Genomic DNA, 57,671 nt, shown 5'->3' on the forward strand with positions numbered 1-57,671 from the left:
AATGACAGCTTGGCCAATAATATCACGATGGGCCAAGAAATCGGGGACGATCTTTTAAATCACGCCGTTGAAGAGGCCGGCCTGCAGCCTTTGATTGACCAGCTGCCCGATGGTTTAGCCACACAATTATCTCATGATGGCGCTGACCTCTCAGGTGGGCAGAAACAACGGATTGTGTTAGCCCGCGGCCTGCTTTCTGGCCGATCCATTTTTCTCGTTGACGAGGGTACCTCGGCCTTAGATCGAAAATCGGCTGATCAAATTGAAGATAGCCTGATTCATAACCCGAGAATCACGTTGTTGATGGTGACACACCACTTGAGGACAGCAACTGCTGAGCACTTGGACCAAATTTATATCCTTCAGGATCATCATGTTTGTCTGAAGACGATTTAACGAGGAGGCCTGTGTATAGCGGGTCTTTTCTTTTGAAAAAATCTCTTAATATATCAACGATCCCAACAAAAAATCCGCTGTTCATAAACAGCGGATTTACTATTATAGAAGTTTATCGAGTACCAGAGAAAGATTCAATTAGACATTTAATGGTGATAGTCTCTTTTGCCTCAGGTATTCCAAGCCGCCAAACACGAGTGTCCAAATAACTGCGCCGACTGCTCCAATCATATCTTGCGGGACGAGGAACAAACTAATGAAAATAATCCCGAAAAATGCAATTGTCAATGGACTGGTCAGATGATAGGCAGGCATCAAGAAGCCGTTCGGCAGGAAGTCTTGAGATTCGCGGTATTTTCTGTGTGCCAGCATCGTCAGTGTGTAGACAATGATGTACATGTCGCTAGAGATACCAGTGACAATTGTGAAGACTGAGTCAATTGTGGTCGTTAAACTCATCAAGGGTGTAATCAAGACCAAAGCTGCAGATAGGATAATAGCCGCAGCGGGGACGCCGTTCTTAGAAATCTTCGCGAATGTCTGATACATCCAAGAATTTTCCGGCACTTCAGTTGCTAATTGATAGAAGTGACGGCCAGCCGAGAAGATGCAGCTATTTAAGGATGAAGCAGCCGATGTTAAGACAACAAAATTAATTGTCGCTGCTGCTGCCGGGAATCCTGCTAGTCTGAATACTTGGACAAATGGACTGCTGGTAGGGGAGAGAGATGTCCATGGAATAATACCCATAATCACGATCAAAGCGCCTATATAAAAGAGCAGAATTCGGAGTAGTGTCTCGTTGACCGCTTTTTTGATAACTGCGTGGGGTGTTTTAGCCTCGCCAATCGTGATACTAACAAATTCAATACCTTGAAAGGCGAAGAACACCATGGGAAAAGCAGAAATAAAATTAAATCCGCCGCGGGGAAACAAAGTATAATTTTGCAAAATATTTGATAGCGATGCATGGCCGAGCGGTGTCGCTGCATGACTGGTCATCATGAAGATACCTGTGACGATCATTGCCAGAATGGCGATGATTTTGATCATGGCAAACCAAAATTCCGCTTCACCGAAGAGACGTGCAGCGATTAAATTGACTGATGCCAATACGCCTAGAAAAACCAGTTCCACGATCCAGGAAGGTATATTAGGGAACCAGTATTTGACATAACTGGCAGTCGCTGTTAATTCTGCCATACAAACAAAGACTAAGCCGATCCAGTAAGTCCAGCCTGTGAAGTGGCCGGCTGTTGGGCCTAAATAGCGTGATATAAAAGACACAAAAGTATGTTGAGATGGGTCGGAATAAAACATTTCTCCGATGGCTCGCATCATTAGGAAGAAAAACAGGCCGAGAATCACGTACACCAATAGTACCGATGGCCCCGTTTTACTAATCGTGCTGCCGGATCCCAAAAACAATCCTGTTCCAATCGTGCCGCCTATAGCGATCATCTGCACATGGCGATTGCTCAATGCACGCCGTGTGCCATCTGGGTTCTTAACAATTTTCGATTTCATCATGGTCCTCCTAAAATAAAAGATAAGTAAGTCCACCAACTTAGATAACTTTTATTTAAGCTAGGTTGTATGATCAAATGACACGTTCATTCATTATTATGTAAGCTTATCTAACATATTTTGTTTCTTTTTATATGATGGGCGATGTCGTGTTCTGTTATAGGAAATAAAAAGTAGCCACACATAGCTGAATAATGGATTTGACTTGATGTACACTCCAAGTATTACACTATGTATCGCTGAGAGAAAGGCGGCTATATTAAGCTGGCGACGAAAAAAATGTGCCAGTGCTGCTGCTAGCAACAATCAGCTGTGTGTCTGTCTCATACAAATTTGAATAAATATAACGGAGGTATTAAAAATGACAAAAAATGTTCTCATCATGGCCGCCAATGGCCAAATTTCACAATTAGTCGAAGAAGGTCTTTTAAATGGCAGTCAGTTCTCTGATGTTCATTTAACATTATTTGCACGCCAAAAAAGTCGTTTAGCCAGTAATTCGCGAGTCACTTCGATCACGGGCAGTTTGGACAATCCGGCTGATGTCAAACAGGCGATTGCTGGCCAAGATATTGTTTTCGTCGGTGTTGTTGACCATACACCTGATAATCATCAAACACAGAATGTCGTTGATGCCATGAAAGCGGCTGGTGTTCAACGCTTAATTTATGCGAATGTGCTCGGTATTTATGATGAAGTGCCTGGCGCATACGGTAGATGGAATAAGAGCGCTATTGGCAGCGGGCTGGCATCAGCACTTAGATCCGATCAGATCATGGAGCAGTCAGGTCTCGCCTATACGACATTGCGTCTGCCTTGGTTAAACGATCGTGAAGTCAAATACGAAATTACGCATAAAGACGAACAGTATCTGGGTGTTTCTGGATCACGGAAAAGTATTGCAGACGTTGTTTTGCGAATAATTGCTGATCCGGACTTTTTGAAAAACGATAGTGTTGGCATTGCTGATCCGGCCACGCAAGGACAGACCCGTCCGGTTTATTAACTATCAAAAACTAATTGAACATTTTTTCACTTGTGAAAAAAATTAAATTCTGTTTGACAATACAATTAAAATATATTTTTCACTATCAAATAAATAATATAAAATATTTGTAAAAAAACATGAAATTTTGAATGTTTTTTGGAAAAATTTATGTCCTAATATTGATTGACAAAAATTCCTGACATCGCTATGCTGGTCTATCATGGAGGTTTTTATAATTGAGTAAATACGATAAACTTTTCGAAAAAATCACATTAGGCAATGGCACGGCAGTTCAAAACCGATTTATGCTGGCACCCATGTGTGACGATTCTTCTAATGGCGGCAAGGTAACTGATCAGCAGGTTGAATATCTGCGGATTCGCGCAGCAAACGTCGGCGTGGCCGATACGGGCTATGCTTATGTGAATGATTCTGGGATCCAGATTCAGGGTCAATTAAGTGCAGCTCACGATGATGACATTCCCGGTTTGACTAAACTGGCAGCTGCGATGAAGGCTGGCGGAGCCAAAGCTATTTTGCAGTTTTCTCATGCAGGCCGAGATGCGATGGGCTCGCAAAAATATGGGAATCGTGTCTATGCGCCAAGCAAGGTCGATTTTCCTTGGGTTCATTATGACTTTGATGAAATGAGCCAAGCCGACATCGAGCAGGTGCTGGATGATTATAAGAATGCGACAAGGCGCGCGATCGAAGCTGGATTTGATGGGATTGAAATCCATAACTGCAACCACGATTTGCTGCAGCAGTTCTTCTCTACCTATTCAAATCGCAGGACTGATAAGTGGGGCGGCTCATTGGAAAAACGGATGGCTTTTCCATTAGCCGTATTGAAAAGTCTGAAAGAGGCTGTTGCTGAAGCTGATAAATCTGATTTTATTATCGGCTGGCGTATCAGCCCTGAAGAGCGTCATGGCGATTCAGTTGGATATGATGTGGATGATATGATCGCACAGACTAAAGAAGTCCTCAAAGTCGGAATTGATTATTTGAATCTGTCGTTGAATTTGGCCGCTGGCTACAATAATGCCAAACGCCCAGATTACAACGCTGTTCCAGTTGGACATACGAAAAGATTCGCTACTATTTTCCGCGAACTAGCCGGTAACGTACCAGTCTATGTCGGCACAAATATTTTCACTGCTGACCAGGCCATGGATGCTGTTGATGACGAGAAAGGCGAATCCGGTGTCTATGTTGGCCGTGAAATGCTGATTGACCCGGAATTTGTTCTTAAGATCAAAGAAAATCGTGAAGATGAGATCGTTCGAACGACTACCATTCAGCACTTAAAGGATGTTAAACTGCCTGATGGTTTCGTTGACAATTATGCTGATACCGATGGTTCGACACGCAGCGTTTCCTATCGTAAGGGTATTCCGCTCCCAGGATTGGATTAAAAACAAGTATTTAGCTGCTGTAAGTTTTTGATTAAAGACAACGCCCTAGACAAGGCTTGTCTTTTTTTGTGCTTGTAATCGGCCGTAGTTTGTCATAATTAGTTTAGAGACTAATTGACGTTCTTGAAAGTAGGTACAACATGAAAAATGCTAATAAAAATACATCCGGGCAAAAGAGTTTGGATGAAATAAACGGCAGTATCAAAGTACCTCAGAACGCTAGTTTTTTCCGTACCTTGCTGGCTTATACAGGCCCCGGTGCCCTGATTGCAGTTGGATATATGGATCCTGGAAACTGGATCACGTCTATTGCGGGCGGTGCACAATTCGAGTATGTATTGTTATCTGTGATTCTTTTGTCCAGCTTGATTGCAATGCTTTTACAATCAATGGCCGCCAAACTCGGCATCGTGACCGGCAAAGACCTCGCTCAGCTGACACGGGATCGGACATCAAAAAAAGTCGGCTTTATTCTGTGGGTGATTACAGAATTGGCTATCATGGCGACCGATATTGCCGAAATTATTGGGTCCGGTATTGCTTTACGCTTGTTATTTAATATCCCGATCATCATCGGAATTCTGATTACCGCTGCTGATGTTTTGCTGCTGCTGGTTCTGACTAAATTAGGTTTTCGAAAAATTGAAGCCATTATTGTCACGCTGATCACCGTGGTGCTGCTGGTCTTTGCTTATGAGGTTTTCTTATCCCAGCCGAATATCGCCAAAGTAATTCAAGGTTATTTACCAACAGAACAGATCGTGACAAACACGCCCATGCTTTATTTGGCATTAGGTATTGTCGGTGCGACGATTATGCCGCATGATTTGTATCTTGGTTCTTCTATTTCTCAGACGCGTGCCATTGACCGCGAAGACAAAAAATCTGTCGCTAAAGCCATTCGTTTTACAACCATCGATTCCAATCTGCAGCTGACAATTGCTTTTATTGTGAACAGTTTGCTGTTAGTCTTGGGTGCGGCACTTTTTTACGGTACCAATAGTGATGTCGGCCGCTTTGTCGATTTGTTTAATGCCTTGAATAATAGTCAGATTGTTGGTGCGATTGCCAGCCCGGTATTGAGCATGCTTTTTGCGATTGCCTTATTGGCTTCCGGACAAAGTTCGACAATAACAGGTACCTTGGCCGGACAGATCATTATGGAAGGTTTTATCCATTTACGGATGCCATTGTGGGCTCAACGCTTGCTGACACGTTTATTCTCGGTAACACCGGTCTTGATTTTTGCGATTATTTATCGCGGCAGCGAAGCACGTTTAGAAGAACTGCTGACCTTTTCACAAGTTTTTTTGAGCATCGCCCTGCCTTTTGCGGTCGTCCCATTAGTTATCTACACGAACGATGAAAAATTGATGGGTTCTTTCAAAAATAGCGCTTGGGTCAAATGGGCAGCCACGATTGCGACGATCGTTCTGATTATATTGAATGTTTACTTGGTATTTCAGATTTTTTAATCGGAAACAAATTTCCGAAGGTGACTTTACTGTTTTTCATTAAAAAATGTGTGAAACTAATTCTATGAAGATTATTAATCCTAAATTAATCATTTCGGCCGTTGCCCCAAAACAATACCCAGACGGTCAGTTACCAGAGGTCGCTTTTGTCGGCCGGTCCAATGTCGGCAAATCGACTTTAATCAACACTTTGCTGCAGCGTAATGGTTTAGCGCGTACCAGCAGCCAGCCCGGAAAGACGCAGACTTTGAATTTTTATAACTTGGACGAAAAACTGTATTTTGTCGATGTTCCTGGCTATGGTTATGCCAAAGTCAGTAAGGCGCAGCGCGAACAATTCGGCCAGATGGTCGAGGCTTATCTCAGCAGCCGTAAACAATTGCGTGGGGTTGTCAGCTTGATGGATGCTCGGATGGAACCAACCGAAGACGATAAACTCATGTACAATTGGCTGGCCTATTATCAAGTGCCGATTTTAGTGGTTGCGACAAAAGCCGATAAAGTGGCTCGCGGCAAACACAACGCAGTCGAATCCCGCATTAAAAAAAGCCTGAATTTTCAGCCCCAATTCAGTTCACTAGCCTTGTTTTCAGCGGTTGAAAAATTCGGCAGCCAGGAAATCTGGGACTGGATTCAGAAACAAAGTGGCGTTGTCTGAGGCAGGCTGAGTTCCTACGATCGCAGCTTATAATTTCCAAACTTGTATTGTCAAATCATTGATTTCGGCTTTTGAGCCGTTCTCTTGATAATCGTTAGTCAAGAGAAGTTTGGCTTGATTGAAATTTACATAACTGATTTTTGTTTTTAAATCTATTTTTTGACCCGATGCATTTAGAGCAATCAGAAAATCATGATCCAAGGTATAAACAATCAAAGATTTTGTGCCGCTATCCCAAAACTTAACCTGCCGATCAATGTCATCGTAGCGGGTTAAGTGCAGCTGAGTCGTGGATTTTCTAAAATTAATCAGCTGTGTCAGAAATTCAATTGATTTGTGCTGTTTTGATAACTGACCCCAATCAAGGGCATTCACAATATCTGGTGCATTGTAAGAATTAGCGTTGCCATGTTTGGACCGTAAGAATTCCTGACCGGCAGCGATTAACGGAATGCCTTCTGACAAATAAATAATGGCAGTAGCGAGTGTATCTCTCAGATAATGATGATATGGATCGTCCTGCGGATTCGTTAAAGATAATTTGTCGTTTAAAGTCAAATTATCATGAACTTCAACATATTGGATCAGCTGCGCAGCGTTTTGATAACTGCCATTGCTTGCGTGCCCAAGGATAGATGCCTTTAATTGCTGGTTGGCTGAGAGCTGATAGGGGCCGTTAACAAAACCGCCTTTTTGGGAGTCGCCATCGCCCTTCACGGCGTCACGCATTTGATCGGAGAAGAATGCAATTCCGGGTAGGACATCGGCATTTTGTTGTGTGGCTCTGAGTTTTTCCGGCAGGGCCGTATTCATGTTCCAACCCTCGCCATATAATAATATTTTTGGGTCGATCTCATCCATCGCATGGCGAATTTTGGTCATTGTATCAACATCATGGATACCCATTAAATCAAAACGAAAACCGTCAACGCCAAAATTTTTAACCCAATAACACACGCTGTCAATCATAAATTTTTGGAACATGGCACGTTCTGAAGCGGTATCGTTGTTGATGCCGCTGCCGTTTGAGAGGCTGCCATCAGGATTATGCCGGAAATAATAACCCGGTACTGTCGCGTCAAGGCTTGATTGATCAACTAGGAAAACGTGATTGTAGACAACATCCATAATCACACCAATACCTTGGTCGTGGAAACCCTGAATCATTTCTTTTGTTTCGATCAGCCTGCAATAAGGATCATTGGGATTGCTAGCGTAGGAACCTTCTGGCACGTTATAGTTTTTTGGATCATAACCCCAATTATATTTTGACGATGGATTATTTTCGTCAACAGTTGCGAAATCAAAAAAGGGTTGTATCTGTACATAGTTAATACCAATCTGTTTCAAATAATCGATCCCGGTTGCCTTAGAAGAGGCGGGATTTGTACTGCCAGTCTGAACAGCCCCTAAATATTTTCCTCGAAACTGCTGATCAATCCCGGAACTAGGGCTGGTCGTAAAATCACGAATATGAAGTTCATAAATCAGAGCATCAACGGCTTGATCAACTCGTTTAAAACGGCTGGAATGAAAATCAGCCGGATAACTTTTGGATTGATCAATAACCACAGAACGATCGCCATTTACTGTCACTGCAAATGCATAGGGGTCTCGGCTTTCTGTGATGCGGCCATTTTTAAAAGATAGACGGAAATTATAGATCATCTTGTCGTGGTCGCCTGCCAGATAAAGTATAAAAATGCCTCGTTGTTTGTCTGATCCGCGTTGCATATGATAAACAGTGCCATCGAGCATTGGCTGTTTAGCATTCCCGTAGACGATTAAATCTACTTTAAGGGCAGTTGGAGCCCATAATTTAAAGCTAGTGCCGGTAGCTGTGTAATGTGCACCCAAATCACTGCCTTTGTATTTAAATTTGTTATCGAATGCTTCTGATTGAATTTCTGAGAATAGGGATACTTCTGTTGTCATTTGAGATCCTTTATAAAAATGGCGGAATCATAAGGCTGAAGGCTGATCTGCTGGCTGAGGCGAGCATTTGGAAAATTGCTGATTAGTAATCGCCAAGAACCGCAGAGTAGAGATTCAGGAAGCTCAAAAAGTGCTGGCGTATCAGTTAAATTAGCGAAAATGAAAGCCATTTGTTTTTCTGATTTTCGTACGAACGCCATGACTTGCGGGTCTTCAGCTTCGACTGCTGTAAACTCCCCTGTGTGCAAAGCACTCTGATCATGTCGCAAGCGAACCATGCGGCGATAATAATTTAAGAGTGAATTTTTCTGTTGATCCTGGGTAGCTGCGTTAATTTTTGTAAAGCTAGGATTGATCTCTATCCAAGGCCTGGCAGTCGTGAAACCGGCATTTTTAGTGTCGTCCCATTGGAAAGGCGTACGGCTTTGATCGCGATTCCATAATCGCAGATCAGCAAAGATTGTTTGCTGATCTTTTCCGGCCGCCAGCTCCGATTTAAAACGCATCTGAGCCTCTGGGTCATTGATTTCCTGTATATTCTTGAACTGGAAACTCGGAATTCCGATTTCATCACCAAAGTAGATAAAAGGTGTGCCCTGCAGTGACAATAAAATTGTCGCTAAGGCCTTGCCGGATTTCGCACTTTTATCATCTCCCCAATTCTGTAAAGCACGCGGTGTATCGTGATTGGAAAGATAGGGGCTTCCCCAACCGTATAGGCGCAATGCGTTTTGCCAATGAAAAACTGTTTTCTTAAAAACTTGAAAATTTCCTTTACTGCGGCCTTTTGAATCGATGCCATCATGGGCATTTTGTTCAAGCTGAAAAATGGAATTAAAATAGCCGTCACTGCCAGTCCATAGTTGTGCTTGAGAAGCACTCACGCCATTAGCTTCACCAACTGTAAAAATGGGGTATTGTTGAAAAAGATTTTTCAATAATTGCAGGTATTCTTGTAAGCCGGTCACATTCGTATGCACGCGCCAAGGATCACCGCCATTTTCTTTGCTTATGCTGGACATGGATTGGCCGAAAGGCATTTTTTTGAGGTGCGAAATGGCGTCCAAACGAAAACCGTCGATGCCTAGATCCAGCCACCATTTAATGGCAGATATAACCTCATTTCTCAGTTTTGAATTCTGCCAATTCAAATCCGGCATTTTAGGATTAAAAATGTGAAAATACCATTGTTTTAATGCCGGCACAAAAGTCCATTCCGACTGGCCGTCCCAATTGTGCCAATCGTTAGGTACTTGATCGGCTAAACCATCCTGCCAAAGATAATAATCATGATAAGGATTGTCCCTGGATTTTAAAGCCTCTTGAAACCATCGATGCTGGTCGGAGGTATGGTTGATGACCAGATCCATGATTAAATGAATATTGTTCTTATGGAGTTTGGCTAACAATTCTTTGAAGTCTGATAGGCTGCCAAATATAGGGTCGATGGATGTGAAGTCAGAAATATCGTACCCATTGTCAACTTTGGGAGACTTGTATATTGGATTTAACCATACCAAATCAACACCAAGTTTTTTGATGTAATCAATCCGATCGATAATGCCGCGCAAGTCGCCGACACCATCATTATTTGAATCTTGGAAACTCATTGGATAGATTTGGTACCCAATTGCGTTTTGCCACCAAGTACGTGATTGGTCGCTTGTCATTTACTGATTATCTGCTTTCATGATTATAAATCCCTCCGGGAAGATTTCGAGCTGTTTGTCCGACCTAATATGGTAACGATTGCCGATCAAAATATCTGATTCAGAGATGGCAATATTATGATTTGCTAGGGACCAAGTTTTTTGGTTGCCATTGAAGAAACTGCCGATTTTTTTCTTCCCTAATAAACGCCCAAAAGCCAGTAAACGATTCTCGACCGGAACTTTGTCCCAAAAGATTTTCCCCTCAGACAAAATTTGCCAGTTATCATGGCGCAGCGCAATCAGCCGTTTCATAAAATCGTACATATTCAGATCTTGCTGCTGTTTGTCCCAGACCATTGGCCGACGACAATCGGGATCTTCTTTGCCGGCCATGCCATACTCACTGCCGTAATAAATATCCGGTGTGCCGGGTTGCAAGAAAAGAAAGGCAAAGGCAGATTTGACCAGATTCATGTTGCCCTTAGCACGTGTCTTGATACGCATCGTGTCATGCGAATCCAACAGGTTAAACATCGCCTCGTTCGTTTGGTCGCGATAGTTCATCAAGCGGTCATTATATTGAGAAACTAATTGGCTGGCGGTAATATCTTGATCTACAAAATAATGGTTAACATCAGATGTTAGACCATAATTCATGACTGAATCCATTTGATCACCGTTCAGCCAGGGACCAGCGCTATGCCAAATTTCACCTACGATGAACACTTCAGGATTAATGGATTTGATTTTGCTACGGAATTGACGCCAAAAATGATGGTCAACTTCGTTTGCCACGTCTAAACGCCAGGCATCAATTTGAAATTCTTTGGTCCAATATGCGGCTGCACCGATCAGGTAATCCTGAACTTCGGGATTAGCCGTATTCCATTTAGGCATATCCTTGGTAAATGCAAAACTTTCATAATTTTTATCGGGCCGATAAGCAAGCTCCGTCTCGTGGAAATGGATAGGAAAATCATGAATCACAAACCAATCAGCAAAAATCGACTTTTGACCGTTTCGCAAAACATCTTGCCACTGTGCACTTTCATCCCCGCCGTGATTAAAAACGGCATCCAGCATAATTTTCATACCATGGGCGTGAACAGCATCTACTAATTTTTTGAAAACGTTCTTGTCGCCAAAAGTCGGGTCTATTTCCAGGTAATCGCTGGTATTATATTTATGATTGCTGGGAGATTTAAAGATGGGTGTCAAATAAATGCCATTGATACCCAAATCAGCTAAATCGTCCAGGTGATTGATGATTCCTTGCAAATCGCCACCATAGAAATCTTGGCTGCTGGGTTGATTGTCACTCCAGTCCTTTGTCACCTTGGAGTCATTATCATGATTGCCATCAGAAAAACGATCTGGAAATATTTGGTACCAAATCGTTTTTTTGACCCATTCGGGACTCATGACTCGGTCGATTTCATGCATATAAGGCAGGCGAAAATAATTCGTGGCAACATCTGAGCGGGCACTAGGACTGTCAATAACCAACCCGCGATCACCATATAAATATTGATTGTCTGAAAAATCTTCCACTAGAAAACCGTATGCCGGTAAATGCCCGATTGGCTCTTCAATGGTGGCTGTCCAATAATCAAAATAATCAGACGACAGGTACTTCTGCATGGCACTGCCATCGCCATCGTACCAGTGTGTGTATGAGCCTTCAACAAAATTGCCATATAGGAGCGACACTTTTTTAACATCACCAGCTGCGGTGCGTAATCGTAATCTCAGATGGTCTCGATCACCATATAAAAAAGCGTATTCTGAATCTGTCCTGTGGTAAACAGCTGCTGTGTTCATTAAATAATCCTCTTGTGATTTCCCTGCCCATCAAAAAAATGTGCCTTATTAAGATCCATAGCTAAAGTGATAGTCTGTCCAACTTTGGCGTTATCGCGTTGGTTCACTTTTACAACAATATTTTTACTTTTCTGGCTATTGACATGCAGCAAAGCTGTTTCGCCTAATAATTCCGAAAGTTCGATTTGAGCTGTAAAAACAGCTTCCTTATATGCCTGTAAGGCAATATCTTCAGCGTGTATATCTTCTGGCCGGATTCCGAAAAAAATATCCTTTTTGTCATAACCAGCTGCATCCAGCTGCTTAGAAATACCCTTTGGTAATTTGAATTTAATCCCTTGCTCATTATCGACGGTTCCGTTATCATAAATTACTTTAAAGACATTCATTTCTGGGCTACCGATAAATGTCGCCACAAATAAATTGGCAGGATAGTTGTACATGTCTTCAGGACTAGCCACCTGTTGGATATTGCCGTGATCAATTAAGACGATCCGATCTGCTAAAGTCATTGCCTCTGTCTGATCGTGAGTCACATAGATCGTTGTTGAACCGATCTTTTTGTGCAAGTCGGAAATGTTTGAGCGGGCCTGCACTCGCAATTTAGCGTCTAGATTTGAGAGCGGTTCGTCCATCAATAGAATTTTGGATCCGCGTACAATCGCGCCAGCAATCGCGACACGTTGTCTTTGGCCGCCTGATAGATCAGCTGGTTTTCGATCCAGGAAATCATCCAATCCTAAGATATTCGCCGTTTGTTTCACGCGCTGATCTAATTCCACTGAATGAATTTTGGCGATTCGCAAAGGGAAAGCAATGTTTTCGTAAACAGTTAAATGCGGATAAAGCGCATAGTCCTGAAAAACCATCGCGATTCCTCGATCTTTTGGCGGAATATCATTCATCCTTTGGCCATCAAAATAAAGATTTCCGCGCGAGATTGAATTAAGCCCGGCAATCATTCGCAGTACTGTGGATTTTCCGGATCCTGATGGGCCGACGAAAACAATAAATTCCTTATCATGGATTTCTAGGTTGTAATCACTGATCGTCGCGGTACTTTGGCCTGGATAGATTTTTGATATGTGTTCGAGTTTAATTTCCGGCATCTTCCAATACTCCTCATTTGATAGTTTATATGAAAGCACTTACTTATACAAGTATTTCGATCTGCAACTGTGCTAAAAAAGTCAGCATTTGATGATTTCAAGTCTTTTTGCTTTACAAAACTTGCAAAGCGCTTGCAACTGAAAGCACTTACAGTTATGATTTATCTAGGCATTTGAGATGCCTATTAGCTTTTTTGGAGAAAAATTATGAATAAGAGAGTACATCAAATTGCTGCAGCTTCATCAGCCGTGGTTCTGGCTTCTGGTATTTTCGCGGGATTTGCTTCAATTCCAGCAAACGCTGCCAGCAAAAAAGTAACTATTAAACTTTGGGCCGATAACAATGCATATAAATCGGTCGTCAAGCAATTTGAAAAAAACAATCCAAATATCTCGGTCAAGTTTCAAAAAGTCGGATCGGTCGATACAACTAAATATCTGCAAAAAGATTCTACGACAGCTGGTGATGTTGCTATGCTGCCGCATGATCAATTAGGGGCTCTGGTTTCACAAGGCTTAGTATTGCGGGTATCTCCAACATATTCAAAACAAGTTAAAAGAATAGATGTCCCTGGTGCTGTTAAAGGTGCAACCTATAAGGGTAAGATGTTCGGATATCCTTATGGCGTCGAGACACAAGTTCTTTATTATAACAAGAGCAAGTTATCTGCTTCCGATGTCAAAACTTGGTCTGGCATTACCAAGAAAGGAAAATTAGCAGTTAACTTTGGTGAAGCGGGCGCTAATTACGTTTGGACACCTTTGTTCTTCACTAATGGTGATGTGTTGTTCGGTAAAAACGGTGAAAATGCAAAAGGCACAAACTTTGGTAATACCAAGGGCACGCAGGTTCTGAAATGGATTCAGGCACAAAAAAATAACCCAGGTGTCGTTCAAGACAATGCTGGCGCTTTGCAGGACTTGTCTTCTGGCAAAGTAGATGCTTTCTTGTCCGGTCCTTGGTCAAAAATAGATGCCCAAAAAGCTTTGAAAAATAATTACGCTGTTGCTAAGTATCCAACTATTTCTATTGGTGGGAAGAATAAACAGCTGCAGGCCTTCCTGGGAGTCAAATTGTTTATTGTCAATAAGTCAACCAAGCATCCGGCACAAGCCGCTAAGCTGGCATCATATTTGACATCTAATGCTGTTCAAAAAAAGATCTTCAATAGTATCGGTTATGTGCCATCTGCTAAAGCGGTTCAGAATTCGGCAGCTGTCAAAAAGGATGCACTGTCCAAAGCTGTAACGCAGATGTCCAAAGGGGCAACACCAATGCCTAAGATTCCTGAAATTAATAATTTCTGGACACCGATGGATGCTATTTTTAACGACACTTGGAAAGGCAAGATCTCTCAAAGTCAAATGCTTTCCAAACTCCAAGCGTTTGATAAGCAGATTGCCAAGTCTAACAGTAAGTAATTTAATTGCAATTAAGTAGCCGCGCCTACGGCTACTTTTTAGAAAGTGAGCAAAATATTTTGGCTAAGAATAAGAAAAAAAAGATGATTGCCGATCCAAAAACCTCCCATATTTCTCTTTCGGCGCTTTTTAAATCTGGTGATAGTTCGACAAAAATATCATATTTTCTTATGGGATTCAATAATCTCGCGAACAAACAGATTATTAAAGGACTCTTCTTTCTATTTTCTGAAATCGGTTTCTTTACCTGGCTGTTCGTCGATGGCATCAATGCGTTGAGTCAATTAGGAAGTCTGGGAACCAAACAAGCTGGAGAAAGGTATGACGCTAAATTAGGTATCTATGTTTCTGTTAATGGGGATAACTCCATGCTAATCCTGTTATATGGTTTGGCTTCGCTTTTGATTATTGCTTTATTCCTTTACGTCTACCGAGTTAATTTAAAATCGGATCGGAAAATTTGGGAATTCAAAAAATCTTCTCGGAAAATTATGACCTTTAAAGAAGATATTGCTGAGTTGCTGGATGACAGGCTGCATCTGCTTTTCATGGCTATACCTATGATCGGTATTTTATTCTTTACAGTGTTGCCGATCCTCTATATGGTTTCAGTTGCCTTTACCAGTTACGATCATGCTCACTTACCACCGGGGCACCTGTTTCACTGGATTGGCCTGGCCAATTTTGGAAACATTTTTACCGGTGCTATGGCCGGCACATTTTTTCCAGTTTTTCTTTGGACAATAATCTGGGCAGTGCTGGCAACGGTTTCAAGCTTTATTTTAGGTATTTTTCTTGCCATGCTCATTAATACGAAAGGTGTTAAGGGACAAAAAATCTACCGCACCATTTTCATCTTGACTATGGCAATCCCTCAATTCATTTCTTTTCTCATCTGGGCAAACATGCTGAATAATGCGGGTTTGATTAATTCTATTTTAGAGAATATCGGCCTGATTACAAAGCCGATTCCGTTTTTGACAGATGGGTTAACAGCTAAGGCAACTGTACTGATTGTGAATCTGTGGGTTGGGATGCCAGTTACGATGCTAGTTACAACAGGCATTTTACAAAATCTGTCTCAAGAGCAGGTAGAGGCAGCTAAAATGGATGGCGCATCAAAATTTCAAGTGTTTACGAATATCACTTTCCCCCAGATTTTATTCGTTATGGCGCCAGCTTTGATTCAGCAATTCATCGGCAACATTAATAATTTCAATGTCATTTTCCTCTTAACCGGTGGCGGACCAGCTGATTCCAATTTCTATAATGCTGGCGATACTGATCTGTTAGTAACTTGGCTATACAATCTGACTTTAGGTACTCAAGACTATAACATCGCTTCTGTGGTCGGCATTATTATCTTTGTCTTCTCGGCGGCCTTCAGTCTCTTTATGTATAAAAAAGTGAATAAATTGCAGGGGGTGAATGGATAATGCAAAGAGAAAAAAAAAGAACGGCTTTAATCAGCCAAATTGTTTTGACAATTTTAGCATTCATTTGGATCATACCGATCCTGTACGTGATTTTACAAAGTTTTCGTTCTGAAGGCGGGCAGTTTGTCTCTTATTTCATCCCGCATAAATGGACTTTGAATAATTACATTTATTTGTTTACGAACAATCAAGGCTGGAACTATGGCCAGTGGTTTACGAATACGCTTTTTGTTTCAGTCATCTCTGGTGCTATCTCCACTTTTATCACAATCGGTGTTGCCTATGCCTTGAGTCGATTGAAATTCCGTTTAAAGGGTTTTTATCTGCGGTTTGCCTTGATCATTGGTATGTTTCCCGGTTTTCTAAGTATGATTTCGATCTACTATATTTTGAAAGCTTTGGACCTAACAAACAGCCTTTGGTCTTTGATTATTATGTATTCTTATGGCGCCGCACTTGGCTTTTATGTTCAAAAAGGGTTCTTCGATACAATTCCGCAGAGCCTTGATGAGCGTGCACAAATCGATGGTGCTTCGCGTTGGGATATTTTTAGGAGAATCACACTTCCCTTAGCGAAACCGATTATTGTTTATACCGCTCTGCTTGCTTTCACAGGGCCTTGGATGGACTTTATATTTGCACAAGTTGTCCTGGGCAATAATCAGAGCAAATGGACTGTTGCTGTTGGCTTGTTTAATATGGTCAGTGCCCGAGAAAATGCTAACTCGCTCTTCATGAGCTTTGCGGCTGGATCAGTATTAATCGCTATCCCAATTACGTTGTTGTTCATTTGGTTGCAGCGTTTCTTTGTTGAAGGGGTAACGGCTGGATCAGTTAAAGGATGATAAAGCTATGGTGACATTAAAAGATATTGCATTGGCTGCCGGAGTGAGCACCGCAACTGCATCAAGGGCACTGAATCCAAACCCAGTTTCTGGTACGTATATTAATAAAAATACACGCGCCCATGTATTAAAAATGGCCGCCAAACTTGGTTATTCTCCTAATCTTTCAGCGCGTACTTTAAGCAATGGATCAAGCAATACGGTAGGGGTGGTGTTTGGCCCCAACACTGGCGTCATTGCCGGTAATGATTTTGGTCTGCACATGCTGTTTGGCATCCAGCAGGCTATTGCAAAATTCAACTATACGTCATCGCTAGCTAGTGGGGATAATTGGAATCAAGTTCTGGACAACGTCAAACTTCTAGTTGAAGGAACCAAGACAAAATTATTTGTGCTGCTGTACACGATGAAAAACGATCCAGTTTCTGCGTATTTAAGAAGAAAAAAAAATTCGTTATGTGATCACTGGCGAGCCGGAAGAATGGACCGATGCCCTCTATGTGGACAATGATAATCGTTTAGCTGGCTACCAAGCTGGCGAAATATTGCTTGATGATTTGCATGCTCGCTATCCTTTGGCAGTGACTAGCCATGATCATTGGAAATTCGAGATCAACCGATTGGCTGGCTTTAAAGCAAAGATGGCCAAGTCAGGTAAAAAATTCTGTTATTTGGAAACCAGTTATGACCCACAAGTATCAAAACAACAGCTCGTAGATATTTTGGAACGTAATCCGGCAATTGACAGTATTTTTGCAACTGATGACCGCTTAGCTTTCATTGCTAAACAGCAATATGATGCCAAGTTCTCATTACCAGTGCCAGTCGTCAGTTTTAATAACTCTGAGTATGCAGCGATTGCCGGGGACCATTTTTATTTTTTTGATGTGCTGCCTGAAGAATTAGGTATTCAGGCTGTCGGCCTGCCTTTTAATCATAATGGCAAAGGCACGAATGTGGCGGCTGGGCATGTTGTGATTCAAGCAAAGAAACCAAAAGTTTAAGGAATGTTAATTATGAAGAGAATTTTTGAAATAGATCCCTGGAAAATTACCAGCCATATCTTAGACAAGACTGACAAGCGTTTGCAGGAGTCTATCACCAGCTTGGGTAACGAATACATGGGTATGCGGGGGATGTTTGAAGAAAACTACTCAGCTGATCACCTGCAAGGTATTTATATCGGCGGTGTCTGGTTTCCCGACAAAACACGTGTCGGTTGGTGGAAGAATGGCTATCCGCTTTACTTTGGCAAAGCAATTAATGCCTTGAATTTCATAAAACTGCGTATTTTTGTTGATGATCGTGAAGTAGATTTAGCTAAAATACCTTTTGAAAATTTTGAAATTTCACTGGATATGAAACAAGGCATATTGACTCGCTCGTTTTGTGCATTAGGTATTAAATTTGACGTTGAGCGTTTTGTCTCGGTTTCTATAAAAGAATTAGCCGCCCTGCGCTGGCACTTTACCGCGATTGATCATCAGGACCATAAAGTCGTGATCAGATCTTATATAGATGCCGATGTGTCCAATGAAGATTCAAATTACGATGAAAAATTTTGGCAGCCTTTAAAAACTGCATCACAAAATAATTACTCCTTTGTTTCCGCTCAAACAGTCCCTAATAATTTTGGCGTGCCTCAATTTACAGTGCTGGCTGCCCAGTTGGTCTCTGGGGACTTTGCGGCCACTGGTCATCATGCTGATGCTAAGCAAGTTGAAAATGATTCTGAAGCGATTGTATCAGGCCAAACCAAAACATTTGAAAAACGGATTGTCGTGACAACCTCGCGGGATTATGAGAATGAAGATGCCATGCTGCAGGCTAATCAGGCCATCTTTGCTACACAACTTGCCGGACAATCTTTTGAAGAGCTGCTAGCAGCACATGCCAAGGTGTGGAAAGATCGCTGGGAAAAGGCTGATGTGGAAATATCAGGGGATGATGAGGCGCAGCAGGCCATTCGTTTTAACATCTTCCAATTATTTTCGACTTACTACGGTAATGATTCACGCCTGAATGTCGGGCCCAAAGGTTTTACCGGTGAAAAATATGGCGGAGCGACTTATTGGGACACGGAAGCCTTTATAGTGCCAATGTATCTTGCGATTGCTGACCCGAAAGTTGTGAGAAATTTGCTGCGTTATCGTTATGACCAATTAGCCGGTGCCTATCATAATGCTAAAGAACAGGGGCTGAAAGGCGCCTTGTTCCCGATGGTTACTTTTGACGGGATTGAATCTCACAACGAATGGGAAATTACTTTTGAAGAAATACATAGGAACGGCACGATTGCCTTTGCTTTGTACAACTACACACGCTATACCAGTGATACGTCATGGGTGGAGAACGAGGGGTCCGAGGTGCTCATAGCGATTGCGCGTTTTTGGGCAGACCGTGTTTTTTATTCTCCGAGAAAGAAAGTTTATATGATTCATGGCGTTACCGGTCCCAATGAATACGAAAACAATGTTAACAACAATTGGTACACCAACTTCATTGCTAGGTGGACTTTAAAATATGCGCTACAGATGCTGCCTCAAATTTCCAGCAAATATCAAGAAAAAAATCACGTTAGTTCTCAGGAAAAAGAACACTGGCAAGATATTGTCGATCATTTTTATCTCCCTGAGGCTGATGTTGGGGATAAACATATTTTTGTTCAAAACGATACCTATTTAGACAAGAATTTAATACCTGTTGCTAAGCTGCCAAAGGATGTGCTGCCGCTTAATCAGCACTGGAGCTGGGACAAAATATTGCGCTCTCCGTATATTAAACAAGCCGATGTCTTACAAGGCATTTACTATTTTCTTGATAAGTTTTCAGATAAAGAAAAGCGTGACAATTTTAATTTTTATGAACCCTTAACTGTTCACGAATCTTCCTTGAGCCCATCCATTCATGCCATCATGGCGGCAGATATCGGCCTTGAAGACAAGGCTGTCGAGATGTATCAACGGACTTCTAGATTGGACTTGGATAATTACAATAACGACACCGTTGACGGCCTGCACATTACCTCCATGTCAGGTTCTTGGCTTGCCATCGTGCAAGGTTTTGCTGGTATGCGTGTGAGCGACCAAGGCCGATTATCATTCAAACCATTTTTGCCTAAATTATGGCATTCATATAGTTTTAGGATCAACTTTAGAGGTCGACTGTTAAAAATTTCGGTCGATGCACATGGCACCCAAATTGACAGAATGCTCGGCGAGCCCATTGCTTTGAGTGTCAATGGGCAAGAACGGGAAGTTTAATCGCTGTTGGACTGTTTTAATTGTGTTTTTCGATTAGTGAGCGTTTAAAGATGCTGCAGGAGCGAGTTTTTCCTCTAAAATAGACTTGATGAAAAGATCCCGACAGCAAGAAATTAGAAAACAAATCCGTAAAGAGCAGCGCAAGCCCAGTCCAGAGGAAGTCATCGAGGCCCGTTCACGAATTGCGCGTCAGCGGATTGATGACGAAAACGCGAAAAATGGTAAAAAGAGCCGTTTTGATTATCTGACGATTACGATGGCCGTCCTAATGGCTGCGATCACTTTGATCGGTGTTGTGATCGTCCTTTTGGATATAATGTAATATTTTTTCTACCGGAAAAAGCTAGACAAAGTATTTTTATCCTGCTATGATATTTGGCAATGTGAATTTTTAAAAGTCACAGGCGAAGGAGCAGGAGCAGATGAACAGTGTTCACGCACAATTCTATGCAAAGATCAGTGTTTGCAGGCTCGCTTTTGCTTTTCATGTTTCTGTTGATAATTTAATTTTTAATCATTATTCAGTGATCAATACCTCAATTATTTCTAATTGAGGTATTTTTTTTGCCAAAATTCGGAGGAGAACATGGCTAATCTTTTTGTAAACATCAATGATTTATCCAATCAGGATCTCTTATCGATGATCCATCAGGCTTTATTATTCAAGCACGGCGACTTAATTCCCGCCGCCGAAAAACAAGTCGTGGCTAATATTTTTTTTGAAAACTCGACCCGCACCGCCAGCAGTTTTCAAATGGCAGAAATCAAATTAGGTTTTCCACGAATTGTGATTGACCCTAGCCGTTCTTCGGCAGCAAAAGGCGAAAGCCTTTCAGATACTTTAAAGACTTTAAAAGCGATTGGCGTCGGCATTGTCGTGATCAGGCATAGTCTGCGCGGCTGGTATGAACCTTTTTACGAATCGGCTGGTAAAACACTGCCTAAGCTTGTGAATGCTGGTGATGGCAACGGTCAGCACCCATCGCAGAGTCTGCTTGATTTAATGACGATCAGCGAATATTTCGGACGTTTCGCCGGCTTGAAGATTCGAATTATCGGTGATATTTATCACTCTCGTGTCGCTCGCTCCAATGCCGAAATTTTAAAGCGGCTCGGTGCTGAGGTCACCTTTTCCGGCCCGCGTGATTGGTGTGATGTGTCATTAACACAATACGGACAGTACGTCGATTTGGACGATGGGCTTGGACAACAGGATGTTGTGATGCTGTTGCGTGTCCAGCACGAGCGTCTGTCCGCTGATGAGAATTCGACTTTTACGCCGGCAGCTTATCATGTGCAGTTCGGCCTCACACAGGCACGTTATGACTGTTTGAAAAACGATGCGATTATTATGCATCCGGCACCAGTCAATCGCGGCGTGGAAATCGATAGCGATTTGGTCGAGGCACCCAAGTCACGCATTTTCCAGCAGATGGCAAACGGTGTTTTCGCCCGCATGGCCATCCTCAATTACTTGAATAGCCCATTAACGACAAGGGAGCTCGTCTAATATGCCGACGATTTTAATTAAAAATGCGCGCGTTCTGGCTGGCGAAAACCGGCTGATCAAACAGGATGTGCTGATCAAAAATACTTATATCAAACAGGTCGCAGATACGATTACCGTTTCCGCTGATCAAGTGATAGACGCTGAAAATGCTTTGTTGCTGCCGGGACTGATTGATGTGCATGTGCATTTTAGGGAGCCTGGTTTTGCAGAAAAAGAGACCGTGGTCAGCGGCTCGAAAGCAGCCGCGAGAGGCGGTTTTACAACGGTTCTAGCCATGCCGAATGTCAATCCGGTTGTTGATAATCCTGATGTTTTGCGCCAAATGCTGGCTTTAAACCAGCGTGACGGGATTGTGAAAATCCATCAGTATGCGGCCATCTCCGCTGGACTGGATTCAGATCATGTTGACGATTTAGACGCTTTGGCCCAAGCCGGCGCCGTTGCCTTTACGAATGATGGCAAGGGAGTGCAGACGGCCGATACAATGTATGAAGCGATGAAAGCTGCGGCTCGGTTGGGTAAAGTGCTTGTGGCGCATGTCGAAGACGATTCTCTGATTCACGGCGGTGTCATGAACGCTGGTCCAGCAGCCGATGCTTTAGGATTGCCGGGCGCTAATAAGTTAAGCGAAAGCTCACAGCTAGCGCGTGATCTTGTGATTGCTCAGGCGACTGGCGTGCGTTATCACGTGGCGCATGTCTCGACAGCTGAGAGTGTCGCATTGATTCGGATTGCAAAAAAAGAAGGCGTTCATGTGACGGCCGAAGTTTCCCCACATCATCTGCTTTTAGACGACGGCATGATCACAAAAGACGATGCCATGATGAAAATGAATCCACCGCTGCGTTCGCCGCATGATAGGGCTGCTTTGATTGCTGGCCTATTAGACGGCACAATCGACATGGTCGCAACAGACCACGCACCACATACGGCTGCCGAAAAAGCACAGGGGATGTTAAAGGCACCGAATGGCGTGACTGGAATTGAGACGAGTTTTCAGCTTTTATACACACATTTTGTCAAAAGCGGTGTCATGTCTCTACGGCGTTTGCTGCAAGTCATGAATCAGGCACCCGCAGCAGCTTTTTCTTTGTCTGATGCGGCTGTGAAAGTGGCAGCGGGGCAAAAAGCAGATCTGGCTTTGTTTGATATTGATCATCCCCATGTCATTTCTAAAGACGAATTTGCCTCAAAAGCTAGTAACAGTCCCTTTATCGGCTGGGAAATTTATGGACAGACACAAGCAACTTGGGTCAATGGGCGGCAAGTGTATGCAGCGGAAAGGAGCCAAGCATGACAAAACGCTATTTAGTTTTGGAAAACGGATCAATTTATGAGGGCGAAGCCTTTGGTACGACTGGCACTTCAGTCGGCGAATTGGTTTTCAATACGGGCATGACCGGCTATCAGGAAACGATTACGGATTTGTCTTATGCCAATCAGATGATCGTCTTTACTTATCCTTTGATCGGTAATTATGGCGTTAACCGTGATGATTCAGAAAGCCTGCGCCCGGCTGCTGCAGCAATTGTTGTGCATGAAATTGCTCGCCGTCCCAGCAATTGGCGTATGCAGATTTCGCTAACCGAATGGGCTGAAAAGATGAATCTGCCCGGGATTACGGGTGTCGATACGCGGGCTCTTACGAGAGAATTGCGTGATCAAGGCGTGATGAAAGCGGCTTTAGTTGACCAAGTAGCGCCGGACACAGTCGCTTGGCTGCGTGGGCAAGCACTGCCGACAGATCAGGTTCAACAGGTGACTGTTCGCAGCGGTTACCAAAATCCGAATGTTGGGGTCACGATTGCACTGATTGATTTCGGTTTGAAAAATTCCATTCTGCGTTCTCTAGCAGCGCGGCAGTGCAATGTGGTTGTTTTCCCGGCCGATGTTGATGCCAAGACAGTACTAGAAGTGGATCCTGACGGCATCATGCTGTCAAACGGCCCTGGCGATCCGCAATCAGTCAGTTACGCCATTCCAACCATTCAGGCCTTGCAAAAAGTGAAACCACTTTTCGGTATCTGCCTAGGACACCAATTGTTTGCCATGGCTAACGGCGCAAAAACTTTCAAAATGAAATTCGGCCATCGCGGTTTTAACCATGCTGTGCGATCAATCGACAGCCCGAGACTGGCCTTCACTTCACAGAATCATGGTTATGCAGTTGATGAGGCCTCGCTGGCTGGAACTGACTTGATCGTGACTTACCGTGAAGTCAATGATGGGACTGTGGAAGGGCTGAAGTCGACTGTTTATCCGGCTTTCTCAGTCCAATTCCATCCAGACGCTGCGCCTGGCCCGCATGATGCGGATACGATTTTTGATGATTTCTTGCGGCTGATCGTGGCTGACAAAAGGAGGAAAAATGCCCAAACGGTCTGATATTCATAAAATACTGGTCATCGGTTCCGGACCGATTGTGATTGGCCAAGCGGCTGAATTTGATTATTCGGGCACGCAAGCCAGTCTGTCTTTGCGTGAAGAAGGTTATTCCGTGGTACTGGTTAATTCAAATCCGGCCACGATTATGACTGATGCTGAGACAGCCGATAAGGTTTATATCGAACCGCTGACGCTGGAATTTGTTGAAAACGTCTTGAGAAAAGAACGACCGGATGCTATTTTAGCGACACTTGGCGGTCAGACTGGCTTGAATCTGGCTAAAGATTTATCCGAAGATGGTATCTTAGACGAATTGCATATCGAATTGCTGGGCACGAAATTGTCAGCGATTGAGCAGGCTGAAGACCGAGAAAAGTTCAAGGAACTCATGGAAGAACTGCATGAGCCGATTCCAAAATCACAGACAGCGACGACATTGACTGAAGCTTTGAATTTTGCTGAACACCAGGGTTATCCGGTCATTGTCCGCCCGGCTTATACCTTGGGTGGTACTGGCGGCGGCATTGCTAATAATGAAATGGAACTTCGCCAGATTGCTGAAAATGGGCTGGAATTATCGCCAGTGACACAGATCCTCGTTGAAGAATCGATCGCAGGCTATAAAGAAATCGAATTCGAAGTGATGCGCGATGCTAATGATAATGCCTTGGCTGTGGCTTCCATGGAAAACCTGGATCCCGTCGGCATTCATACAGGTGACTCGATTGTCCTAGCACCAGTGCAGACTTTGTCGGACAAAGAATATCAAATGCTGCGTGATGCGTCATTGAAAATTATTAGAGCCTTGAAGATTCAGGGTGGTGCCAACGTCCAACTAGCTTTGAACCCGAATAGTTTTGCCTACGATGTGATTGAAGTGAATCCACGTGTTTCTAGGTCATCAGCTCTAGCTTCTAAAGCCACAGGTTATCCAATTGCAAAAATGGCTGCTAAAATTGCGGTCGGCTTGACCTTAGATGAAATTATCAATCCTGTCACCGGCAGCAGTAAAGCAGCTTTTGAACCGGCCTTGGATTATGTCGTGGTGAAAATTCCGCGCTGGCCTTTTGACAAATTCACGACAGCTGATCGTCGTTTGGGCACACAGATGAAAGCCACTGGTGAAGTCATGGCTATCGGCCGCAATATCGAAATGGCTTTGATGAAGGCTGTTCGTTCTTTGGAAATTGGTGCCTTAGCTTTAGACGACGTGCGTTTTCTGGAATGGCCAACGGAAAAACTACTGGATGCTCTCTGGCCGGCACGCGATGATCGCCTATTTATGATTGCCGACTTATTGCGCCGCGGTGTCAGCGTTGAGGCCATTCATGATAAAAGCGGTATTGATTATTTCTTCTTGGACAAAATTGCGCATCTAGTCGAGATCGAAGAAGCTTTAAAACAGCATCCTTTCGATCAGGATTATTTGAAAATGGCTAAGGAAAACGGTTTTCCGGACGCCGCCATCGCGCGTTACTGGCACAGCGACGAACAAAAAATCCGTGCTTTTCGAGAACAGCAGCACCTATTGCCTACTTATAAAATGGTCGATACCGCAGCCGGCGAGTTCGTTTCTAAAACGCCTTATTATTATTCGACCTATGAACGCGAAAACGAATCCAAATCTATCGGGCCTAAAAGCGTACTTGTCTTGGGTTCCGGGCCGATTCGTATCGGACAAGGCGTGGAATTTGATTACGCGACGGTTCATTCTGTCAAAGCGATTCAAAAAGCTGGCTACAAGGCAATTGTCATCAACTCAAATCCTGAGACTGTTTCGACAGATTTTTCTATCTCTGACAAGCTGTATTTTGAACCGATCACACTAGAAGATGTTTTGAATATTGTGGATCTGGAAAAGCCGCTCGGTGTGATTGTCCAATTCGGTGGCCAGACTGCAATTAATTTAGCAGCACCTTTGCAGGCAGCTGGCGTTAGGATCTTGGGGACAGCTGTTTCCGATATTAATCGTGCTGAAGACCGTGAGGATTTTGGCGAGGTTATTCAACAATTACAGTTGCCTCAGCCGGTCGGGGAAACGGCCAGTTCAGTTGAGGAAGCCTTGGCTGCTGCTGAACAAGTTGGTTATCCGATTTTGATCAGGCCTTCTTATGTCTTAGGCGGACGTGCGATGGAAATCGTGGCTAACGCCGATGAACTGGCTAAATATATGCATCGTGCCGTAAAAGTTTCCCACGACCATCCGGTGTTGATTGATTCCTATCTGACTGGTAAAGAAGCTGAAGTCGATGTGATTAGTGACGGCCAGACCGTTGTAATTCCGGGGATTATGGAACACATTGAGCGGGCTGGTGTTCATTCTGGTGATTCCATGTCTGTTTACCCGCCACAATATCTCAGCCAAAATGTCCAAGACCAAATCGTCAAAGCCTCGATTGAAATAGCTAAGTCTCTAAAAACAGTCGGATTGATGAACGTCCAATTTGTGATTCATGATGAAAAAGCCTATATTATCGAAGCCAATCCGCGCGCGTCACGTACGGTGCCTTTTATCTCCAAAGTGACTCAGATCCCGCTGGCATAGTTAGCCACGAGTGTGATTTTGGGTGCTTCGTTGAAAAAATTAGGTTTCCATGAAGGCCTGGCAGAAAAAAGTCATCTTGTCCATGTCAAAGCACCGATTTTCTCATTTTCCAAACTGCCAAAAGTCGACTCGTCACTGGGACCGGAAATGAAGTCGACTGGTGAAGTGATGGGAACTGACCGTACGTTGTCAAAAGCCCTCTATAAAGCATTCGTTGCCTCTGGTTTCCACCTGCCTAGTCATGGTAATGTGCTCTTCACGATTGCCGACCGCGACAAAAAAGAGGCTTTGTCCTTGGCGGAACGCTTTAGTCGTCTTGGCTATATGCTGTGGGCAACAGCTGGCACGGCTGCTTATCTGAGAAGCCATCAGCTGCGTGTCAAAGAATTGGGTAAAATTTCCGATCAAGCCGATAATCCGGTGGCAGCTATGCGCAGCGGCCAATTGCAGTTAGTCGTCAATACTTTGGAGACAGATGAATTGCTGGAACCGGATGGCCGTCAAATTCGCTCGGCCGCGATTGAAAACGCCGTCCCTTTGTTCACGTCGCTGGATACGGTCGCAGCCTTCTTGCAGGTTTTGGAAAGCCGCTCCTTTGAAGTGGACGCGATCGAAGAAAGGCAGCTGCAGCTATGACAGGCACGACTGATAAATTATTTATCGCTTTGGATTTCACGGATGGCAGCCAGGCTTTGGCTTTTTTGAAACCTTTCGAAGATCAGGATATCCGGCCGGCTGTCAAAGTGGGTATGGCCTTGTTTTACGCGACTGGTGCCGATTTTATTCACGAACTGAGACAAGCTGGCTATCCTGTTTTCCTGGATTTGAAACTTTTCGATATCCCGAATACGGTCGCAGCCAGCATGGCCTCAATTAACAAGATGAATGTCCAATATCTGACCTTGCATGCTTTGGGCGGTGAAAAAATGCTGGCAGCTGCGGTCCAAGAAAAAGCTGATGGCTTAAAACTGCTGGCGGTGACGCAGTTGACTTCCTTCTCGGAAATACAGATGCAGCAGACGCAAATGACGGCAGCCTCTGTCGAACAATCAGTTCAGCATTTAGCTAGGATTGCTGAAAGGGTGGGGATGTCCGGCACGATTTCATCGCCATTGGAAGCAGATCTGATCCGACAAGCCACTAAGCCGGGATTTTTGAAAGTCACGCCAGGAATTCGTTTGCCTGATAGCAGAACAGACGATCAAAGCCGGATTGCCACACCATCTAAAGCCAAACTGCTTGGTGCTGATGCTCTGGTAGTCGGGCGTCCGATTATCCAGGCTACAGACCCTGTATCTGTTTATAAAAAAATAATGGAGGATTTTACATGACGCACAACTATTCAAAAGAAGTGGCCGAGGATTTGCTGGCTATTCAGGCTGTTAAATTTGCGCCCGAAGATCCTTTCACTTGGGCTTCCGGCATTGTCAGCCCAATTTATACAGACAATCGGCTGACAATCGCGTTTCCAAAAGTACGCGACTTAATCGCAGCTGGTCTAGCTGAATTGGCCGCTGAGCGTTTTCCCGAAGCTGATATTATCGGCGGCGTGGCAACGGCTGGTATCCCGCATGCGGCTTTGGTTGCTGACTGTTTGGCCAAACCAATGATTTATGTCCGCGCCAAGCCTAAAGATCACGGTCGCGGCAAACAGGTCGAAGGCGCCGATGTTGCTAACAAAAACGTCTTATTAATCGATGATTTATTCTCGACTGGCGGATCGGTGTTGGGAGCGGCAACAGCCGTTCAAGCGGCTGGGGGCCGCGTTGTCGGCCTGCTGGCGATTTTCTCCTATGAATTGCAGGCACTTTCGGAGAATTTTGCGGCGGCCGGGCTTACATACGCTGCTTTGACCAATTACACGCAGCTGGCCCAGGCAGCTGTTGCGCGTGGTGATCTTGAGGCATCGCAAATTGAGACTTTAAAAGAGTGGCATCAAGATCCAAAACACTGGCGGAAATAGGAGAGAAAACACATGAATTATTCAACAACAATTGCAAACGAACATTTTGATCATTTACTGTTAAACGCCGGTGGCATTTTTTGTGAAAGCGTTGACCAGCTGGAAAAAATTCAGCATGCTCCAGGTGCTGGTGCTGTCATGACCAAATCGGCCACAGCTGAAAAACGGGCCGGGAACCCCAACCCACGCTACTTTACATATCCCGATCATCACAACACGATCAACGCCATGGGCCTGCCCAATCTAGGGATTGATTATTATTTGGACTACGTGCTGCATCATCAGCTGACACTGCCGACGATTCTGTCGGTCGTTGGCCTTTCCGAAGAAGAGATTCTGGCCAATTTGAAAAAGATTCAAGCTAGCGGCTACGATGGCCTGATTGAATTAAATCTTTCCTGCCCAAACGTGCCCGGAAAGCCGCAGATTGCCTATGATTTTGACACGACTGATCATCTGCTGGATCGTATTTACAGCTTTTTTACGGGGCATTTAGGTGTGAAACTGCCGCCATATTTTGATATGGCGCACTTTGACCGTATCGCAAAAATCCTGAATCAATATCCATTAGCATATGTCAATGCTGTTAACTCAGTCGGAAACGGTTTGGTGATTGACCCTGAGACTGATCGTGTTGTTCTCATGGCAAAAGGCGGATTCGGCGGACTGGGTGGTGCTCAGATTAAGGCGACGGCCCTAGCAAATGTCCGCGCACTTCGTCTGCGTTTGAAGCCGGAAATTAAGATCATCGGGACTGGCGGTGTGACGACCGGGCGCGATGTTTATGACCATCTTTTGTGCGGTGCTGATCTGGTCTCGGTCGGATCACAATTGGCCATCGAAGGGCCAAGTATTTTTCAGCGTTTGGAAGACGAATTAGAAGCTATTTTTGCGGAGAAACATATCGAGAGTCTGGATCAAGTCCGTGGCAAATTGAAGCGTTTGGACGAAGCAGAATAATAAAAGGGGATAGCAGAGTGATGGAAAAGACAGTTACTTCTAGTGCAAGTGGAAACGTGATTCAACCTGAGAAAGTCGGTGCTTATCAAAGACAGACTTTATGGTCATCGGTGATTGGCTATGCCATGGACGGCCTGGATATGATGCTGTTAGCATTTGTCCTGCCATTAATTATTGGCGATTTTCATTTAACGACCGCTGCGGCTGGCGGCATTTCAACCATTACGATGTTCGGTGTCGTGATTGGCGGCATTACATTTGGCATATTGGCAGATCGTTTTGGCCGCGTAAAAGTTTTTACCTGGACCATTTTAATTTTTTCGCTTTTCACCGGCCTATCAGCGCTGGCACCTTCTGATCAGATTTTTGTCGGTATGCGTTTTCTGGCCGGACTGGGTCTGGGAGGTGAATTTGGTATCGGTATGACATTGGTTTCAGAAAGCTGGCCAACGAAATTACGCACGAAAGCTACTTCTTGGGTCGCCCTGGGTTACCAAGGCGGCACATTGTTAGCTACCTTGCTAGCAAGCTATGTGGCTGGCCATTTTGGCTGGCGGGGTGTCTTTGCGATCGGGATTCTACCGGCCTTATTAGCTTGGTGGACTCGCCGAAATCTAGAAGAACCTGCCATGTGGATTGAAAACAGGCGTATGACTCATAAGGGTTTTTCGATAAAACCTTTGTTTGCAAACAGAAAAATAACTTTAACAACAATTGGATTGATTATTTTAACTTCTGTTCAGAATCTAGGTTATTTTGGCATTATGAACTGGATGCCGACAATGCTGGCTACCCAACGTCACGCGACGATCAGCGGGACGATCTTTTGGACCTTGTCGACTTTAAGCGGTATGGTCATCGGGATTGTCGTCTTTGCTTGGGCAGCCGATAAATTCGGACGCAAACCGGCTTTTATCACTTTCCAGATTTCTGCGGCGATTATTGTTTGGATTTATTTCCAAATCAGCAGCCCGCTATTGCTTGTAGCATTAGGATCGGTTTTAGGATTTTTCGTGAATGGCATGATGGGCGGCTATGGTGCCTTGCTGTCCGAACATTATCCGACAGCCGTACGCTCGACTGCGGAAAACTTGATCTTTAACCTGGGCCGTTTTATCGGCGGCTTTAGCCCGCTCTTCATTGGCCTGCTAGCTCTGCATGGTTCTCTGTCGGCAGCTTTAGGCATGATTTCAGGCATTTATGTTTTAGCGGCTTTAGCCATGCTCTTTTTAATTCCTGAAACAAAAGGTGAAGACTTGGAAACGATTGAAGCAAATTAGTCACAATTCCAAAGTTCACGTAAGAAAAACACGCATTTGTATATCATGCGTGTTTTTTTGTTGCTTGTAATGTCATGACAATTGTCACTATGAATGAACTTTTTCCTATGATAGGCTTTTGATTAAAGTTTTCAAGGAGGCAATATGCGTAAATTCAAAGCACTCTACCACGTCATTTTTCTCGATACACTGGATAATAAATTTGTCTTTGTTTTCAATTTGTTGATGCCGACAGCTTTTTATTTGTCTAACAATTTTTCTTTGATATTGCACCCATCTCCAAATATTGCCAGACAAATTCTGTCGAGTAATGCTATTGGCTTATTTTGGGCCTACATCATTTTCGTCACGATGCTGAATATGGTCATTTTTCAGACACTGGCGGATCGAGAATCAGGTTTTTACAAGGAATACTATTTTATTGTTGGATCAAAATGGCAAATCTTTGTCACGAATTTTCTTGTTCAGCAAACGATCCTATTAATTGAGATAGCACTTTTTGATTTAATCGTCATGGTTTCGCTGCGTGTTTGGAATACTGCACTATTTGCTGCCGGCCTGATCACGACGCTGGTCTTTGCTATTCCTGTGACTCTAGTCTGCTGCCTGTTTTTAACTTTGAAAATCAAAATCAAGTCTATTTCAATCATTGAAACACTGTTTATTACGGCCATGTTTATCTTGGGAACAATGCCTGCTAGCAATGGCTGGGAAGACTTGTTAATGACCTTTGATCCTGTTTATTATTTATCCAAGGGCTCATCCTTTTCTCTGAATATATTAACAGGGAACGTCAATCTAACAGCCTTACTGCAGCTGGCGATTGCGACACTTGCTTATGTGCTTGTTGGTGCCTATAGCTTGTCGCGTTTTGATGTGAAACCCATTTTAAGGAGGGCCTAATCATGATACAGATCAAAAATCTGACTTTCTCATATGGCCACCAAATTATTTTAAAAAATTTAAACATCACTTTTTCAGCCACTAAACTCAATATGCTGATCGGACCCAACGGTGCTGGCAAGACGACTTTGTTAGATATTATTGCCGGTTTATATGATCGGGAAAAACCGCACCTGGACAAGACACACATTCCTAGTCACAATCAGATTGCCTACAGCTTGCAAAACCCAATTTATTTTCCCACGCTGACTGTCCAGCAGACCTTAAACATGTATCAGGAAATTGATCATGCGGGTGGTCAAACAGCCAGTATGGTCATGCAGCAGATCCAACAGAGAGTCTTCAAAAAAAACGAGGACACAAAGGTAGGCCAATTATCTGGCGGAGAACGCAAACTCTTATTAACCTGTGGGACTTGTCTATTAAAACGAGACCTGTATCTCTTTGACGAACCACTCAGCGGTGTTGATCCGGTAAATTGTAAATACATTATGCAGTTAATTGCTTCACTGGTCACAGAACAAAAGAAGCAGGTTATTTTCACGAATCATCAGTTCAATGCGTTAAGCGCACTGCCGATTCAAGTGATTGGCCTCAACCATGGTACTTGCGTACTGAATGCTGACTATGCGGATTTCATAAACACAAGCGAGAATCAAAGTGCAAATGAGGCTTTTCAAAAGATGCTGCTGTCCTAAAAAATACCTTTTATTTCTTGACGAAAAATAGTTGCTCTTATATAGTTAACAAAAGTAATTAGTTTTGCTAACTATATAAAGGAGCGTCCCATGGAAACAATTAGTCAAACCTTTTCTGAACTATACGATAAAATCTTAATTCGCTATGAAAACAGCAGCGAGCGCAGTCGGCAAGTACCAGATCTCTCAGCAAGCGATGAACAATACATTAATTTTTTGTATGAACTCGATCAGCCGACTTTGACAAGTTTTGCCGAAAAATCTCAGATATCAAAACCAGCCGCCACAAGAATTATTCAACGTTTTTTGAAAAAAGGGTATTTAAGCAAACAGCCTTCATCTCAAGACAAAAGGGTTTCTTATCTGCATTTAAGCCAGCAGTTACGAGCTTATTGCCAAAATAGTTATCACTTATTTGACCAGGTATTTCTCCAGACAATTTCAGTCTTGTCACCAGCTGAACGGACCCAGTTAGCATATTTAATGGATAAGGTTAATCAGCAGCTATGACAGCTAAGAAGATTGAACAAACATCATTATTAGTTGGCATCTTGGTGAATTTGCTTATGTCCTGTGCAGGCATCCTCGTCTATCGCACGACACATATTGAAGCCTTATTTGTTGATGCCTATTTTTCCATGATTACTTTTTTCTCGGCGATTGTTTCTTTGATAGTGTCCAAGCTCAGCAGTCATCGCAATAAAATGTTTCCCGGCGGTTTCTTTGTTTTAGAGCCCTTATATTCATTATTTCAATCGGTGCTGACTGTGGTCTTATTATCCATGTCTCTTGTGACTGTCGGCATCAAAACTTATGCCTACTTTGCGCATGGCGAGGGCAGCGTCTTGGATATCGGCCCGGTCTTGCCTTACGAAATGGTCATGATTCTGCTGTCCTGGGGCCTTTCCTATTTTTACAAAAAACAGAACCAGAAAATTCACAATTTAAGCACCATGCTTTTTGCTGAAACGCAGGGGACTTTTGTCGACGGCATGATGTCTTTGGGAATCGGCGCGGCCGCTTTCATTTTGTTTTTCATTCAGCCAAATTCTGCTTTAGGTTTTTTACGCTACACGGGTGATTTTTTCATCACCTTGTTGCTCGTCATGCTGACAATTAAGATGCCTTTAAAGGTGATTAAAAGTGCTTTTGGCGAAATATCCGGCAAATTATTACTGAATCCAGAAATACGCGGCTGGATTGATGGTTGTTTAAAGAAACATCCTTTACAAGACGTTAAGGTGCAAAAATATCTTGTCTATAAAGTCGGTATGTCGGTTAAAATTTACGTTTTTTTGGATGCTGGAAAGGCATTTATTGACAGCGGCCAATTATCCCAAAGCAAAGCCGCTATTTTAAAAGAACTCTCCAAGAGATTAGAGTTTGTTCATTTGGCCTTTTGCTTAAGCTGAAAAAACACATTTGTTATCTGATGGCCTTGGTCAAAAACAAGAATAAAAACTGAACAGCCGATATTAAACCAGTTTTGCGGGTAGCTGCTGAACTGGTTTTTATTATGACTTCATTTTAAATAATTGGAAAATACATAACTGATTAGAGAAGTTTTTTATTTATAAATGATTTAATTGTAACGATATGTTAAGGTAATGGAATGTAAAAAAGGGGACGCTACTAATGATGTTACTTATTTTGGCACTAATCTGTTTGGCCACTGCATTAGTTGCGACAGTTGTCCGAATCAAGAACCAAAGGTTTGATACATTGAGCAAATTCTCACTCGCAGGAACCGTGATCTTGCTTATATGGGCGGCATTTTCGTGGTGGAACCTATCACATTAGCCGAGATTTGGCTTTTGTCTGTAAAGCTGTTAGGCTGTTAAGAAATACGATGGAAAATTCTAATAAAGAAACAAGTTCAAGCAGTTTTGATTATGCAAGACCAAGCAAGTCGGCCGAAGAAATTTTGGCTGAACGTTCTCAGACGGCTCGACGCCGCATGGCCTACGACAATAATAAAAAACAGCATAAAAGCCGTTTTGATTATTTGACGATTACAATGGCCGTCTTGATGGCTGTTGCCACAATTGTGGCCGTGCTGGTTGGCCTGATTGCTATTTTATAATAACGTCGAACGTGAATAAGCCGGAGGCCGCATGGCTTTCGGTTTTTGTTTGGCTGATTTAACCTGCGACATTTCTTGTCACAATTAGGATCGCTTTTATAGGATAATGAAGAGAGCTGGTCTCTAAAATGAGCAACAAGACAAGCATAAGCATAACGGATTATACATGTCAGACTCTTTTCAGCAAAAGCTATCTTGGCGGAGCAACTTTTACTTAATTTTTATCGGGCAATTTGTCTCTGGGCTCACCACAATGATTGTCCAGTATGCCTTCATGTGGTACATCACAGCTGTTTTAAAATCAGCAACGGCGCTTTCTATGTCGACGCTGGTGATGTTTTTGCCATGGATTTTTCTGGCACCCTTTGCCGGCGTCGTGATTGACCGCTGGTCACGCAAAGTGATTATGATCAGCATGGACTTGATGGCAGCGCTGGTAGCGATTATTATTTCAATTACGATTGGTCAGTTTGCCGGTAATGCTTTATTAACTTTATTGCTGATTGCGATTTTTGTACGAGCTGTGACTCAGGTTTTCCAGCAACCAACCTTAAATACAATCGTGCCGGTCATTGTGCCGACAGAACAATTAACGAAAATAAACGGTCAGATTCAAACCTTGCAATCATTAACAATGGTGATTGCGCCGGGTATTTCGGCAGTGCTGTTTGGATTGATGTCCATTCAGTGGATTATTCTGCTGGATGTGATCGGTGCTATCTTTGGTTCAGCAACGATTCTGTTAGCGCGAGTTCCCAAGCCGACTGCACAAGAAGAACAAGTTTCATTCTTCAAGAATTTTGGCCTGGGGCTAGCTGCTTTAGCACAACATCGTGGCATCTTTCAATACAGCCTATTGTCATTAGTCGCAATTACGCTGATTATGCCTGGCGCAAGTCTTTATCCATTAATGACGACACAGCATTTTAATGGCACGATCGGGCAAGCCGGCATCGTAGAAACGGTCTGGTCTGTCGGCAGTCTGCTAGGTGGTCTTTATATCAGTATTCGCGGTGCTGGCAAAAATCGTTTTTACGCTATTTTTCTTGGCTTGTTGCTACTGGGCTTATCCTTTACTGTTTTCGCTTTTCTCCCGGGAACCCCTGTAGGATTTTGGATTTTTGCCAGCTTGAATATTATTGCTGGTTTTGCTTTAGCCTTTATGAATTCGCCTTTCATTGCCATTGTTCAAGAACAAATCCCAGCCGAGACGATGGGCCGTGTCATGAGTGTCCTAGCTGCCTTAACAAATATTGGTGCGCCGGTCGGCTTGATGTTTGCCGGCCCATTAGCCGATAATTTTGGTATCACACGTTTATTCCTGCTGGCTGGCGTCGGTACGCTGCTTGTGACACTGGCCGCCGTGATTCTGCCGGCAGTTCGCAAGATTGATGAAAAAACAGATAATAAAAAAACGGCTCTTGATTAAAAACCGTTTTTTATTTAGGCTCAAGCCCACTGCGACCATAATTTGACGATGGCTTGTGTGCCTAAATCGCCCAAACCTTTTTCTTCGGCCAATTTAGCGTAACTACGCTCGGCCAGAGCTGTTGCGGGCAAGTCCAAGTTCATTTTTTTAGCTTCGTCCAAGGCAATCCGCAGGTCTTTTAAAATGTGTTTGGCATAAAAACCAGGCTTGAAATCACCAGCCAAAATTCTCGGCGCGTAAGCTTCCATGGACCAATTATCTGCGCCTCCGGCTGACAGTGTATCCAAAGTCTCTTGCAAATCCAGCCCGGCCGTTTTGGCATAAGTCAGCCACTCGGCCAGGCCCAGCATGGTCGAAGCAATCATGATCTGATTGGCCATTTTAGCGTGCTGACCTTTGCCGGCTTCACCAAAGTAGTTCGCTTTTTTGGAAACGATTTGTAATAAGGGTAGTGCTTTGTCATAAGCTGCTCGATCACCACCAACCATCGTTGTTAGCTTGCCGTCCCGCGCGCCGATATCACCGCCGGAAACGGGCGCATCTAAGACGCCGATCTTTTTTTCTTTACCGGTCGCCGCAATTTTTGCAGCTAGCGTTGGTGTTGAAGTAGTCATATCAATGAGAATCTGTCCGGCCTTGGCTTGCTTAAAAATACCCTGATCCCCAAAATAGGTCTCTTCGACATCTTTCGGGTAGCCAACCATCGTAAAGACGACATCTTGTCCGATAGTTGCTTCCGCGGCTGAATCTGCCCAGACTGCGCCTTGATCTAAGACTTTTTGTGCATGTGCCTTTGTGCGATTAAAGACGGTCACAGTCTGACCAGCCCTTAAAAAATTATTGATAATGCCGGTGCCCATGACACCGGTTCCGATAAAAGCAATTTTCATGTTTGCCTCCTGTTCACAAAATAAGTTTAAAACAGTTTTGTGACAACGTTGTTTTTTCGGCCAAACAGTGTATGATAAATAACATCAGTTATGAAAATAGTCTTTAAGAACAATTCAGCATGGTGGTGGCTCGGTTAAGCGGGCTGCTTTTGTGTGATTTGTTCACTGAGGCCCGCCAATAGCGGGCTTTTTCTTTTGTTCTCGTATCTTTAGATGAACAATTGGCCGGACCCGCTCACTTGCGGGTTTTTCTTTTGCTGATTGAATGATAAGGGAGAATGAAGATGAAGAAAATTTATGGATTGATAGCAGTTGTGGTGGCTGTTTTGGCCTTTGCTTTTTATCGAGCATCTACGCCAAGCAAACCAAATGCAGCTAATAAGGCAAAACAGGTAGCCGGACCTAAAACGGTCAAGGTAGGCATTCTGCAGTTAGTGACACACCCAGCTTTGGACCAAATCCACCTCGGTGTCGTGGCCGGCCTGCGTTCACAAGGATACCGCGTCGGCAAGAATTTGAAGATTGATTACCAAAACGCGCAGGCTGATCAAGCAAATCTGCAGACGATGGCTTCAAAATTTGCCAATGAGAATGAAGATTTGATGGTTGGTATTGCAACACCAGCAGCTCAGTCATTGGCTAAAGCAGCTGCAGGCAAAACACCAGTTATCTTAGCCGGCATTACAGACCCGGTCGGCGGCGGTTTGATTAAATCTAATCAGCGTCCAGGTGCCAACATCACAGGTACTTCTGGCGAATCACCGTTAAAATCGCATTTGAATCTGATTAAACAGATTGTACCCAAAGCCAAGACTTTAGGGATTATCTACACAACTTCTGATCACGGCGGCACTTATAATGCTTTGAAGATGCAAAAGCTTGCTCAGCAAGCTGGTTATACAGTTAAGATGTACACGATTTCAACAACTAATGACATGCAGACGATTGCCGGCCAAATGGTATCGCAAGTTGATGCTGTTTACGCACCACAGGATAACGGCGTCGCCAGTGCTATGAAGACACTTGTTAATGTGGCTAATGCCGCTAAAGTCCCAGTCTTTCCAGCCGCTGATACGATGGTTCATGACGGTGGGCTAGCAACATTAGCTGTCAGCCAATTCCAGTTAGGCAAAGTTTCCGGAATCATGGCTGCTAATGTTTTAAAGGGCAGAAAGCCAGCTAATTATCCGATTGAATTTATTCGCAAGGGCATCATGTCTGTGAACACGACTGAAGCAAAACTGCTCGGTATCACATTGCCGGCATCAGTCTTAAAACAGGCCAAGGACAAAGGAGAAATTTTTAAATGAATTTGACTGTTTCTACGATCGGGCAAGGCCTGCTCTGGTCGATTCTAGGTATCGCTTTGTTTTTAACTTTTAGAATTCTCAATTTCCCCGACATGACTGTCGAGGGTACTTTTCCTCTGGGAGCCGCAACAGCTGTTAGTCTGATCACACATGGTGTTGATCCATTTATTGCCAGCCTTGCGGCTTTTGTGACCGGTATGCTAGCCGGCGCAATTACTGCCTTCTTATATACAAAAGGCAGAATTCCGATTTTACTAGCCGGTATTCTGGTCATGACGGCCTGCTTATCTGTGAATCTGCGTATCATGGGCTCAGCTAATATTTCTTTGATTGGCCGGCAAACGATTTTCTCATCCCTTTCGCAGATGCCGCGCTATTTTGATGTGATTACGGTCGGCCTTGTCTCGGTTACCATTGTGACATTGTTGTTAATCTATTTTTTGCAAAGTGATCTGGGACAAGCCTTCATTGTTACAGGCGACAATCCGACAATGGCGCGTTCGATCGGGATTAATACTGATCGAATGACGATTTTAGGATTGATGGTTTCAAATGGTTTGGTCGCTCTCGGCGGTGCGGTTATCGCACAAAACAACGGCTATGCCGATATCAATATGGGTATCGGGATCATCGTTGTAGCCTTGGCTTCCATCATTATCGGTGAAGTGGTCTTTGGCAATTTGACAATGAATCAGCGTCTGGTTGCGATTACTTTAGGTTCAATTATTTATCGTTTTGTCCTGCTGATCGTCCTGCAGCTGGGTTTTTCGACAAACGATCTGAATTTACTGTCGTCGATTCTGTTAGCTATCTGCCTGATGCTGCCGCGTCTGAGCCATTTGCTTCATTTTGACAATTTAATTAAGCGAGGAGTTTCAAACAGCCATGACTAATACGAATGCAATTTTGTCTTTAAAAAATGTCACAGTCAAGGTTCGTTCCGATAACGGCAGTGAGACAGAAATTTTGAAAAATTTCAATTTGGATGTGGCTGATGGTGATTTTATTACAGTCCTTGGTGCCAACGGTGCCGGGAAATCAACTTTCTTCAATGTGATTGCTGGTACTTTACCGGCTGATAGCGGCCAGATTTTTCATGCCGGCCAGGATATTACGTCTGTGTCAGCTGAGAAACGGACAGCTTTTCTCAGCCGCGTCTTTCAAGATCCGAAGATGGGAACCAGTCCGCGTATGACCGTCGCTGAAAATTTACTACTGGCTGCTAAGCGAGGTGAAAAACGCCGTTTACTGCCGCGTCACTTGAATTCAAAAATGGCAGATTTTGAACGTATCACAGCTGCAATGGGCAATAAACTAGATCAGCGTTTAAATACAGCGACTGAAAATTTATCTGGTGGTCAGCGTCAAGCCTTGAGTTTTCTCATGGCGACCTACAAAAAGCCGGATATTTTACTATTAGATGAGCACACGGCTGCCTTGGATCCAAAGACCAGTGCCGAACTAATGCAGAAAACGGCCCAGCGGGTCAACGAGGATCATCTGACCTGCCTCATGATTACGCACCGCATGGACGATGCTTTAAAATACGGCAACCGTCTGATTGTGATTGATAATGGTGCCGTTTCACATGATTTTAATCGTGATGAAAAGGCTGCTTTGACAAAAGATAAACTCTTCTCGTTTTTCGATGCAGAGGCCTAAAGCGGCTGACCGACCGATTTATGACGCGATTAAGATAAAATAAAGATAGAAGCAATGTGAGGAGGAGTCCGAAAATGTGCGGTCGGTATACTTTTCAATCTGATTTTTCGCCAGAAATCAGCCAAATCACACGGTTGGCTCAGGCTAACGGCTATGAAATCAAGACCGGCGAAGTTTTTCCAGGAGATACAACGGCTGTAGTCATTGCCGATCAAGGGAAAATTAAAGTTGTGGGAATGGCCTGGGGTTTTCCAATTTTCGGCAACAAACGACTTTTGATTAATGCGCGTTCAGAGACTCTGCTAGAGAAACGGACTTTTTCTGAAAGCTTTAAAAAACGGCGCTGTGTTTATCCAACGACAGGATTCTTTGAATGGAACTTAGACAAGGAAAAGGTCTGGTTCAATTATGCGGACCATCATGAGGCACTTTATATTGCCGGATGTTACAACTTTTTTGATGGTCAAGCACGAAGTGTTTTGTTTACAACTGAACCCAATCAATCAGTCGCGCCAGTCCATAATCGCATGCCCTTGATTTTAAAGAAAACACAAATTGCCGCCTGGCTCTCGGATTTTAATGCGGCTAGCGAGATGATTGCGAATCCAATGCCCGAACTTTTTTCTAAAAAAGTATAATTTTGTACGTATATTTGACCACATTCACGTAAATTACAGCAATAACTTTCTTTTATCAATGAAAAAACTTAAAATAAAGTTATTCTCTTTTCTTGGAAGGATATCGCATGAGAAAATATGTGAGCGAGTTTCTAGGCACCTTTTTATTGGTTTTCATTGGCACGAGCTCAGTTGTGATTGCTCGCGGCAGTGTTTTGACGATCGCACTGGCTTTTGGATTGGCGGTCACAATTTCTGCCTATGCTTTTGGCGGTATTTCCGGCGGCCACTTCAATCCAGCCGTGACGACTGCGATGTGGTTGAATAAGCGCATTGGTTTGGCTGATGCAATTGGCTACATTGTGTCTCAGATTATCGCGGCCTGCTTAGCTTCTTGGCTTGTCCAACTGTTTGCCAAAGGACTAGGCCAAGCTGCCAATCAATTGGGTCAGACAGATTTTCCGAAAATTTCTGTCGGGCTGGCATTCACAGTTGAAACGTTAGCCACTTTCCTGTTCTTGACAATTATTCTTAACGTCACTAGCAAAGAACACGGCAATAGCGATTTTGCCGGCTTAATTATTGGCCTTGCTTTGGCTTTAATGATTGTGTTTTCCTTAAATCTGACTGGCGGGTCATTGAACCCGGCACGTTCGATTGGACCGGCACTTTTCGCTGGTGGTTCGGCCTTATCGCACTTGTGGCTTTACGTTGTCGCACCAGAAGTTGGTGCGATCATCGCAGCATACGTGTCAAAGTTTTTGCTTCAAAGCGAAGATTAAAAAAAGAACCCAGAGAGGTTCGCTTTTTTATGATTTATTTTTTTTGAAAGGATCTCTTTGATCGTGATGATCCTGATACCATTTCTCAGCTTGTTCAGTCGCGATTGCAATAGCCCTTTGATCGCTATAGCCTTTCTCTTTTAAAGCATTAGCAATGTCGACAGCTTTATCACGAGCGACTTTTTTCAAATTCTTCATTGAGGTTGGATACTCTTTCTCACTCCAGGGCATTAGATTTCCTCCGATTATTTAAAGTTCAACCTATAGATAATGATAGCAAGGCAACTTTAAAAGAAGGTAAAAGTTTGGCAATCAAAAAAAGACGGCACATAGTCGCCTTTTAATTTCTAAATATTAAGATTTTCAGTCAAATCCAAGAACTCATCGACATCTTTTTTAATCAGATCAGCGCCAGCCTGCCAGAAATCAGGTTGAGTCAGATCAACACCGAGATGTTTTTTCGCTAATTCTTCAGAACTCATGTTGGCCGTGTCGCGCAGCAAGGCGATATAAGCAGTCTCGAAATCCTGCTGTTTTTGTGCCCAAGCGAAGATACCTAAGCTGAACAAATAGCCGAAGGTATATGGGAAGTTGTAGAAGGGCACATCGTCAATGTAAAAATGCAGCTTGGAGGTCCAAAAATGGGGATGAACACCTTGATCAGATAAGGCACCGGCAAAGGCCTCTTTTTGTGCTGCGACCATGAGCTGATTCAGCTGTGCAGGCGTCAAGACACCTTTTTGGCGTTCTTTATAAAAATTGCTTTCAAAGATGAAACGGGCGCGAATGTTCATAAACATAGCTGTTGCATTGGACATTTTGGCATCCAACAGAGTAATTTTTTCAGCGTCTGATTGTGCTGCTTCAACATTAGCCGTATTGATAATCGTTTCAGCAAAAGTCGAAGCCGTCTCAGCTACGTTCATGGCATAATTTTGGCGCCACTGCGGCAGATCATACAGATTATGCGAGTGAAAGGCATGGCCCAATTCATGTGCAATGGTTGCGGCATCGTTGACTGATCCAGTGAAGGTCAGGAAAATACGGTCTTCTTTTAAAGCGGGAATCGATTCGTCCCAGCCGCCAGGCTGCTTGCCAGGACGGTCTTCGGATTCAATCCATTGATTTTCAAAGGCATGTTTGGCAAAAGCGCCCATTTTTGGCGAGTATTTGGAAAAATTATCGATAATAAAATTGGCAGCTTGATCGTAAGTCAAGGTCCGCGGCTGATAACCAGGAACCTGCACGGGAGCTGTCTGATCCTGCCAGGAGATCTGGTCAGAATCCAATCCCAACAGTTTGGCTTTGCGAGCAAAGAATTTGACCAGCATACCTTCGTTTTTAGCGACTGTATCCCACATAGCTGTCAAAGAGGCTTTGGAAAGGCGGTTTAATTCCAAAGGTTTTTCCAGAAAATCAGAAATACCGTGGGCTTTGTAGTCAGTCAGACGGGCACCAGCTAAATGATTCAGTGTGTCAGCGGACAGGTTTTCAGCTTTTCCCCACATTTTTTCATAGTTTTTCATCAAGTCGGCACGTGCATCTTTGTCTTTGATGCCATCTAACAGATTTAAGGCTTGGCCGGCAGAGACTTCCTGAATTTTGCCATCTGCATCTGTATAGCTTGTCTTTAACCCTGCAGAGATCGTGTCATAATGTGCTGACCAGGCGTGCAGTGCGTCGACCTGAAATTCGTTGATCAGTTTTTCCGTCTGATCGTCAAGCAGTTTGGCAGCTTTTTCTCTGCTCTCATTTAAAATAAAGACAATCGGCTTGGCTTTGTCATCGGCTAAAAGTTCTTTAAAACGCGCATCAGACAAGGCAGCTAAAAATTTGCCCCACTTTTGTTCTTGTACTGTGTAGTCAATCTCAATTTTTGATAAACGGTCGAACTTAGGGCCGATTTCACTTTTACCGTAATTGACTGAACTCCAAGCATTCAAGTAAAAACCAATTGTATGCAGTTTACCTTCAGCTGTCTGCAGGGAATCAGCAGCAGCCAAAATGGCCTGATTGCTGGATGTTTCGGACAAAGCAGCTAATTCTGCTGCTAGGGACGGATTTTCGCCTTCAGCCGCTTGAAAGGCTGATTCGAGTTCCTTAGAATCCAGCCCTGGGAACACGCGATCAATGTTCCAATTTTGTGAGTACGTCATTTTTTCTCCTTATAATATGAAACTATTATAGCTTTCCTTGGCCTGATGACAATTTATTTTAATGTTCGATGGCGCGCAGCCGGAATTTTAAGCTGCAGCCGGTATTTAGCCACAGTTCGACGAGAAATTGGCATATTTTCTTTGACTAATATGGCAGTCAGTTCGCTGTCCGAATAGGGTGATTTAGGATCCTCTTGTGCGATTAGTTTCAGCAGCCGGGTTTGAATTTCTTGATCGGAGTGTGTTTCAAAAAATGACCGGCGTGTAAAGAAATCTCTTAATGGAAAAATCCCGAAATCGGTTTGGAGGGCTTTTAAACGAATCGTGCGGCTGATTGTGGATTCGCTTTTATGTAACTGCCAGGCGACTTCCCGCATCAATAAAGGTGCAATCGGATGATCATCTTGCGTGAAAAAGGCCAGCTGTTTATCAGCTAGTACCTGCCCAACAGCTAAAAGCGTCTGCTGTCTTTGATCGAGGCTAGCTGTCAGCCAGTCATATTGCTGGCGCTGAGTTTTAAGATAACTGTCTAAATCAGTGTCTTTATTTGGCGAAGTTTGCAAACGATTGAAGTAGCTTTCGTTGAACTTTAATTCTGGTTGATTAACTTTGAGAATTTCGACGACTGGATGGTCAGCTACCAGATGGATAGCAATATCCGGAATCAGCAGTACTTCGGTTCGCGGCTGATTGAAAAAAGCGCCCGGTGCAGGTGATAAACGCTGCAGGTAATGTAATGCCTCAGATATCTGAGCGGTGCTGCTATGATGCCTGTCGGCTAATAACTGCAAATCCTGATTTTTTAATAAATCAGGCTCATCCTGCATGAGTACAGCGGCTAGTTTCGGTGCTCGGGGATCGCGTTGAATTTGCAGATCCATTGCTTGGCTGAGTGATTGTGCACCGATACCAGACGGGTCTAACTGCTGAAGCAGTGTTAAGGCATCCATGGCTTGGACTTTGGAAATGGCCAGTTCTCGTTGGATATCAGATAGTGAAAGTGGCAATATACCATTCTCATCAAGCTGAAAAACAAGCGCAATCACCCAATCTCTCAAAGGTGCATCGCGCATAGTTAAATTAATTTGATCAAGCAGGTAGTTATCTAAAGATTGATCTCGATCTGCTTGTGCTTCGATCCAGCTATTGTTGTCAGCAGAAACAAGCCCATCCAGAGAATTTTGATACCAAGCGGGTAGTTTGACATCTAAAAAGGGATTATTATTGCTGGCATCATTAAGAAAGCTGGTTAGTTCTTGATTGGTCAGCTGAAGCATTTGAATGGATTGCTGCAGCTGCTGCGTCATTGTGAATCCTTGGCGCTGCTGCGGCCGCTGGGATAAATTCTGCTGTCTCACTGAAAACTCTCTTCTCTATCACTCAATGATAGAACTACGCATATAAACTATATAACACAATTTGCTCCTATATGGTTCACATGCCTCCATCGGGAAAAAAGATGGCCTTGTATTTAGACGATCCGTATGGATCCTTTGATCATTTTAATGGTTCCTTGGCCTGTGTGCCCTTAAAGAATGGTGCCAGATCATATGGGCCAGCAGGATGACGACAAACAAAATGAACCAGATGCTTAAAGACGCAGCTTGATTAGCCGCGTTATTAGCGGCAGCTGCACCATCAGTTTTGCGCAACCATAAAAATAAGGCACCGATCACAAAAATAAGTGACCAAATCCCGGAACTGATTTTCCAAACTTTCATGCTGCCTCCATCTATGATAATATTTTGCTCCCAGCTCAAAACGGCTGTTTCATTCAATTATACATACGTGTTTTAAAACAGGTTTACGACAATTTTGTTTTCACACACAATTTAGAGGAAAATGGATATGTGAGGGAATTTGTTTTAAGTTAAGGAGACAGCCGATGGGCTTATTTATTAAAGAAGCATTATTCAAAACATATATGCAGCAAGTAGATCCTAAATTGGTGTATGAACCAGGCCATGCCGTGATTTCTGTGAATATTGTGAATTTAAATCCAGTCACAAATTGCGTCTATATCGGTGATGATTTTTTCTTTGCAGCTCGCTACAATGACGCTTTCGATGCATTTTCAAACGGTTTTGTGCTTACAAAACATCAGATTGCCAGTATCACTCTCAAAAGCAAAGCACTGGCGGATCAATTAATCATCGAAACAACCGAAGAGGACCCGCATAGTCATCAGCCGTTAACCTTAAAAATGAGCCTGCCGAAAATAAATCAAACATCTTGGCACGTAAAGAATTTAAAACTGCTGCGGCAGCGTTTGGCCAAAGCCTAATTCTTTGGAGGGTCTTATGAAACGAATCGATAAGATCGAGAGAAGCCTGAATGACAGCTGGGTCCAGCAGACGATTGATCAAGCAAAAAAACGACCCGGCAGCACAGCTGAAGAATTAGCTGCTCAGACACAAGTGAGCCGTGCGAATTGTTCTTTAGAATTAAATAAACTCGTGAGGCTCAAAAAAGCGGTGAAAATCAAGAGTTTTCCGGTACGTTTTCTGCCTATATCCTGGGTGCGGGAAAAATTCGGTATCTCAGATTTGGCTTATTATGAATTTACAGATTTACAGCAGCTGGAATCGAGCTTAACTGCTAAAGCAGCAGCTGGCGTACCAGCTAATGTATCTGCACAAAAAATCGCTATTGACCTCCATGGCGACCCATTTGCACAGGTCATCGGTGCCCAAGGGAGTTTGAAAAATGCCATTTCTCAAGCTAAAGCCGCCGCTTCCTATCCGCCGCACGGCCTGCATATGCTGCTGGTCGGACAGACAGGTTCCGGGAAAACCTTCTTTGCGAGGAAAATTTACGATTTTGCCAAAGCCCGCGGCTTATTAAGTGCAGACGCGCCGATGATGGCTTTTAACTGTGCTGATTATTATAACAACCCTCAGTTGCTGATGTCTCAGCTTTTCGGTTACGTGAAAGGTGCTTATACAGGTGCTGACAAAGATACGCCTGGCCTAGTTGAACAAGCCGATCATGGCATCTTGCTGTTGGATGAAATTCATCGCCTGCCTCCTGAAGGACGGGAAATGCTGTTTTATTTCATTGATAACGGCCACTTCAGCCGCTTGGGCGAAAGCAGCAAGGATCGTACGGCCAATGTCTTAATTATTGGTGCCACAACCGAGGATCCGGCTTCCGCACTCTTAAGTACTTTTCTGCATCGGATTCCCATGACGATTCGTATTCCTTCTTTGGCCGAACGGACTTTATCCGAAAAGGTTTCTTTAGCCAAGTATTTGTTTCAACAAGAAGCGCAAAGAATCAAAAAACAGCTGGTAGTAGCCATTGATGTCTTGACGGCTTTGATTACAGCCAACAATTACGGTAATGTTGGCCAACTAAAATCTCAGATTCAGCTGGTTTGTGCGCAAGCTTTTTTAAACAGTTTGAATACAACGGATAGGGTCTTAGTTAAAGTTAATGATCTGCCTGAAGAAATTCGCCAAGAATGGCTATCAAGCAGTTCTAATCTGAAAAAATCCAAGGAATTGCTGTCGCTCGTCGATACAAATACGGTTTTTAATGTCGACGGTTCGGCTGATCAGCCTGAGAATAGCGAAGGCAATATCTATAGCGAAATTGAAAACAAAGTCGGTTTGTTAAAGTCACACGGCGTTTCAGACGACGAAATTCACCAATATATCATGACTGATCTGCATTTGCACATCAAAAATTTCTTTGATCAAGGACGTGTCGAACAGAATTTAGCAAAATTTGTCTCGCCGGAATTACTGGATTTCACTCATGAGCTGAAAAAATTGGCCGAAGAAAAACTGCATACGCAGCTGGATCAGCGTTTTATCTATTATATGGGCATGCATATTGACGCTTTTTTCAAACGCGGCCTTAAAACAGACTTGCTGCTGGAACCGGAAATCCAAGAGATTAAAAAGAGCCATGCCAAAGAGTATCAAGTGGCCAAGTTGTTTGCTATGAGAATTAAAAGTAGTTTTGACGTTTACCTGCCGGATATTGAAGTTATTTACCTCACCATGCTGCTGGCATCAATTGAGACACTGTCTGTTGACCACAAGGTCGGTGTACTAGTAGTTTCTCACGGTAATAGTACGGCTTCTTCGATGGTGCAGGTAGCCAATGAATTGTTCGGCGGCCATTATGCACAAGCGCTGGACATGCCGCTTAATTTGTCGCCGGAAGATATTTTTCGCAAGATGACTGCGATCGTACCTCGTTTGGATCAAGGCAAGGGCGTGCTGCTGCTCGTTGATATGGGTTCTTTAGCGATGTTAGAACAGCGTTTAACAGCCGAAACAGGCGTCTCAATTAAAACGATCACAAATGTCACAACTTCGATTGTGCTGGATGTGATTCGCAAGGTGAATTATTTGAATATGGATCTTGGCTCGATTTATAATTCTGTCCGCGAAGATTTTCGCGAATTGGTGATGCAGGGCGATCTGCCCAATGAAACTGCCGCACAAAAAGTGATTCTGGCTATTTGCACAACAGGCAGCGGGACTGCCAAAAAAATCCAGGACATATTGGAACAAATTATTCACAGCAATACAAAGGAAGCAATCAGCGTTAAGACGGTTTCGGCTTTAAAAATGACGGAACAGATTGCTAAAATCGTACTTGATTACGAGGTGATTGCAGCTGTTGGGACAAAACGGCCAAGCCTGCCGGTACCTTACGTGTCGTTAGAGGAACTCATTGGTGGAAATGGCGAGGATGTGTTGAAGGCTGTCTTGCGCCATGAACCAACTTTGCCTCAGCAGCAGCCTTCGTCTGACAAGACGATTGTGGCTTATGACTTATGCGAAGATATTTTAAAAGCACATTTGGTCTACTTGAATCCTTATTTAATTAATCAATTGCTGAATAATTGGATTGATCAGGTCCAGCAGCGTTTGAATCACCGTTTTTCCAATAGCCTGATTATCAAAAGTATTGTTCATACGGCTTTTGCTTTTGAGCGTTCATTGCGTCAAGACAATTTGACTTTCACGGAACCGACCACCCCTGCCTTGGCGCGTGCGGAAAAATTTATTAGCCAGTCGCTGACTTTCTTGATGAAGGGGAAAGTGTTTCAAAGTTGTTTTAAATTCCGGCCAACTTGTTTCAAAAAAATCGTAAATCGTTCCAAATGATCATCAGTTGTTTTAAAACACCTCTGTTCTTCTTTTTTTAAGGATGACAGAGGTATTTTTTTCGTCTTTTTTTGTTTAAAACAAGTCTGGCACGCTGTTTGCATGTAGATAAGTGAGGAGGAATAAGAATGGTAACAATAATTCTGAGTGGTCACGGACAAGCAGCACCTGGTCTGCTAAGTGCTTTTGAGATGATTTTCGGTCACAGTGACCAGATTCATGTTGTGACATTTTCAAAGGGTGAGGGTGTTGATGATTTAAAAGCACATTATCAAACGGTCTTAGGCACATTAGCGCCAGGCAGCGAGGTTTTGTTTCTTGTCGATCTTTTTGGCGGCAGCCCCTACAACGCAGCGACGCAACTGGTCTATGGTCATACGGAGCGCGATATTGTAGCTGGAGTTAATCTGCCAATGCTGCTGGAGGCAGGTTCAATGCTGGCTGGATCACTGTCAGCTATCGTATCGCATCTGAAGGAAATTGCACCTGGAACTGTACGCGTCTTTAGTGACGAGATTAAAAGTGTGAACACGACAGCTAGCGACGAAGGAGGGGATACATTATGAAAATAACAGTGACAAGAATTGACGACCGTTATATCCACGGCCAGGTTTTGACCAAGTGGATCAAGTTGCTGCCGGCAGACCGTATTATCGTCGTTAGTAAAGAAGTTGCTGATGATCCGATGCGTAAAACACTGGTTTTGTCTGTGGCGCCGTCTAATGTGAAAGCCAGTGCAGTCAGCCCGGAAAAAATGGGGCGGGTGTTTCAAAACCCTAAATATGAAGATACAACAGCCATGCTGATTTTTGGTAATCCGACAGAATTGCTGGAGGCAGTTAACGCTGGCGTTGAAGTTAAAAAAGTGAATGTTGGCGGTATGCGTTTTGCGCCGGACAAAATCCACGTGACAGAGTCAGTCAGTGTGACACCAGAGGATGTTAAGGCCTTTCGTGCACTGGCCGATAAAGGGATCAGTCTGGATCTGCAGCAGCTGCCGGGGGATGCCAGCAAAGACTTCATGAAAATCCTCGACGATAAATCATAAAGGAGATAACGGAAAGTGAATATTATACAGGGTATTTTAGTTTTGTTAGTGGCCGGCATTGCTGGCGTCGGTTCCGTTTTGGATGAAGGACAGACGCATCGGCCGCTTGTTGCCTGCACGCTGGTGGGTTTGATTTTGGGCAACTTGAACATGGGCATCATTTTGGGCGGTACTTTGGAAATGATGGCCTTAGGCTGGATGAATGTCGGCCTGGCTATGGCACCGGATACCGCCTTGGCCTCAATTGTGTCAACGCTGCTGGTTATCAACACACACGCCAACATTGGTGAGGGTATTGCGATTGCTGTGCCGCTGGCTGCAGCCGGTCAGGCATTAACGATCTTTGTTCGGACGATTGTGGTTTTCTTTGTTCATAAAGGTGATGATTTTGCCAAGAAGGGCAATTACCGCGCAATTGAATGGATGCATGTAATTTCCATGGGTCTGCAGGCATTGCGCGTGATGGTGCCGACAGCTATTGTCATGATGATTAGTACGAGTGCTGTTGAGGCGGGATTAAAAGCAATTCCAACTGTTATCACAGGTGGTTTGCAGATTGCCGGCGGTATCATCGTGGTTGTCGGATATGCGATGGTGATCAACATGATGGATGTGCCGCATTTGAAGCCTTTCTTCTATTTAGGATTCTTGTTTGCTGCATTTACGAACTTCAACCTAGTTGGTTTTGGCGGCTTGGGTTTGATCTTTGCTCTGCTTTACATCCAGCTGAAGTACAACAACAATAATGGAAACAATCATCATAGCAGCGGTACTAGTGAGAAACTGGCAACGGCTTCTGCTTCAAACGGCGATGATGATTTAGATGACGATTTGGATGATTGAGAGGAGACATAATGGATAATGCAATAGCAAATACAGACACAAAAAAGACTTTAACCAAAAGCGATCTGCGCCACATGTACGTACGTTCCTGGTTTCTGCTTGGTTCATTTAACTTTGAGCGTGCGCAGAACATGGGCTACTGCTTTGTTATGATTCCGGCTATCAAGCGCTTTTATGCACCGGGCAAAGAGCGTAATGAGGCTTTGGAACGGCACATGGAGTGGTTTAACACACATCCTTGGCTGACAGCACCTATCTTTGGTGTTACATCAGCCATGGAAGAGGAAAAAGCTAATGGCGGCAAGGTTGACGGCACTGCGATTGCCGCCATGAAAATCGGGCTCATGGGCCCGCTGGCTGGTGTTGGTGATCCACTGCTTTGGGGAACGGCAAGGCCAGTGCTGGCAGCTTTAGGTGCTGGTATTGCTAAAACAGGCAGTATCTTAGGGCCGCTTTTGTTCTTTGTTTTAATCAACGCCATTCGTCTTTCTATCAAGTGGTATCTGCTCAAGTACGGATATCAAAAAGGCAGTGAGATTATCAGCGATATGGCTGGCGATCGCATCAAGAAGCTGACTGAAGGCGCCTCTATCATGGGATTATTCGTCATGGGTGCTTTGGTCTCCAAGTGGACGACGATTAATATTCCTATTGTTGCAACAAGGATTAGCGGCAAAACGCAAACGATACAAAATATATTGGATACGGTTCTGCCGGGCGCGTTGGCGCTGGTATTAACACTGTTTGTTTCTTGGCTGCTGAAAAAAGGCGTCAGTCCTTTGACAATTATCTTTGGTATTTTCGCTTTAGGTATTATCGGCAAGTGGTTAGGATTTCTTGGTTAAATCGTTGTTTGTACAAATCTGCTCTGAAAGGAGCAGATTTTTTTTGGCTGCTTTTCGTTTTGATCATAGCAGCGGCTGTTGTAAGATGAAGGAAACCTTGGCAGCCTTGTTGACACAATTGGAACACTGGCAGAACGCGATGAACAAAGTTTCTTTCTTTGCAGCTTTTTATGCAGCTTTGAAAAAAATGCTGCCTTTTGTCGTTGTGACGGTTTTTTTCCACCTGTTTGTGTCTATTTTCTTGACACAACCGGGCTTTTTTCTGACCGTATTTAATATCAAACTACCGGCTTTTTTACAAGCTCCGGCAATCGAATTATCTCAATTGGACTTTTACTTGACGCGTCTGCTGCTGCCTTTGTTTGCTTTTTTCTATGCTGAGCATTTAATGGAGCCCCTTGACCATGACAACCGCCATGATTTAATTCCTCTGGTTAATTTTATTGTGACTTTTTTGTTGTTCAGCAACGATTTTCTTTTTCAAGCTTCCGGCCAAAATCTGCTTGTTGTGGCAGCAGTCACTTTTGTGCTCACGCGCTGTATGCAGCTATTGATTCGGCATCCGAATACGTTTAATCGGCAATTATTGATCATGTTTTGTCTCTTATGCCTGGTTTCGGCAGCCTTAGCGGCGGCATATCTTTTAAAAAATCACCAATTTGCCCAGATGGTTAATCTGGGACAGTGGTTTAATGACCGTTTTGTCTACTTGCTGTCAACAAATTTTGCTGGTGTTCTCCTGCTGGCCATCACGGCGAGTCTTTTCTTGTGGCTGGGATTACCGGTACCACTGGCTTTAACACGTAACACTTTTTCTCTTCCGGCAGCGATTGGTAATTTGAACGCTTCTTTGGACAATAAAGTTTCAACCGTGCCAAACGTCTTAAGCCTGCACACGCTTTATGATGCTTTTGCAGTTTTTGGCGGCGTTTCGATGAGTCTCGCCTTAATTCTGCTTTTATTGTTGAAGGGGCGCGCGCAATCCAAAAAAATGGCTAAGATTGCTCTGTTGCCCAGCCTTTTTAATAGCAATCAGATTCTGGCCTTCGCACTGCCGATTTTTTTCAATCCTTTGCTGCTGCTGCCTGCTGTATTGGCACCTTTAGCAGCTGTATCGATCTCAGCAATTGCCTTAAAAATGAATTTGGTTAATCCTGCTGTTTATCAGCTTCCTCAGCGAACACCGAGTCTGTTCGTGGCTTTTTTATCATCAGGTGCTGATTGGCGAAATCTGCTGCTGGTTGTTATCAATTTAGCAGTGGGGATGCTGATCTATTTTCCTTTTGTGAATCGCTGGTTAGAAAGGGATCGCGATGAAAAAGATTAAAAATGTGTCTGCTGGATTATTTCTGCTGCTTTTCTCACTGGCATCGTTGTTCGTCGGCCGCAATTGGGTGCGGCAGAGTATTCAAAACCAGGCAGTTGTCTATAATTCTAGATTGAATCCTACGATTATGATTCCTGGCTCGGCTGCCAGCAATACGCGTTTTAATAACTTGATTCTAATTCTGAACAGCAAAAGTACGCCGCACTCTTTATTGCGCGTCAGAGTCAATACGAATAACACAATTACTTATTCCGGCCGTATCAAAGCTAATGACCAGCAGCCTTATATTGTGATTGGTTTTCAAAATAACAGCGATGGTTATGAGACGATTAAGCGTCAGGCACGTTGGCTGAATTTAGCCATGCAGGCTTTGCAGAAACGTTATCATTTCAATCATTTTAATGCCTTTGGTCACTCCAATGGTGGATTAGATTGGACAATTTACTTAGAAAATTACTTTAACAGCAAAAAAAATACGGTTGGTACTTTGATGACTGTTGGTTCGCCCTACAATTTTTCTGAAAGTTCGCCCAATGATCGGACACAGTTGCTAACCGATTTGATAAAAAGGCGTCATCATCTACCGCCTTCTCTTGTTGTATATTCGATTGCCGGCACTGAGACCTACAAAGATGATGGGATTGTGCCGATCGAGAGTGTCCTTGCCGGCCGCTATATTTTTCAAAACGTTGTTCATTCTTATACGCAAATTACGGTTTCTGGCGCTGATTCTCAACATTCTGACCTACCCACTAATCCACAAATCATTGAATTAATTCAAAGACGTATCCTTGATTTTCCAATTTCCCCATTGCCGAATACGAATAATGGTGGGACCAACTAAACTTATTTTTTGTTACAAATTTGCAATAGAGATGCAATTAATGTAACATGATTTGAGATTACGAAAAGGAGAAGGCGTGAAGATTTTGTTTGATTTTTTCCATCGTCCAGCCGTTCAATTTTTGTTAGAAACAGTATTTTATTTTGTCGTGCTGGTCATTTTGCTTTATTTATATGGATATACCGGTATTAACGATGGCGGATTTATCTATAACGAGTTTTAACAGGTGATTATGATTAAAAATATTTTAGAAACAATCAATGCACAAGCCGCTATCCATCCCGATTCACCGGCATATGATTATTTGGGCAGACATAACAGTTATCGCGACCTCAAAGAATATTCTGATTCTTTGGCTGCTTATATCGATTGTCAGCCAATCAAAACAAATGCACCGATCATGATTTTTGGTGGTCAGGAATTTTCGATGATTGCGAGTTTTTTGGCTGCTGCTAAATCTGGTCACGCTTATATCCCTGTCGATGTAAACTCGCCTAGCGAGCGGCTAACGGCGATTTTAACCATTGCTGATCCCGCTCTTGTGATTGCCTGTGATGCGTTGCCGATAAAAATTTCAGACCGGCCGGTGATTCAAGCTGATCAGCTGGCAAATATTTTTTTGCAGCAGACTGCCTACAAGATGACTCATGCCGTCACTGGTGATGATACCTTCTACATCATTTTTACATCTGGTACAACGGGTCAACCCAAGGGCGTACAGATCAGCAGCAGCAACATTTTAAGTTTTGCCAATTGGCAACTAGGTTCTGATTTTAATCTTCCTGAACATGCTTCCACGTTAGCCCAAGCACCTTTCTCTTTTGATTTATCTGTCATGGACTGGATTCCGGCATTGTTAGCCGGCGGGCAGCTGCGGGCTTTGCCAAAAGAAGTTGCTGATAATTTCAAAAAACTCTTTGAGATTCTGCCGCAGTATGATTTGCAGGTTTTTGTTTCGACGCCTTCTTTTGCAGAAGTCTGTCTGATAAATCCGGATTTCGATCAAGTTCATTTACCTCAACTGAGTCATTTTCTTTTCTGCGGTGAGGAGCTGACTAAAAAGACTGCCGACAAGCTGCAAGGACGTTTTCCTGGCGCTAAAATTTTTAACACATACGGGCCGACTGAGGCTACTGTAGCTGTTTCGGGAGTTCAAATAACTCAGCAGCTTGTAAATCAATTCGATCGTCTGCCTGTGGGCTATGTCAAATCTGATACGCAAGTCACGATTTTTGATGAGCAAGGGAAACCCGTACCTCGTGGCCAATCTGGGGAGATCATTATTTACGGCCCAAGTGTTTCAAAGGGCTATCTGAACAATCCACAAAAGACTGCAGCAGCCTTTTTCCATTATCAAGGGCAGCGGGCTTATCGTACCGGAGACTTAGGCAGTTTGGATGCACGCGGTCTGCTGCATTATGAGGGCCGTAAAGATTTTCAGATCAAACTGCACGGCTATCGGATCGAGCTTGAGGAAGTGAACCATGGTTTAAGTCAAAGTGATTTGGTCAAACAAGCCGTGGCTATTCCACGATACGATTCGGATCATAAAGTTGCCCAATTACTGGCATGGGTCGTGCCCAAAGATAATCAGTTTGCCAAGGATGCTGATTTAACAAAAGCGCTTAAAGAAGATTTGAAAGAACGGATGATGTCCTATATGATTCCCAGCCGTTTTGTTTACAAAGACAGTTTGCCGATTTCAGCCAACGGAAAAATTGACATCAAAAAAGCCATCGCTGAGGTCAATAATGTTTGATTTTTTCGGAAATCAACTGCCTAATTTACAGCCCTATGCGGATCCGACTTACTTTATTTACCTGCTGATAGCCATACTGCCTTTAGCCATCGGTTTATATTTCGGCCGGCGTTTTAAGATTTATGAAGCCATCTTTTCGTTAGTTTTCATTGTTTTGATGTTTACAGACGACAAGCTGGGCCAGGGATTAGCTCTAATCGGCTATATTATCTGGCAGCTGCTGGCCGTATGGCTGTATCATATCTACCGGAATCGCCAAAATAAGGCCTGGGTTTTCTATCTAGCCGTGTTCGCCTCCATTCTGCCCTTGATCATTGTGAAAATGACGCCAGCCATCGATGAAGGCGCCAAATCGATCATTGGTTTTCTTGGTATTTCTTATCTGACCTTTCGTGCGGTCGGCGTGATTATGGAAATGTGGGACGGTGTCCAAAAAGATTTCAAAGCTTGGCATTTTTTTAGATTCATGGTTTTTATGCCGACCTTGTCTTCGGGCCCGATTGATCGTTATCGGCGTTTTGAAAAAGATTATCAGCAGATTCCGGACCGGAATCATTATGTGGATTTGGTTGGCAAAGCTGTTAAATATCTGTTTATCGGTTTTTTGTATAAATTCGTATTGTCTTATATCTTCGGCAGCTTAATGCTTCCTAATGCTGAAAATATGGCTTTGGCGGCTGGCAAGGGGCCATCATTTGAACTTTTGTGGGTCATGTATATTTATGGTTTTTACTTGTTCTTTGATTTTGCGGGCTACTCCTTATTCGCTGTCGCCGTTTCGTATTTAATGGGCATCGAAACACCAATGAACTTTAAGGCGCCTTTTAAGTCAAAAAACCTGAAAGAGTTCTGGGATCGTTGGCACATCAGCTTGAGTTTTTGGTTTCGAGATTACGTTTTCATGCGGATGGTCTTCGCCATGAAGAAAAAACGATTATTCAAAAAATCCACCACTTATTCAAGTGTGGCTTATGTCTTGAATATGCTGCTGATGGGTTTTTGGCATGGCATCACTTGGTACTATATTGCCTATGGCCTATTTCATGGCTTGGGTCTAATGATTAACGATGCCTGGCTGCGTTATAAGCGCCGCCATCTAAAATGGCTGAAGTCTAATTGGTTGACACAAGGCATTGCGATTATCTTTACTTTTCACGTGGTGATGTTCAGTTTCTTGTTGTTCTCGGGATTCTTGAATGTTTTATGGTTTATCAAAAAATAGAGGTGTAAAAATGGAAAAAGAAGTTCTAGAAATTTTGAAAAATATTGCTGGTGAAGATTTGTCTGACCAGCGTGATGAGAATTTTTTTGAAAATGGTCTCATAGATTCAATGGCGACTGTTGATTTGATTTTAGCTTTGCAGGAAAAGTTCTCGATCAATGTACCAGTCTCTGAATTCGATCGCAGCCAATGGGATACGCCCAATAAAGTGATTGCGCAGGTCAAGGAGCTGATGAATCACTAATGGGGAAAAAGCTCTGGAGAATTTTTGGACCCGTACTGCTGGCTGTCGCGATTCTGCTTGTTTTGTTATTTGCGCCTTTTAATTATTCTCACTTTTCATCCAAAGATGAACAGCGGGCGGCAGTTGCTTTGAATTCTGTCGTTTTTAAGAATCAGCAGTTAAAAAAACAAGCGTTATCGGATCAGCATATGCGTTACATTCCTTTTTTCGGGTCTTCTGAATGGGAACGTATGGATGCCTTCCATCCTTCAGTGCTAGCGGTTAAATATCAACGCAGTTACCGGCCGTTTTTATTAGGCCGGCGGGGAACACAGTCACTGACACAATATTTTGGCATGCAGACCATTTTGCCACAATTACAAAATAAGCAGGCTGTTTTTGTTATTTCGCCGCAGTGGTTTGATCATGTTGGAGCTGAACCTGCAGCTTTTGACTTTTATTTTTCCAATCTGCAAGGTGCTGATTGGCTATGCCGTGCAAAGAATACAGCTGTCGATCGATATGCAGCTCGTCGTTTCCTTACGTTGCAGGGCAAAGGCCGCAAAGATGATTTAGCCGCTATGTATCGGCGGATTGCCCAAGGAAAAGCCTTGACCCCTTTTCAAAAATGGGAAATCCGAACTCGAAAAAATGTTTTAGAACATGAAGATGAGCTATTCAGTAATTTTCATATCAATGATAATTATGACCGGCGAATTTTAAAGCAAAGCCAATACCTGCCAAAGAAATTTTCTTATGGTCGCCTAAGCCGCATAGCAGGCCGTATGGCAGCTAGGGGGAGCAGCAACAACGCATTTGGTATTTCTAATCGTTTCTATCGCAGCAAAATTCGGCCGATTGGCGTGCGGCGTTTGCGCGGCGTTCAAAGGAGAGCCAGTTATTTGCGATCCCCGGAGTATGGTGATTTGCAGTTGCTGCTGACTCAATTTGCTCAGTCCAATATCAATGTCATGATTGTAATACCACCTGTTAATCATAAATGGGCTGCCTATACAGGCTTAAAAGAAGCGCGTTATCAGCGTGCTGTGCGTAAAATCAAATATCAACTACATCAGCAATCTTTCAACCAGGTATTGGATTTGTCCAAAGATGGTAATCAGCCCTATTTTATGGAAGATACGATTCACCTAGGCTGGCGCGGCTGGCTGGCTTTTGATAAGGGTGTATATCCTTTTCTCACCAAAAAGCAGAAGCAGCCTCACTATCGGATTAATAATCGTTTCCTATCCAAAAAATGGCAGCAGCTGCGTTTTACAGAATCAGATGCACGCAAGCTGATTAAAAAATAAATTTGG

The 57,671-nt window shown here is 43.5% G+C and carries 54 protein-coding genes and 1 pseudogene (1 of these 55 only partly in view); 45 read left to right on the top strand and 10 right to left on the bottom strand.

All coding sequences use genetic code 11. From position 1 onward, the window contains the following. A protein-coding gene (locus tag OKIT_RS03450; protein ID WP_007745359.1) for an ATP-binding cassette domain-containing protein crosses the window boundary here: on the top strand, nt 1–396 show its end. 1,230 nt of this gene lie to the left of the window's left edge; the window shows 396 of its 1,626 coding nt (coding positions 1,231–1,626); the start codon falls outside the window, past its left edge; it ends in the stop codon at nt 394–396. 138 nt (nt 397–534) lie between these two features. Here OKIT_RS03450 and OKIT_RS03455 read toward each other — a convergent pair whose 3' ends face one another. After that, a complete protein-coding gene (locus OKIT_RS03455; protein WP_007745362.1) occupies nt 535–1,923 on the bottom strand; it encodes an amino acid permease in 1,389 nt (462 codons plus the stop codon). 361 nt (nt 1,924–2,284) lie between these two features. On the opposite strand from OKIT_RS03455, the gene OKIT_RS03460 reads away from it, so the two are divergent. The 4 genes from OKIT_RS03460 to yihA all read left to right on the top strand — a co-directional run bounded on the left by OKIT_RS03460 (nt 2,285) and on the right by yihA (nt 6,462). Further along, nucleotides 2,285–2,929 carry an NAD(P)H-binding protein gene (locus OKIT_RS03460; protein ID WP_007745363.1) on the top strand — a complete coding sequence of 215 codons (645 nt, stop codon included), beginning with the start codon at nt 2,285–2,287 and terminating at the stop codon, nt 2,927–2,929. Nucleotides 2,930–3,147: 218 nt separating this feature from the next. Beyond that, nucleotides 3,148–4,329 carry an oxidoreductase gene (locus OKIT_RS03465; protein ID WP_007745364.1) on the top strand — a complete coding sequence of 394 codons (1,182 nt, stop codon included), beginning with the start codon at nt 3,148–3,150 and terminating at the stop codon, nt 4,327–4,329. Between the two features lie 140 nt (nt 4,330–4,469). After that, nucleotides 4,470–5,804, top strand: coding sequence for an Nramp family divalent metal transporter (locus OKIT_RS03470; RefSeq protein WP_007745365.1), 1,335 nt, complete (start codon nt 4,470–4,472; stop codon nt 5,802–5,804). A 64-nt stretch (nt 5,805–5,868) separates the two neighbouring features. Then, entirely contained in the window at nt 5,869–6,462 is a 594-nt protein-coding gene (yihA, locus tag OKIT_RS03475; RefSeq protein WP_007745366.1) for a ribosome biogenesis GTP-binding protein YihA/YsxC, read from the top strand. A gap of 27 nt (nt 6,463–6,489) precedes the next feature. On the opposite strand, the gene pulA is transcribed toward yihA, so the two are convergent. The 4 genes from pulA to OKIT_RS03495 are packed head-to-tail and all read right to left on the bottom strand — an operon-like array spanning nt 6,490 to nt 12,979. Next, nucleotides 6,490–8,397, bottom strand: coding sequence for a type I pullulanase (pulA, locus tag OKIT_RS03480; RefSeq protein ID WP_007745368.1), 1,908 nt, complete (start codon nt 8,395–8,397; stop codon nt 6,490–6,492). Next, nucleotides 8,394–10,067 carry a glycoside hydrolase family 13 protein gene (locus tag OKIT_RS03485; RefSeq protein WP_007745370.1) on the bottom strand — a complete coding sequence of 558 codons (1,674 nt, stop codon included), beginning with the start codon at nt 10,065–10,067 and terminating at the stop codon, nt 8,394–8,396. The genes pulA and OKIT_RS03485 overlap by 4 nt, the downstream gene beginning before the upstream one ends. After that, nucleotides 10,068–11,870: a glycoside hydrolase family 13 protein gene (locus OKIT_RS03490; RefSeq protein WP_007745371.1), complete on the bottom strand. Its 1,803-nt coding sequence runs from the start codon at nt 11,868–11,870 to the stop codon at nt 10,068–10,070. Next, nucleotides 11,870–12,979: an ABC transporter ATP-binding protein gene (locus OKIT_RS03495; RefSeq protein WP_007745372.1), complete on the bottom strand. Its 1,110-nt coding sequence runs from the start codon at nt 12,977–12,979 to the stop codon at nt 11,870–11,872. The genes OKIT_RS03490 and OKIT_RS03495 overlap by 1 nt, the downstream gene beginning before the upstream one ends. 207 nt (nt 12,980–13,186) lie before the next feature. Here OKIT_RS03495 and OKIT_RS03500 point away from each other — a divergent pair, with 207 nt between their 5' ends. The 22 genes and pseudogenes from OKIT_RS03500 (at nt 13,187) to OKIT_RS03595 (ending at nt 35,701) form a co-directional block, all read left to right on the top strand. Then, nucleotides 13,187–14,401, top strand: coding sequence for an extracellular solute-binding protein (locus OKIT_RS03500; RefSeq protein ID WP_007745373.1), 1,215 nt, complete (start codon nt 13,187–13,189; stop codon nt 14,399–14,401). 83 nt (nt 14,402–14,484) lie between these two features. After that, on the top strand, nt 14,485–15,837 hold the full coding sequence (locus OKIT_RS03505; protein ID WP_028291877.1) for a carbohydrate ABC transporter permease: 1,353 nt from the start codon (nt 14,485–14,487) through the stop codon (nt 15,835–15,837). Next, a complete protein-coding gene (locus tag OKIT_RS03510; protein ID WP_007745375.1) occupies nt 15,837–16,682 on the top strand; it encodes a sugar ABC transporter permease in 846 nt (281 codons plus the stop codon). The genes OKIT_RS03505 and OKIT_RS03510 overlap by 1 nt, the downstream gene beginning before the upstream one ends. Before the next feature lie 7 nt (nt 16,683–16,689). Then, entirely contained in the window at nt 16,690–17,193 is a 504-nt protein-coding gene (locus OKIT_RS09370) for a LacI family DNA-binding transcriptional regulator (protein WP_007745376.1), read from the top strand. Next, nucleotides 17,141–17,686: a substrate-binding domain-containing protein gene (locus tag OKIT_RS09375; protein WP_162141372.1), complete on the top strand. Its 546-nt coding sequence runs from the start codon at nt 17,141–17,143 to the stop codon at nt 17,684–17,686. Before OKIT_RS09370 ends, OKIT_RS09375 begins: the two co-directional genes overlap by 53 nt. 12 nt (nt 17,687–17,698) lie before the next feature. Further along, complete coding sequence (locus OKIT_RS03520) at nt 17,699–19,945, top strand: glycoside hydrolase family 65 protein (RefSeq protein WP_007745383.1); 2,247 nt, start codon at nt 17,699–17,701, stop codon at nt 19,943–19,945. An 88-nt stretch (nt 19,946–20,033) separates the two neighbouring features. Then, nucleotides 20,034–20,267: a DUF4044 domain-containing protein gene (locus tag OKIT_RS03525; protein ID WP_007745384.1), complete on the top strand. Its 234-nt coding sequence runs from the start codon at nt 20,034–20,036 to the stop codon at nt 20,265–20,267. 100 nt (nt 20,268–20,367) lie between these two features. Next, nucleotides 20,368–20,499 carry a hypothetical protein gene (locus OKIT_RS09805; protein ID WP_277868711.1) on the top strand — a complete coding sequence of 44 codons (132 nt, stop codon included), beginning with the start codon at nt 20,368–20,370 and terminating at the stop codon, nt 20,497–20,499. Nucleotides 20,500–20,531: 32 nt separating this feature from the next. Then, entirely contained in the window at nt 20,532–21,455 is a 924-nt protein-coding gene (locus OKIT_RS03530; RefSeq protein WP_007745390.1) for an aspartate carbamoyltransferase catalytic subunit, read from the top strand. 1 nt (nt 21,456) lies between these two features. Then, nucleotides 21,457–22,752: a dihydroorotase gene (locus OKIT_RS03535; RefSeq protein ID WP_007745391.1), complete on the top strand. Its 1,296-nt coding sequence runs from the start codon at nt 21,457–21,459 to the stop codon at nt 22,750–22,752. Continuing rightward, the gene (locus tag OKIT_RS03540) at nt 22,749–23,840 is read left to right on the top strand and encodes a carbamoyl phosphate synthase small subunit (RefSeq protein WP_007745392.1); all 1,092 of its coding nucleotides are present in this window, start codon (nt 22,749–22,751) and stop codon (nt 23,838–23,840) included. The genes OKIT_RS03535 and OKIT_RS03540 overlap by 4 nt, the downstream gene beginning before the upstream one ends. Then, nucleotides 23,824–27,021 (top strand): annotated as a pseudogene (gene carB / locus OKIT_RS03545) (carbamoyl-phosphate synthase large subunit). The gene OKIT_RS03540 and the pseudogene carB overlap by 17 nt, the downstream one beginning before the upstream one ends. After that, nucleotides 27,018–27,716 carry an orotidine-5'-phosphate decarboxylase gene (pyrF, locus tag OKIT_RS03550; protein WP_007745393.1) on the top strand — a complete coding sequence of 233 codons (699 nt, stop codon included), beginning with the start codon at nt 27,018–27,020 and terminating at the stop codon, nt 27,714–27,716. The pseudogene carB and the gene pyrF overlap by 4 nt, the downstream one beginning before the upstream one ends. Then, nucleotides 27,713–28,348, top strand: coding sequence for an orotate phosphoribosyltransferase (gene pyrE, locus OKIT_RS03555; protein ID WP_007745394.1), 636 nt, complete (start codon nt 27,713–27,715; stop codon nt 28,346–28,348). The genes pyrF and pyrE overlap by 4 nt, the downstream gene beginning before the upstream one ends. Nucleotides 28,349–28,360: 12 nt before the next feature. Next, nucleotides 28,361–29,308 carry a dihydroorotate oxidase gene (locus tag OKIT_RS03560; protein WP_007745395.1) on the top strand — a complete coding sequence of 316 codons (948 nt, stop codon included), beginning with the start codon at nt 28,361–28,363 and terminating at the stop codon, nt 29,306–29,308. A gap of 20 nt (nt 29,309–29,328) precedes the next feature. Then, complete coding sequence (locus tag OKIT_RS03565) at nt 29,329–30,588, top strand: MFS transporter (RefSeq protein WP_007745396.1); 1,260 nt, start codon at nt 29,329–29,331, stop codon at nt 30,586–30,588. A gap of 144 nt (nt 30,589–30,732) precedes the next feature. Next, nucleotides 30,733–31,491, top strand: a complete 759-nt coding sequence (locus OKIT_RS03570) for a hypothetical protein (protein WP_007745397.1) — start codon at nt 30,733–30,735, stop codon at nt 31,489–31,491. Nucleotides 31,492–31,493: 2 nt separating this feature from the next. After that, nucleotides 31,494–32,189 (top strand): ATP-binding cassette domain-containing protein, encoded by a 696-nt coding sequence (locus tag OKIT_RS03575; RefSeq protein WP_007745398.1) that lies wholly within the window; start codon nt 31,494–31,496, stop codon nt 32,187–32,189. Between the two features lie 90 nt (nt 32,190–32,279). Continuing rightward, nucleotides 32,280–32,699 carry a MarR family winged helix-turn-helix transcriptional regulator gene (locus OKIT_RS03580; RefSeq protein ID WP_007745399.1) on the top strand — a complete coding sequence of 140 codons (420 nt, stop codon included), beginning with the start codon at nt 32,280–32,282 and terminating at the stop codon, nt 32,697–32,699. Further along, the gene (locus OKIT_RS03585; RefSeq protein ID WP_007745400.1) at nt 32,696–33,601 is read left to right on the top strand and encodes a cation transporter; all 906 of its coding nucleotides are present in this window, start codon (nt 32,696–32,698) and stop codon (nt 33,599–33,601) included. Before OKIT_RS03580 ends, OKIT_RS03585 begins: the two co-directional genes overlap by 4 nt. 437 nt (nt 33,602–34,038) lie before the next feature. After that, nucleotides 34,039–34,272: a DUF4044 domain-containing protein gene (locus OKIT_RS03590; RefSeq protein ID WP_007745402.1), complete on the top strand. Its 234-nt coding sequence runs from the start codon at nt 34,039–34,041 to the stop codon at nt 34,270–34,272. Nucleotides 34,273–34,438: 166 nt separating this feature from the next. Further along, nucleotides 34,439–35,701, top strand: coding sequence for an MFS transporter (locus OKIT_RS03595; RefSeq protein WP_007745403.1), 1,263 nt, complete (start codon nt 34,439–34,441; stop codon nt 35,699–35,701). 20 nt (nt 35,702–35,721) lie between these two features. On the opposite strand, the gene OKIT_RS03600 is transcribed toward OKIT_RS03595, so the two are convergent. Further along, complete coding sequence (locus tag OKIT_RS03600; protein WP_007745404.1) at nt 35,722–36,591, bottom strand: NAD(P)-dependent oxidoreductase; 870 nt, start codon at nt 36,589–36,591, stop codon at nt 35,722–35,724. A 284-nt stretch (nt 36,592–36,875) separates the two neighbouring features. Between OKIT_RS03600 and trpX the strand changes: the two genes are divergently transcribed. The 5 genes from trpX to OKIT_RS03625 all read left to right on the top strand — a co-directional run bounded on the left by trpX (nt 36,876) and on the right by OKIT_RS03625 (nt 40,962). Further along, complete coding sequence (trpX, locus tag OKIT_RS03605) at nt 36,876–37,901, top strand: tryptophan ABC transporter substrate-binding protein (protein WP_007745405.1); 1,026 nt, start codon at nt 36,876–36,878, stop codon at nt 37,899–37,901. Then, a complete protein-coding gene (locus OKIT_RS03610) occupies nt 37,898–38,794 on the top strand; it encodes an ABC transporter permease (protein ID WP_007745407.1) in 897 nt (298 codons plus the stop codon). The genes trpX and OKIT_RS03610 overlap by 4 nt, the downstream gene beginning before the upstream one ends. Then, on the top strand, nt 38,787–39,563 hold the full coding sequence (locus OKIT_RS03615; protein ID WP_007745409.1) for an ABC transporter ATP-binding protein: 777 nt from the start codon (nt 38,787–38,789) through the stop codon (nt 39,561–39,563). The genes OKIT_RS03610 and OKIT_RS03615 overlap by 8 nt, the downstream gene beginning before the upstream one ends. Nucleotides 39,564–39,637: 74 nt before the next feature. After that, a complete protein-coding gene (locus OKIT_RS03620; protein ID WP_007745411.1) occupies nt 39,638–40,201 on the top strand; it encodes an SOS response-associated peptidase in 564 nt (187 codons plus the stop codon). 107 nt (nt 40,202–40,308) lie between these two features. Continuing rightward, nucleotides 40,309–40,962, top strand: a complete 654-nt coding sequence (locus OKIT_RS03625) for an MIP/aquaporin family protein (protein WP_007745412.1) — start codon at nt 40,309–40,311, stop codon at nt 40,960–40,962. Between the two features lie 27 nt (nt 40,963–40,989). Here the strand turns inward: OKIT_RS03625 and OKIT_RS03630 are convergent, their stop codons facing one another. From OKIT_RS03630 to OKIT_RS03645, 4 genes are all read right to left on the bottom strand, one after another. Next, the gene (locus OKIT_RS03630) at nt 40,990–41,193 is read right to left on the bottom strand and encodes a DUF2188 domain-containing protein (RefSeq protein ID WP_028291878.1); all 204 of its coding nucleotides are present in this window, start codon (nt 41,191–41,193) and stop codon (nt 40,990–40,992) included. A gap of 116 nt (nt 41,194–41,309) precedes the next feature. Next, on the bottom strand, nt 41,310–43,118 hold the full coding sequence (locus tag OKIT_RS03635) for a M3 family oligoendopeptidase (RefSeq protein ID WP_007745414.1): 1,809 nt from the start codon (nt 43,116–43,118) through the stop codon (nt 41,310–41,312). A gap of 53 nt (nt 43,119–43,171) precedes the next feature. After that, nucleotides 43,172–44,476 (bottom strand): RNA polymerase factor sigma-54, encoded by a 1,305-nt coding sequence (rpoN, locus tag OKIT_RS03640; protein ID WP_007745415.1) that lies wholly within the window; start codon nt 44,474–44,476, stop codon nt 43,172–43,174. Between the two features lie 144 nt (nt 44,477–44,620). Further along, the gene (locus tag OKIT_RS03645; RefSeq protein WP_007745416.1) at nt 44,621–44,839 is read right to left on the bottom strand and encodes a DUF3923 family protein; all 219 of its coding nucleotides are present in this window, start codon (nt 44,837–44,839) and stop codon (nt 44,621–44,623) included. Between the two features lie 164 nt (nt 44,840–45,003). Here OKIT_RS03645 and OKIT_RS03650 point away from each other — a divergent pair, with 164 nt between their 5' ends. The 13 genes from OKIT_RS03650 to dltD all read left to right on the top strand — a co-directional run bounded on the left by OKIT_RS03650 (nt 45,004) and on the right by dltD (nt 57,665). Further along, nucleotides 45,004–45,402, top strand: coding sequence for a hypothetical protein (locus OKIT_RS03650; RefSeq protein WP_007745417.1), 399 nt, complete (start codon nt 45,004–45,006; stop codon nt 45,400–45,402). Nucleotides 45,403–45,418: 16 nt separating this feature from the next. After that, nucleotides 45,419–48,244 carry a sigma-54-dependent transcriptional regulator gene (locus tag OKIT_RS03655; protein ID WP_007745418.1) on the top strand — a complete coding sequence of 942 codons (2,826 nt, stop codon included), beginning with the start codon at nt 45,419–45,421 and terminating at the stop codon, nt 48,242–48,244. A 128-nt stretch (nt 48,245–48,372) separates the two neighbouring features. Then, nucleotides 48,373–48,810, top strand: coding sequence for a PTS sugar transporter subunit IIA (locus OKIT_RS03660; RefSeq protein ID WP_007745419.1), 438 nt, complete (start codon nt 48,373–48,375; stop codon nt 48,808–48,810). Beyond that, on the top strand, nt 48,807–49,292 hold the full coding sequence (locus OKIT_RS03665; protein ID WP_007745421.1) for a PTS sugar transporter subunit IIB: 486 nt from the start codon (nt 48,807–48,809) through the stop codon (nt 49,290–49,292). The genes OKIT_RS03660 and OKIT_RS03665 overlap by 4 nt, the downstream gene beginning before the upstream one ends. A 15-nt stretch (nt 49,293–49,307) precedes the next feature. After that, a complete protein-coding gene (locus OKIT_RS03670) occupies nt 49,308–50,135 on the top strand; it encodes a PTS mannose/fructose/sorbose transporter subunit IIC (protein ID WP_007745427.1) in 828 nt (275 codons plus the stop codon). 11 nt (nt 50,136–50,146) lie between these two features. Then, the gene (locus OKIT_RS03675; RefSeq protein ID WP_007745428.1) at nt 50,147–50,980 is read left to right on the top strand and encodes a PTS system mannose/fructose/sorbose family transporter subunit IID; all 834 of its coding nucleotides are present in this window, start codon (nt 50,147–50,149) and stop codon (nt 50,978–50,980) included. 43 nt (nt 50,981–51,023) lie between these two features. Next, nucleotides 51,024–52,307, top strand: coding sequence for a PTS transporter subunit EIIC (locus tag OKIT_RS03680; RefSeq protein WP_007745429.1), 1,284 nt, complete (start codon nt 51,024–51,026; stop codon nt 52,305–52,307). Continuing rightward, nucleotides 52,294–53,151, top strand: coding sequence for an alpha/beta hydrolase (locus tag OKIT_RS03685; protein WP_007745430.1), 858 nt, complete (start codon nt 52,294–52,296; stop codon nt 53,149–53,151). Before OKIT_RS03680 ends, OKIT_RS03685 begins: the two co-directional genes overlap by 14 nt. A 76-nt stretch (nt 53,152–53,227) precedes the next feature. After that, entirely contained in the window at nt 53,228–53,374 is a 147-nt protein-coding gene (locus tag OKIT_RS03690; protein WP_171900381.1) for a teichoic acid D-Ala incorporation-associated protein DltX, read from the top strand. Nucleotides 53,375–53,383: 9 nt separating this feature from the next. After that, nucleotides 53,384–54,910, top strand: a complete 1,527-nt coding sequence (gene dltA / locus OKIT_RS03695; RefSeq protein ID WP_007745432.1) for a D-alanine--poly(phosphoribitol) ligase subunit DltA — start codon at nt 53,384–53,386, stop codon at nt 54,908–54,910. Then, nucleotides 54,903–56,132: a D-alanyl-lipoteichoic acid biosynthesis protein DltB gene (gene dltB / locus OKIT_RS03700; protein WP_007745433.1), complete on the top strand. Its 1,230-nt coding sequence runs from the start codon at nt 54,903–54,905 to the stop codon at nt 56,130–56,132. The genes dltA and dltB overlap by 8 nt, the downstream gene beginning before the upstream one ends. A 10-nt stretch (nt 56,133–56,142) precedes the next feature. Further along, a complete protein-coding gene (gene dltC / locus OKIT_RS03705; RefSeq protein ID WP_007745438.1) occupies nt 56,143–56,376 on the top strand; it encodes a D-alanine--poly(phosphoribitol) ligase subunit DltC in 234 nt (77 codons plus the stop codon). Further along, nucleotides 56,376–57,665 carry a D-alanyl-lipoteichoic acid biosynthesis protein DltD gene (gene dltD / locus OKIT_RS03710; protein ID WP_007745440.1) on the top strand — a complete coding sequence of 430 codons (1,290 nt, stop codon included), beginning with the start codon at nt 56,376–56,378 and terminating at the stop codon, nt 57,663–57,665. Before dltC ends, dltD begins: the two co-directional genes overlap by 1 nt. Nucleotides 57,666–57,671: the final 6 nt, after the last annotated feature.

Source organism: Oenococcus kitaharae DSM 17330 (assembly GCF_000241055.1).
Classification (GTDB): Bacteria; Bacillota; Bacilli; order Lactobacillales; family Lactobacillaceae; genus Oenococcus; species Oenococcus kitaharae.

Excerpts from the sequence above, each read along its gene's own strand:
- OKIT_RS03565 (WP_007745396.1), top strand. The coding sequence starts at position 29,329 with ATGGAAAAGACAGTTACTTCTAGTGCAAGTGGAAACGTGATTCAACCT.
- OKIT_RS03585 (WP_007745400.1), top strand. The coding sequence starts at position 32,696 with ATGACAGCTAAGAAGATTGAACAAACATCATTATTAGTTGGCATCTTG.
- dltB (WP_007745433.1), top strand. The coding sequence starts at position 54,903 with ATGTTTGATTTTTTCGGAAATCAACTGCCTAATTTACAGCCCTATGCG.
- OKIT_RS03460 (WP_007745363.1), top strand. The coding sequence starts at position 2,285 with ATGACAAAAAATGTTCTCATCATGGCCGCCAATGGCCAAATTTCACAA.
- OKIT_RS03675 (WP_007745428.1), top strand. The coding sequence starts at position 50,147 with ATGGATAATGCAATAGCAAATACAGACACAAAAAAGACTTTAACCAAA.
- OKIT_RS09370 (WP_007745376.1), top strand. The coding sequence starts at position 16,690 with ATGGTGACATTAAAAGATATTGCATTGGCTGCCGGAGTGAGCACCGCA.
- OKIT_RS03615 (WP_007745409.1), top strand. The coding sequence starts at position 38,787 with ATGACTAATACGAATGCAATTTTGTCTTTAAAAAATGTCACAGTCAAG.
- OKIT_RS03590 (WP_007745402.1), top strand. The coding sequence starts at position 34,039 with ATGGAAAATTCTAATAAAGAAACAAGTTCAAGCAGTTTTGATTATGCA.
- OKIT_RS03520 (WP_007745383.1), top strand. The coding sequence starts at position 17,699 with ATGAAGAGAATTTTTGAAATAGATCCCTGGAAAATTACCAGCCATATC.
- OKIT_RS03650 (WP_007745417.1), top strand. The coding sequence starts at position 45,004 with ATGGGCTTATTTATTAAAGAAGCATTATTCAAAACATATATGCAGCAA.
- OKIT_RS03540 (WP_007745392.1), top strand. The coding sequence starts at position 22,749 with ATGACAAAACGCTATTTAGTTTTGGAAAACGGATCAATTTATGAGGGC.
- OKIT_RS03600 (WP_007745404.1), bottom strand. The coding sequence starts at position 36,591 with ATGAAAATTGCTTTTATCGGAACCGGTGTCATGGGCACCGGCATTATC.
- OKIT_RS03660 (WP_007745419.1), top strand. The coding sequence starts at position 48,373 with ATGGTAACAATAATTCTGAGTGGTCACGGACAAGCAGCACCTGGTCTG.
- OKIT_RS03495 (WP_007745372.1), bottom strand. The coding sequence starts at position 12,979 with ATGCCGGAAATTAAACTCGAACACATATCAAAAATCTATCCAGGCCAA.
- OKIT_RS03620 (WP_007745411.1), top strand. The coding sequence starts at position 39,638 with ATGTGCGGTCGGTATACTTTTCAATCTGATTTTTCGCCAGAAATCAGC.
- OKIT_RS03455 (WP_007745362.1), bottom strand. The coding sequence starts at position 1,923 with ATGAAATCGAAAATTGTTAAGAACCCAGATGGCACACGGCGTGCATTG.
- OKIT_RS03535 (WP_007745391.1), top strand. The coding sequence starts at position 21,457 with ATGCCGACGATTTTAATTAAAAATGCGCGCGTTCTGGCTGGCGAAAAC.
- OKIT_RS03655 (WP_007745418.1), top strand. The coding sequence starts at position 45,419 with ATGAAACGAATCGATAAGATCGAGAGAAGCCTGAATGACAGCTGGGTC.
- OKIT_RS03630 (WP_028291878.1), bottom strand. The coding sequence starts at position 41,193 with ATGCCCTGGAGTGAGAAAGAGTATCCAACCTCAATGAAGAATTTGAAA.
- OKIT_RS03490 (WP_007745371.1), bottom strand. The coding sequence starts at position 11,870 with ATGAACACAGCAGCTGTTTACCACAGGACAGATTCAGAATACGCTTTT.
- OKIT_RS03610 (WP_007745407.1), top strand. The coding sequence starts at position 37,898 with ATGAATTTGACTGTTTCTACGATCGGGCAAGGCCTGCTCTGGTCGATT.
- pyrF (WP_007745393.1), top strand. The coding sequence starts at position 27,018 with ATGACAGGCACGACTGATAAATTATTTATCGCTTTGGATTTCACGGAT.
- yihA (WP_007745366.1), top strand. The coding sequence starts at position 5,869 with ATGAAGATTATTAATCCTAAATTAATCATTTCGGCCGTTGCCCCAAAA.
- OKIT_RS03575 (WP_007745398.1), top strand. The coding sequence starts at position 31,494 with ATGATACAGATCAAAAATCTGACTTTCTCATATGGCCACCAAATTATT.
- OKIT_RS03505 (WP_028291877.1), top strand. The coding sequence starts at position 14,485 with ATGATTGCCGATCCAAAAACCTCCCATATTTCTCTTTCGGCGCTTTTT.
- OKIT_RS03570 (WP_007745397.1), top strand. The coding sequence starts at position 30,733 with ATGCGTAAATTCAAAGCACTCTACCACGTCATTTTTCTCGATACACTG.
- OKIT_RS03470 (WP_007745365.1), top strand. The coding sequence starts at position 4,470 with ATGAAAAATGCTAATAAAAATACATCCGGGCAAAAGAGTTTGGATGAA.
- OKIT_RS03485 (WP_007745370.1), bottom strand. The coding sequence starts at position 10,067 with ATGACAAGCGACCAATCACGTACTTGGTGGCAAAACGCAATTGGGTAC.
- OKIT_RS03500 (WP_007745373.1), top strand. The coding sequence starts at position 13,187 with ATGAATAAGAGAGTACATCAAATTGCTGCAGCTTCATCAGCCGTGGTT.
- OKIT_RS03560 (WP_007745395.1), top strand. The coding sequence starts at position 28,361 with ATGAATTATTCAACAACAATTGCAAACGAACATTTTGATCATTTACTG.
- OKIT_RS03665 (WP_007745421.1), top strand. The coding sequence starts at position 48,807 with ATGAAAATAACAGTGACAAGAATTGACGACCGTTATATCCACGGCCAG.
- OKIT_RS03625 (WP_007745412.1), top strand. The coding sequence starts at position 40,309 with ATGAGAAAATATGTGAGCGAGTTTCTAGGCACCTTTTTATTGGTTTTC.
- trpX (WP_007745405.1), top strand. The coding sequence starts at position 36,876 with ATGAAGAAAATTTATGGATTGATAGCAGTTGTGGTGGCTGTTTTGGCC.
- OKIT_RS03530 (WP_007745390.1), top strand. The coding sequence starts at position 20,532 with ATGGCTAATCTTTTTGTAAACATCAATGATTTATCCAATCAGGATCTC.
- dltD (WP_007745440.1), top strand. The coding sequence starts at position 56,376 with ATGGGGAAAAAGCTCTGGAGAATTTTTGGACCCGTACTGCTGGCTGTC.
- OKIT_RS03635 (WP_007745414.1), bottom strand. The coding sequence starts at position 43,118 with ATGACGTACTCACAAAATTGGAACATTGATCGCGTGTTCCCAGGGCTG.
- OKIT_RS03580 (WP_007745399.1), top strand. The coding sequence starts at position 32,280 with ATGGAAACAATTAGTCAAACCTTTTCTGAACTATACGATAAAATCTTA.
- OKIT_RS03595 (WP_007745403.1), top strand. The coding sequence starts at position 34,439 with ATGTCAGACTCTTTTCAGCAAAAGCTATCTTGGCGGAGCAACTTTTAC.
- pulA (WP_007745368.1), bottom strand. The coding sequence starts at position 8,397 with ATGACAACAGAAGTATCCCTATTCTCAGAAATTCAATCAGAAGCATTC.
- OKIT_RS03510 (WP_007745375.1), top strand. The coding sequence starts at position 15,837 with ATGCAAAGAGAAAAAAAAAGAACGGCTTTAATCAGCCAAATTGTTTTG.
- OKIT_RS03525 (WP_007745384.1), top strand. The coding sequence starts at position 20,034 with ATGAAAAGATCCCGACAGCAAGAAATTAGAAAACAAATCCGTAAAGAG.
- OKIT_RS03645 (WP_007745416.1), bottom strand. The coding sequence starts at position 44,839 with ATGAAAGTTTGGAAAATCAGTTCCGGGATTTGGTCACTTATTTTTGTG.
- dltA (WP_007745432.1), top strand. The coding sequence starts at position 53,384 with ATGATTAAAAATATTTTAGAAACAATCAATGCACAAGCCGCTATCCAT.
- OKIT_RS03685 (WP_007745430.1), top strand. The coding sequence starts at position 52,294 with ATGAAAAAGATTAAAAATGTGTCTGCTGGATTATTTCTGCTGCTTTTC.
- dltC (WP_007745438.1), top strand. The coding sequence starts at position 56,143 with ATGGAAAAAGAAGTTCTAGAAATTTTGAAAAATATTGCTGGTGAAGAT.
- OKIT_RS09805 (WP_277868711.1), top strand. The coding sequence starts at position 20,368 with ATGAACAGTGTTCACGCACAATTCTATGCAAAGATCAGTGTTTGCAGG.
- pyrE (WP_007745394.1), top strand. The coding sequence starts at position 27,713 with ATGACGCACAACTATTCAAAAGAAGTGGCCGAGGATTTGCTGGCTATT.